This is a genomic window from Mycobacterium sp. NGS63 (genome assembly GCF_059812295.1).
Genome location: NZ_JCALCJ010000002.1, coordinates 114351 through 170364 on the forward strand (window position 1 = coordinate 114351; position 56014 = coordinate 170364).

Below are 56014 nucleotides of genomic sequence, written 5' to 3' on the forward strand. Positions count from 1 at the left end.
TTCAAAAGGCTGGTTAGTGTCGGGTGTATGCGGATTCTCGTCACCGGCGCCACCGGGTATGTCGGATCGCGGCTGGTCACCGCGCTCTTGGCCAACGGCCACCAGGTCGTCACCGCCACCCGAAACACGAAGCGGCTCAAGGGTTTCGGCTGGTTCTACGACGTCGCACCCGTCACCCTGGACGTGTCGGATCCGGCGTCGGCGCGGGCGGGGATGGACGCCGCCGGCCCGGTCGACGTGGTGTATTACCTGGTGCACGCGATCGGCCAGCCCGGCTTCCGTGACGCCGACCGGGTCGCGGCGGCAAACCTCGCGGAGGCGGCGCGGGGCGCGGGCGTGCGGCGCATCGTCTATCTGGGCGGCTTCGTGCCGGCCGACGAGGCCCTGTCCGAGCACCTGACCAGCCGGGCCGAGGTGGCCGAGGCCCTGACGGTCGAGGACGGCCCGGAACTGGTGTGGCTGGGCGCGGCGATGATCATCGGGGCCGGCTCGACGTCGTTCGAGATGATGCGCTACGTGGCGGACCGGTTCCCGCTGCTCCCTGTCCCGAACTGGATGGACAACCCGATCGACCCGATCTCCATCCGCGACGTGCTGCACTACCTCGTCGCCGCGGCCGACCCGGACGGGGTGCCCGCCGGCGCCTACGACATTTCCGGGCCCACCACCACGTCCTACCGGGGCCTGCTCAAGACGTACGCGCGGCTGTCGGGCAGGTGGCACGCCGGCCTGCCGGTCGGCAGGGTCGACACGGGTCTGGCCTCGCTGGTCACCGGGGTCGCGCTGCCGGTGCCGCCGGGCCTGGCGGCCGATCTGGTCGAGTCGCTGGACCATCCGATGGTGGCGTCCGTCAGCGGCCTGCGCGATCGGGTGCCCGACCCGCCCGGGGGACTGCTCGGCGTCGAGGACGCGATCACCTTGGCGCTGGCCGGAACCGGCGGCCGCCCGCGTCCGGTGAACGAGCTGACCGACCCCCATCAGCTGGCCGACAGCGATCCCGGGTGGGCCGGCGGAGACGCCCTGCGCATCCGCCGGCTCGCTCGCGCGATCACCCCCCGCATCGCGCGTCCCACCCTGCGGCTGGTCGACAGCGTGCCCGGCCCGCTGGCGGGCGCGCTGCGCACCGGCCTGGACATCGTGGCGGCGCTGAACGCGAAGGTCCGCCCGGCATGAGCCGGCCGGTGGCCCCGTACCGCGCCGGCGTGGCCGCCGAATTGTGGCGCGCGATCACCAATGTCGCTGTGCCCCATAACGAACCGCCCGGCGTGGTGCGGCGCCGGCGCGTCGTCGTCGCCGTCACGCTGGTGATCGGCGCGGTGGTGCTGGGGTTCTCGATGCGCCGCCACCCGGGCGAGTCGAGCTTCTACTGGCTGACCCTGGCGCTGGCCGGGGTGTGGATCGTCGGCGGATTCGCCTCGGGCCCTTTGCATCTGGGCGGCATCTGCTGGCGCGGGCGCAACCAGCGGCCCGTCATTACCGGGACGACCGTCGGGCTGCTGCTGGGCGGCGCCTTCGTGGTGGGCGGCCTGGTCGCCCGCGAGATCCCGCCCGTCGCGGCGCTGATCGCCCGGGTGCTGGCGTTCGCCCATCAGGGCTCGTTCCTGCTGATCGTGGTGATCACCGTGGTCAACGGCATCGCCGAGGAGATCTTCTTCCGCGGCGCGCTCTACACCGCGCTGGGCCGCCACCGCCCGGTGGTCATCTCCACGCTGCTGTACATCTGCGCGACCCTGGCCAGCGGCAACCCGATGCTGGGCTTCGCCGCGATCATCCTGGGGACGGTGTGCGCGCTGGAACGCCGCGCCAGCGGCGGGGTGCTGGCGCCGGTGCTGACGCACTTCGTCTGGGGCCTGGTGATGGTGCTCGCCCTGCCCCCGCTGTTCGGCGTGTGACGCCTACGAGTCGGTGAAGTTGGGGGCGCGGCGCTGCTGGAAAGCCGTTGCGCCCTCGAGGAAGTCGTGCGACACCAGCAGGCGCGACTGGCCTTCGAACTCGCGCTGAAGCGCGGCGTCCAGTTCGGTGAGCGTCGCCGCGTTGATCGCCTGCTTGGTCTTGGCGAAGGCCACCGCCGGGCCCGCCAGCAACCGCTCGATCACCTTGTCCACCTCGGCGTCGAAGTCGGCGGCCGGGTAGACGGCGGTCACCAGGCCGGCGGCCAGCGCGTCGGCGGCCGGCAGCCGCTCGGCCAGCAGCGCCATGCGCATCGCGCGGATGCGGCCGATCGCCGCGGCGATCAAGGCCGAGGCGCCGCCGTCGGGCATCAACCCGATCTTGGTGAACGCGAGCAGGAAAAACGCTGCGTCGGAAGCCAATACGACGTCGCAGGCCAGCGCGATGGACACGCCGACGCCGGCCGCCGGCCCCTGCACCACCGCGACCACCGGGTGCGGCGACGCGGCGATCGCGCGCACCAGCCGGTTGATCTCCAGGATGATCTGGTCCGGCGGGACCCCGCCGCCGCCGGACATGTCGTCGGCGCCGATGCCCGCGCCCGAGCAGAAGCCGCGACCGGCGCCGCCGAGGCGCACCACCTTGACCGCGGGGTCGGTGGCCGCGCGTTCCATCGCGTCGGCGAGCCCGGTGATCACGGGAATGGTCAACGAGTTCAGGCTGTCGGGTCGGTCGATGGTCACCGACAGCACACCGTCGCTCAGGGTGACGTCGAGACCGGCGACGGGGGACAACGTGTCGATCGCGGGTTGCGGCATGGGCTCACCATAGGTGACCGGGGTGCGGGGCCGCCGGGGGCGGCTGCGAAGATGCGAAGCGAACGGGCTGTCGAAACAGACGAGTGCGGACGAAAGGTCGGGAGATCGTGGCGGGACCGCTGAAGGGACTTCGGGTTGTCGAGCTGGCCGGCATCGGGCCGGGACCGCATGCCGCGATGATCCTGGGGGATCTGGGCGCCGACGTGGTGCGCATCGACCGGCCCTCTGCCGGTCCGGGCGGTGTCGCGAAGGACGCCATGATGCGCAACCGGCGCGTCGTGACGGCCGACCTCAAATCCGACGAGGGACGCGCGCTCGTGCTCAAGCTCATCGCCAAGGCCGACGTGTTGATCGAGGGCTACCGGCCCGGCGTCACCGAGCGGCTCGGCCTCGGCCCCGAGGACTGCGCGAAGGTCAACGACCGGCTGGTCTACGCCCGGATGACCGGCTGGGGGCAGGCCGGCCCGCGCAGCCAGCAGGCGGGCCACGACATCAACTACATCTCGCTGAACGGCATCCTGCACTCGATCGGCCGGGTCAACGAGCGCCCGGTGCCGCCGCTGAACCTGGTCGGCGACTTCGGCGGCGGCTCGATGTTCCTGCTGGTCGGCATCCTGTCGGCGCTGTGGGAGCGGCAGAGCTCCGGCAAGGGTCAGGTGATCGACGCCGCGATGGTCGACGGGTCGAGCGTGCTGATCCAGATGATGTGGCAGATGCGGGCCTCGGGCATGTGGACCGACACCCGCGGCACCAACCTGCTCGACGGCGGCGCCCCCTACTACGACACCTACGAGTGCGCCGACGGCCGCTACGTCGCCGTCGGCGCCATCGAGCCCCAGTTCTACGCCGCCATGCTGGCCGGGCTGGGCCTAGAGGGCGCCGACCTGCCGGGGCAGAACGACGTCACCCGCTGGCCCGAACTGCGAGCGGTGCTCACGGAGAAGTTCGCCAGCCGCGACCGCGACCACTGGGCCAAGGTGTTCGCCGACTCCGACGCCTGCGTCACGCCGGTGCTGGCCTTCGGCGAGGTGCACACCGAGCCGCACATCACCGAGCGCAACACCTTCTACGAGGTGAACGGGGGCCTGCAGCCGCTGCCGGCGCCGCGGTTCTCGCGCACCGCGCCGGACACGCCCCGCCCGGCGGCGCCGGCGACCGACGTCGAGGCGGTCCTGCAGGACTGGGTATAGTCCCCAACCAACTGGTTGGCTGGACAAGAGGGAAGGACTCGCATGGAGATCAAGGACGCCGTAGCCGTCGTCACCGGGGGAGCGTCGGGGCTGGGCCTGGCCACCACCAAGCGGCTGCTCGACCGAGGCGCGCAGGTCGTCGTGCTCGACCTCCGCGGGGAGGAAGCGGTCCGCGAGCTGGGCGAGCGCGCGCGCTTCGTCGAGGCCGACGTCACCGACGAGGCCGCCGTCGGCAAGGCGCTGGACGCCGCGGAGGCGATGGGCACGCTGCGCATCAACGTCAACTGCGCCGGGATCGGCAACGCCATCAAGACCCTGTCCAAGGACGGCCCGTTCCCGCTGGACGGGTTCAAGAAGGTGATCGGGGTCAACCTGATCGGCACGTTCAACGTGCTGCGGCTGGCCGCCGAGCGCATCGCCAAGACCGAGCCGATCGGCGAGGAGCGTGGCGTCATCATCAACACCGCCTCGGTCGCCGCGTTCGAGGGCCAGATCGGCCAGGCCGCCTACTCGGCATCCAAGGGCGGCGTGGTGGGCATGACGCTGCCGATCGCGCGCGACCTGTCGCGCGAGCTCATCCGCGTGGTGACCATCGCGCCGGGGCTGTTCAAGACCCCGCTGCTGGGTTCGCTGCCCGAGGAGGCCCAGAAATCGCTGGGCAAGCAGGTGCCGCACCCGGCCCGCCTGGGCGATCCCGACGAGTACGGCGCGCTGGCCGTGCACATCGTCGAAAATCCGATGCTCAACGGCGAGGTCATCCGCCTCGACGGCGCCATCCGCATGGCGCCGCGCTGACACACGGCTGAGACACGAAAGCCCCCCGCTTTGCGGGGGGCTTTCGGATCGAGAAGAACCTATCGATGGAACCATCGGGTGATCGCGGGTTCGGCCATCAGCAGCCGTGCAATGACGCTCATGGCGGTCAGCTTGCCGTAGGCAGCGGGTGCGGGTCTTCGAACTGCTCGGAGGTCTCGCCTTCCACCAGCATGTCGCCGTGGTAAAGGGCCTCGAAGTCAGCCTTGATGACGTCGGCACTCGAGTCGTCGATCCACATGACACTGAGCGTATGGGTCTGTCCTAAGGAATCTTTGAGTCACGATTCGGAAAATGGTGGCAATTTACTCGCCGGTAGGTTTGCCGGTCGCCGGGCCCGGGATTTGACCCCTGAGCGGCCGGGACGCCGCGACGCTCTTTCGGGGCGGACCAGTTTCGCCGCGACTTGAACCATCCGGCCACGCGGGGACGTTACTTGAGGGTAATGTTGTTTGACACCTGTCAGTTACCACTGATAAGTTACCGCGAATTGGGGGCCGGGGCGGATCAGGGGGACGGGGAGGACCGGGGAACGTGCTTCAAGCGATCGCTCGATTGGCCATTAGGGCGCCACGGCGCATCATCGCGGTCGCGGTACTGATCTTCATCGGCGCGGCGGTCTTCGGCGTCCCCGTCGCCAAGAGCCTCTCGCCCGGCGGATTCATGGATCCCGGCTCGGAGTCGGCGCATGCCATCGGTGTCCTGGCCGACAAGTTCGGCCAGAGCGGCCAGCAGATGGTGATCATGGTGACCTCGCCCGCGGGCGCCCACAGCGAACAGGCGCGCAAAGTGGGCACCGATCTGGTCTCCGAACTGCAGGCGTCGCCGCTGGTGTACAACGTGACCTCGGCCTGGACCGCGCCGCCACAGGCCGCCGCCGACCTGGTCAGCACCGACGGCAAGTCCGGATTGCTCGTCGTCAACCTCAAGGGCGGCGAGAACTTCGTGCAGAAGAACGCCCAGGCCCTCGCCGACGAATTCGTCCACGACACCGACGGCGTCACCGTCCGCGCCGGCGGCCCGGCGATGCAGTACGCGCAGATCAACAAGCAGAACCAGGACGACCTGGTGGTCATGGAGATGATCGCGCTGCCGCTGAGCTTTTTGGTGCTGATCTGGGTGTTCGGCGGGCTGCTGGCGGCCGCGCTGCCGATGACGCTGGGCGCGCTGGCCGTCGTCGGCTCGATGACGGTGTTGCGGCTCGTCACGTTCAGCACCGAGGTGTCGATCTTCGCGCTCAACCTGAGCACGGCGATGAGCCTGGCGCTGGCCATCGACTACACCCTGCTGATCGTCAGTCGCTATCGCGACGAGCTGGCCGAGGGAGGTGACCGCGACCAGGCGCTGATCCGGACCATGGCCACCTCCGGTCGCACGGTCTTGTTCTCGGCGGTCACCGTGGCGCTGTCGATGTCGGCGACGGCGCTGTTCCCGATGTATTTCCTGAAGTCGTTCGCCTACGCGGGCGTGGCCTCGGTGGCGTTCGTGGCGATCGCGTCGATCGTGATCACCCCGGCCGCGATCGTGTTGCTGGGCCCGCGGCTGGACGCGCTGAACGTGCGCCTGCTGCTGCGGCGGACCTGGCTGCGCAGGTGGACGCGCCCCGACCCGGTGCACAAGCCGGTCGAGGAGTTGTTCTGGTACCGGTCCAGCAAGTACGTGATGCGCCGCTGGGCGCCCATCGGGCTGTCCGTGCTGGCGCTGCTGTTGCTGCTCGGGCTGCCGTTCTTCTCGGTGAAGTGGGGCTTCCCGGACGACCGGGTGCTGCCGCGTTCGGTGTCGTCGCACGAGGTCGGCGACCGGCTGCGCAGCGGCTTCGCCAACGACTCCGCCACCGCGGTGCCCATCCTCATCCCCGACGCCCGGAACCTGAGCCCCGCGGACATCGGCCGCTACGCCGCCGACCTGTCCCGCGTGCCCGACGTGACGGCGGTGTCCTCGCCCGGCGGGACGTACGTGCACGGGGCACCGGCCGGATCGCCCGTCGCCGCAACGGGATTGGCCGACGGCAGCGCGTTTCTGACCGTGAGCAGCGCGGCGCCCCTGTTCACCAAGGCGTCCGACGAGCAGCTGACGCGGCTGCACCAGGTGGCCGGGCCGGCCGGCCGAGCCGTGGAGATGGCCGGGGTGGCCCAGGTCAACCGCGACAGCGTCGACGCGGTGACCGACCGGCTCCCGCTGGTGCTGGGTCTGATGGCCGCGGTGACGTTCGCGCTGCTGTTCTTGCTCACCGGCAGCGTGCTGCTGCCCGCCAAGGCGTTGGTATGCAACGTGTTGTCGCTGACCGCGGCGTTCGGGGCGCTGGTGTGGATCTTCCAGGACGGCCACCTCGGCGCGCTGGGTACCACGCCCAGCGGGACGCTGGTGGCCAACATGCCGGTGTTGTTGTTCTGCATCGCTTTTGGGCTGTCGATGGACTACGAGGTGTTCCTGATCTCCCGGATCCGGGAGTACTGGCTGGCGTCGGGGGCCGCCCGGCCCGCGACGCCGACCGCGAAGGAGGCGCACGCCGCCAACGACGAGGCCGTCGCGCACGGCGTCGCCCGCACCGGCCGGGTGATCACCGCCGCCGCGCTGGTGATGTCGATGTCGTTCGCCGCGCTGATCGCCGCGCACGTGTCGTTCATGCGCATGTTCGGCCTGGGGCTCACCCTCGCCGTGTTCGCCGACGCGACCCTGGTGCGCATGGTCCTGGTACCGGCGTTCATGCACGTGATGGGTCGCTGGAACTGGTGGGCGCCAAAGCCTTTGGTGTGGCTGCACGAGCGGTTCGGCATCAGCGAGGGGGGCGTCGAGGAGGTCGGGGAGCCGGCCCTGGCGACGGCCTCCACGCCGGTGCGGCACAACGGGCGCCCGGTCAGGGAATCGGTGACCCACATTGGTTGACGTGTCTCTGGAAGGCCTGCACGAGGTCCGCCGCGTCAGGGCGCGTCGCGGCACCGGCGAGCGGCTGCGCGACGAGATCCTCGACGCGACCACCGAACTGCTGTTGGAGACCGGGCACGCCAGGTCGGTGTCGATCCGCTCCGTGGCGCAGCGCGTCGGCGTGACGCCGCCGTCGATCTATTTGCACTTCGCCGACAAGGACGCCCTGCTGGACGCGGTGTGTGCGCGGTACTTCGAAAAGCTCGACCCGGAAATGCGGCGGCTGGCCGCCGAGCACGCCTCCCCGGTCGAGGTGCTGCGCGCCCAGGCCCGGGCCTATGTCCGGTTCGCCGTGCAGACCCCGGAGCTGTACCGGATCGCCACGATGGGCGAGTGGCGGTCGGGCAGCAGCATCGACACGACGCTGAACAGCTCGGCGTTCAAGCACATTCGGGCCACCGTGCGGCGGCTGATGGATGACGGCACCTACCGCCCGGACAACCCCACCACCGTCGCCCTGGAGCTCTGGAGCGCGGCGCACGGGGTGGCGGCGATGCTGATCGCCAAGCCGCACTTGCCGTTTGGCGACACCGAGGCATTCGTCGACCGGGTGCTGTCGTCGGTGTTCTGCGGGCAGCTGGTGCTGGGGTATTGCGGCCGCGACGCCACCCCGCAGAATCTGGCGGCGTGGGTGGTGGCGCATCGGCCGCCGGAGGGGTCGCGGTCGTGACGCTCGCGGCCGAGTCCCCGGTCAACCACCCGTTCTTCGCGCGCGTGTGGCCCGTCGTCGCCGCCCACGAGGCCGAGCCGGTGCGGGCGCTGCGCCGGGAGAACGTGGCCGGCCTGACGGGCCGGGTGCTGGAAATCGGGGCGGGTGTCGGGACGAACTTCGCCAACTATCCGCCGACCGTCTCCCAGGTGGTCGCCGTCGAGCCGGAGCCGCGGCTGGCGGCGCGCGCCCGCGCGGCGGCGGCCGCGGCACCCGTGCCGGTCGTCGTCGTCGGGGCGACCGCGGAGGCCTACAGCGACGGGGAGCCGTTCGACGCGGCGGTGTGCTCGCTGGTGTTGTGCTCGGTGCGCGACGTCGGCGAGGTGCTGCGCCGGGTGCACGCGATGCTGCGGCCCGGCGGGCAGCTGCGCTACCTCGAGCACGTGGCCAGCGCCGGCGCGCGGGGCCGGCTGCAACGGCTGGCCGACGCGACGCTGTGGCCGAGGCTGTTCGGCAACTGCCACACCCACCGCGACACCGAGCGCGCGATCGCCGACGCCGGTTTCGAGGTGGACACGTCGCGGCGGGAATGGACGCTGCCGGCGTGGGCGCCGTTGCCGGTGTCGGAGCTGGCGCTGGGCCGGGCCCGTCGCTAGTTTTGCGCCGAGACTGCGCTCAGATCGCGTTTCGGTGCACCAAACGCGATCTGTGCGCAGTTTCGGTCGCCCTGAATTCCCACGCGTCGCGAACGCGCGCGACGACGCCCGCGGGACGATCCGATGCGATCACCCGGATGACGATCCAGCCGAGGCGGTCCAGCGCTTCCCTGCGACGGATGTCCCATGCGTACTGCACGGGGTCGAGGCGATGTTGTTCGCCGTCATACTCGGCGGCGACCATGAGGCCCTCCCACCCCATGTCCAGGTAGTACCGCTGCGACCCGGCCAGCACCGGGATCTGGGTCGTCGGCCGCGGCAGGCCCGCGCGGATCAGCAGCAGGCGCAGCCACGTCTCCCTCGGCGACTGGGCGCCCGGGTCGACGAGGTCCAGCGCGGCTTCCAATTGCCGGAGTCCCCGCGCGCCGCGCTGCCGGTCCGCGATCGCGAGGACCTCGTCGACCTTGGTGCCCGTCGCAGCCATCAGGGCGTCCAAGCGTGCGACCGCTGTGCCGATCGGCCGGCGCCGCCCGAGGTCGAAGGCGGTGCGCTCCGGCGTCGTAACCGGAATGCCCGATACTGACCGGAGGTCCCGCGAATCAAGGCTGTAGTCATACGTTTTCATGCCCCGCGGCGGGCGGGCGTTCGACCACACCAGCTCGGCGGGCAGGTCATCGTCCACCCACTTGGAGCCGTGCCACGCGGCCGCGGTCAGCCCCGCGAGCACTCCCCGCCGGTGCGACCACAGCCACGCCGCGACCGCGCGCTCACGCGGGGTCAACTTGTGCTCGCGCCGCACATAGACGTCGGGAAACACCGCCCGGAACCGCGACCGCAGCTGATACTTGCGCAGCGTCCCGGCTTTCACCGCCTCGCTGCCGATGAAGGGTTCGTCGATTGCCATGGCCGCACGCTCGCCGAACGGACGGACACGAGGCGCGTCGAAACTGCGCTCAGCGCGTGCTCTTGTGCACCAAACGCGATCTGTGCGCAGTCTCGGCGCGAAGTTACTTCAGCAGGGCCGGCAGCCGCTGCAGCAGCTCGGGCAACGCTTGGCTGGCGCTCTCGCGGATGCTGATCGTGGCGCTGGCGGTCAGCGGCGTCGGCTCGGGATTGACCTCGACGACGACGGCGCCGCGGGACAACGCCAGGTCCGGCAGCCCGGCCGCCGGATAGACGATCGCCGAGGTGCCCACCACGACCATCACGTCGGCGGCCTGGGTCGCCTCGACCGCGCGCTGCCACGGCTCGTCGGGCAGCGCCTCGCCGAACCAGACGATGTCGGGGCGGATCAGCCCGCCGCAGCGGCACACCGGCGGCTCGACCTCCAGCGCCGGCTCGGCCATCGCGGGCAGCGTCTCGGTGTAGGGCAGATCGCAACGCTCACAACGGAATTCGAACAGGCTGCCGTGCAGGTGGTGCACCGGTGCGCTGCCGGCCCGCTCGTGCAGGTCGTCGACGTTCTGGGTGACGACGGTGACGTCGGCGTGGTCCTGCCAGGCGGCGATGGCGCGGTGCCCGGCGTTCGGCGCGACGTCGGCGACCAGGTAGTGGCGCCACAGATACCAGCCCCAGACACGCTCGGGATTGTCGCGCCAACCCTGGGTGCTGGACAGCTCGTAGGGATCGAAGCGGGCCCACAATCCGTTCTTGTCGTCCCGGAACGTCGGCACGCCGCTCTCGGCGGAGATCCCCGCGCCGCTGAGCACCGTTACTCGCATCCCACAAAGATAGCCTCGCGTGCGGGATACTGGTCGGGTGGAGCTGCGGGATTGGTTACGGGTCGACGTGAAGGCGGGCAAACCGCTGTTCGACCAGCTCAGGACCCAGGTCATCGACGGGGTCCGCAGCGGCGCGCTGCCGCCCGGCAGCCGCCTGCCCACGGTGCGCGACCTGGCCGGCCAGCTGGGCGTCGCGGCCAACACCGTGGCCCGGGCCTACCGCGAGCTGGAGTCCGCGGCGATCGTCGAAACGCGCGGGCGCTTCGGCACTTTCATCTCCCGCTTCGACCCGACCGACGCGGCGATGGCCGCCGCCGCCAAGGAGTACGTCGAGGTGGCCAAGGCGCTGGGGCTGACCAAGTCCGATGCGATGCGGTATTTGACCAACGTGCCCGACGACTGAGAAGCCCGTCAGCGCAACACTTTGTCCAACGTGCGCAGGTTGCGGGTCGTCGTCGACGACTTGTAGCGGGGCTTGCCCATCGTCTTGCCGATCGTGCTGTCCAGCGTGGCGCCTTTGGCGACCTGCCAATAGACCACGCCGTCCCCGCGGCCGAGCTTCTCGTCCGCGCCGGCGCCCGTCAGCCCGGCCAGCTCGTCCAGCACGGCGGGGTCGGCGACGAACGTGACGTACGACTGATACCCCTCGACTTCGCGCTCGAAGGGGTAGGCGTCGACGACGGCGCGCACGGTGTCGATGTCGTACACCAGCACCCACGCGTCATAGCCGAACCGCTCGCGCAGCGCGGCCTCGGCCTTCTTGCGCACCCCGGCCGCGGTGGCCGGCGACTCCAGCAGCACGTTGCCGCTGGCCAACATCGTGCGCACTCCGGTGAACCCGGCGCCGGTCAATGCGGCGGCCACGTCGGCCATTTTCAGGTTGACGCCGCCGACGTTGACGCCGCGCAGGAAGGCCGCGTAGCTGGTCACCCTCAGATTTCACCACGACGTAGGCTCTTTCACATGGGACGCCAGGTCTTCGACGACAAGCTGTTGGCCGTGATCAGCGGGAACTCGCTGGGGGTGCTGGCCACCATCAAGCGCGACGGGCGACCCCAGCTGTCGAACGTGAGCTACCACTTCGACCCGCGCGAGCTGGTCGTGCGGGTGTCGATCACCGAGCCGCGGGCCAAGACCCGCAACCTGCGCCGTGACCCGCGGGCCTCGATCCTGGTGGACGCCGACGACGGGTGGTCGTATGCCGTCGCCGAGGGCGCCGCGGAGCTGACGCCCCCGGCGGCCGCGCCCGACGACGACACCGTCGAGGGGCTGATTGCCTTGTATCGCAACATCGCCGGTGAGCATCCCGACTGGGACGAGTACCGCCAGGCGATGGTCACCGACCGGCGGGTGCTGATGACGCTGCGCATCTCGCACGTCTACGGCATGCCGCCCGGCAAGCGCTAGGCTTCCGGTATGGCCGAATCGAAGTCCGCGGAAGAAGACGAAAACAAGCGCAAATTCCGCGAGGCGCTGGACCGCAAGATGGCCAAATCGTCGGGCGGATCCGACCACAAGGACGGTGGCGGCAAGCAGTCGCGTGCGCATGGCGCCGCCGGCGGCGGCCGTCGGGAGTTCCGCCGCAAGAGCGGCTAACGCCGAGAGCTATCGAAAGCCGTTGCGGCGTAACTCGATCGAAGCTCTCGACCTGAACCGGTCTGCTGTGTTGAAACCTTTGAACACCATGCTGGACCCCTCATCGAGACTGTGAGTGCCTGAAATTCAGCTCGTTCAGGGTCCGGCCGCCGACGCGCTGCTGGGGCCCGTTCGCGTTCCTAGTTGGCATGCCCCTTGACCGGCAGGTGCTGTAAACCTGTCGGCGGCGACTGGCCGCTTATGGTCATTCTTGGGAGAAGGCCCGGAGGTCACCAGAGCATTTTGCCGGTAGCTGCTCGAACAACGGAATTGACCGACCCGCCAGTCTTGCCGACTAGCTTTTTGGCATGCTGGTAGTAGTCAGTTACATGGGACTTGTGAACGCTTGCAGATGCGGTGCCTCTATGGGCGATCGAACCACGAAGGGCCACATATCGGTCGAGTTTGCGTGAAGCAGACGTCGCGGACATCCCACTCCAAAACCATTTGCTGGAAATCTTCTTGACTCCCAATGCTTTCACGAATAGCTCGTCGATTTGGGCAGGCTTAGGCGTCTTCAACTTTCTGTTACGTTCTTCGCGGAGACGCTCAAGTCTGGAATCCAGCACTTGTTTCCACCCGTTGTCAGCCAGCTTCCAGACGGCAAGCTGATTGGCATCCTCCGCCAACTCCTTTACGATCTGCTTCTTGAGTTCCGGTGGAAGCTTTGTGGCGTCCGGCGAGTACTGGACCAAGTGCGCCAGCCCCTCAGCAGCAATGTCCTCGCAGTAGGCTTCCCAAAAAGCTGTGATCAGCACGATCGCCGCCTTGTTCAGTACCTCGACTTGTCTACGCCGGCCCGGTCCAGTGCCGGTCAGGCTGGTGTGGACCTCCAACAACCTGTCGATGTCCTCGCAGTTCTTGTCAAAAGCGGCCCTTGCCTGCGATGCCACAGCGTTCTCCTTGTTGTCCGCTCGTCGGCACTCGATGTTGATTCGTAGAAGTGTGTCGCATGCATGATATGCATAGGATGCATAGCATGTATAGTGTTGTTCATGAATACCGACGCATCCAGTGCGGCCCCTGAGGGAAACAAGCGTGCACGGGGCACGAAGATCAGCCAGGCCGACGTGCCGTCCCACAGTCTGCAGAAGGCAGCCCGCGTGCCGTTTGCCATCGCCGAGAACTATGGCTCACACCCGACTCGGCCGATAGATGTTGCAGCCGCGCTGAAAATGACGCCGGGATCGGGGACGTTCCGAACGATTTGTGGGGCCGCGGTGGGCTATGGGCTTACCGACGGCGGTCCGAATGCTCCCCAGATTGCGCTCACGTCTCTAGGCGCTCGGGTGGTGACCCCCACCGAGGTCGACGACGATCGGCTTGCACTACGCCAGGCGGCGCTAAATCCTTCGGTAGCACAAAAGTTCTATACGCGGTACGACGGCTCGCCGCTTCCGCCAAAGAACATCGCACAGAACGTGCTCGCCACCATGGGCGTGCCGACCGATCGCACATCGGCCGTCTTCGACCTGCTGATTGAGAACGCTCAATATGTCGGTTTCATCAAGAAGATCAAAGACAAGGAATACATCGACATCGGCGCACCCGTGATGTCGGAGAACGTCGATGGTGCTTCGGTGCAGGAATCAGAGTCGAATCCGGAAACTGGTGTCGAGGCGATCGTCGATGCCCCATCCGAAACCGTTGCGGGACAATTTGATCCGCCTACAGCGTCGGACGGGGCCCGCAAGAATGCGATCTTCCTGGGTCATGGCTCCAATCGGAAGCCGATGGAACAGCTCGTCAAGATCCTGAGCGAGTACGGCATCCCGCACAAGCAGGCGGTCGGAGAGGCCAATCGCGCTCGGCCCATTCCGCAGAAGGTCGCGGATGTGATGCGTGAGTGCGGCGCCGCAATCCTGATCTTCACAGCCGATAAGGAATACTTCGACAAAGACAGCAACAGTGTCTGGCGCCCCAGCGAGAACGTGTCGCATGAGCTCGGTGCCGCTTCAGTCCTGTACGGCGACCGGATCGTCGTGTTCAAGGAGAAGGGCATTGAACTCCCCTCGAACTTCAGCAGTGTCGGCTACATCGAGTTCGAAAAAGACCGATTGGACGAGAAGGGTATCGAACTCTTTCGTGAGCTTGTAAGCATGAAGATTCTGTCGATCTCGGTCGGTTAGTGGACGAGTGGCGCACCTCCCGGTTCCGGGCCGAAACCCTGGAACGCCATGCCCAAATGCGATTGCTGTCGCTGCGTATCCATGCTGATGCCTTTTGCCCGCACTACCGCTCAGGTTTGTGCGGCGGGAACAGACCGACGGACGGGTCGGCCCGGCCCGGTTGGCCGCGCAGGCTGCCCCGGGTGCTGGGATGCCCGAAGTCCACCTGGGACGGGTCGTTTCGGTAGGCCCAGTCCGCCACGATGGTGCGTTGCCAAAACTTCCAGCGGCCCCCGTGTTTGGTGTAGGTGTCCAGGTACCGGCCGCCGATGATGACGTCGGAGTCGTGTTCGGGACCGGCGAAGGTGTGGAAGACCAGGCAGTAGATCTCGCCGCGGGCTGCGTCCCCCTCGACCTCGAAGTTCGTTGTGGTGATGTGGTGTTGGGAGACGCGCACATACGGTTCCGCGGCCTGTAGCTGGGCGATGAACTGCTCGACGCCGCCCGTCGAGAACGAGCCGTGCGCGTCGGTGGCGTCGGGGTGGTACAGGTTTCGAAGCGCGCCATAGTCGGCGCGGTCGACGGCCCGGCAATAGGCGGTGACGAGCTGATGGAGTTCGTCCCGGGCCAGCATCAGTGCCAGCTTGGCGTCATCCACCACCACGCCACATTAGCCCGGTGGCTATGCTGTGCGCGTGCCCAGACTGCAGCTGGCCCAGGATCCGGCCGCCGACGCGCTGCTGGACGACGACCCGTTCGCCTTGCTGATCGGGATGCTGCTCGACCAGCAGGTGCCGTTCGAGACCGCCTTCGCGGGGCCGAAGAAGATCGCCGACCGCATGGGCGGCCTGGACGCCGGCGAGATCGCCGGCTACGACCCGGACAAGTTCGCCGCGCTGTGCTCGGAAAGGCCGGCGGTGCACCGCTTCCCGGGATCGATGGCCAAGCGCATCCAGGGCCTGGCGCAGATCATCGTCGACCGCTACGACGGCGACGCGGCGGGGCTGTGGAAGGCGGGCGAGCCCGACGGGGCGGAGCTGCTGCGGCGGCTCAAGGGGCTGCCCGGTTTCGGCGAGCAGAAGGCGAAGATCTTCCTGGCGTTGCTCGGCAAGCAGTACGGCGTGACACCGCAGGGCTGGCGGGGGGCCGCCGGGGAGTTCGGCAAGGCCGGCACGCACCTGTCCGTCGCGGACATCGTCGACGACCGTTCGCTGTCACAGGTGCGGTCGTACAAGAAGCAGATGAAGGCAGCAGCGAAGGGAAAGGCGGCAACGTGAAGACGCACCTGACGTGTCCGTGCGGTGAAGCCATCGTCGGCAAGGACGAGGACGAGCTGGTCGAGCTGACCCAGGCTCACCTGGCCAAGGACCACCCGGGCCTCGAGTACGACCGCGACGCCATCCTCTTCATGGCGTACTGACCGCCTTAGGGCACCACCGTCGAGCCGATGGTGGGCATGAACTGGCACTGCTTTTCCTTGGTGGTGACCTGCCCGAAGATCGTCGACATGATGCTGCCCGAGCCGGTGTCGACGATCGCCGTCAGCGTCGTCGGCCCGTCCCCGTTGATGTCGGTGCGCGGCTTGAGCGTGACGGTGCCCGACTTGCCCGTGGTCAGGTTGACCCACGTGACGTTCAACGGCAGCTTCTGGACCTCGGCGGGTCCCGGCGTGCCGACCGCGGTGAACACGTAGGCGGTCTGGCCGGGCCCGGGGCCGGGCGTCGGGATCTTGGCCGGCCCCGCGACCGACAGCGCGGTCGCGATCGAACTACTGCCGTCCGCAAGGCAATTGGTGCCGATCGACGGGTACATGAAGTCCTGCGTGGGCGGGGCGTCGGGGCCCAGACCCGGGGCCGCCGCGGGAGCGGCATCGGGCGCGGGACCCGGCGCGGGCGCCGGTGCCGGGGCTGCCGACGGTGCGGGGGCCGGAGCCGCCGGTGCGGCCGCCGCGACGGGCTCGGCCGGCGGCGGCGCGGCGGCGGGAGCGGGTGCCGCCGGTGCGGCGGGGGGCGCCGCGACGGGCGCGGGACCCACCGCGTGAGAAGGGTCGATGCCCGGCGGCAGGTGCGACTGCAGGCCGGGCTCGATGCCCGCCGGCGGCACGTGCTGCACCGGGGCGGTGTCGGCCGCGGGGGCCGGCGCGCCGGGAACCGGCGAGCCCGGCTCCTGCACGAATTGATTCACCGACGCCGCGACGTTTTTGGATTCGCCGGGCGCCGTCGGGTTGTGGGCGAATGCCTGGGCGGCGGCCATCAGCAGCTGCGTCGCCTGCCCGGGATTGCTGGCCGCCTGCTGGATGATCGGGCTCAGCTGCGACAGCGCGGGCAGGCCCGGGAGCTGCTGGGCGGCGCTGGATGGTGGCGTCGGCTGCGGTGCCGCCGGATCGGCCGCCGCGCTCGGGCAGAGCCCGAACGCGGCAGCCGACGCCGTGACGACAGCGGCCACACCTTTGGACAGGTTCCAAGTGTTTCCCACGGTGTCCTCCGGTCCTGGTAGTGGGTCAGCTGTCTAAGTGGCCGCTCAGGGGATGGCCGCGAGCAGCGGGGACATCGGGTTGGGCAGCGCCGCGGCCGGAGCCGGGGCGGCCGGTGCGGCCGGGGCCTGGCCCGTGGCCAGCGCCGACAGATCCCCCGGAAGGTTCAGCTGCGCGGGCACATTGACCGGCATGCCGGACGGCAGCGCCGGCATGTTGACCCGCGCCTGCGGGATCTGCGGCGCCGGCGGGGTCGCGGGAGCCGCCGGCGTCGACAACCCCGGGATGGCCGGGAGCCCCGGAATCGTCGGCGCGGCCGGGGCGGCGGGCGCCGCGGGAGCCTGCTGCGCCAGGCCCGGGATCGAGCTCAGCCCCGGTATCGCCGGCGACGCCGGCGCGGCGGGAGCGGCGGGCGAGGTGAGCCCCGGAATCGCCGAGATCGGCGACGGAGACGACACCGGCGAGGTCGCGGCGGGCAGCCCCGGGAAGCTGACGCCGGGGCTGGCCGGCGCCGCCGGCGGGGTGGCGCCGAGCGCGGTGGCGAGGTTCTGCAGGATTTGCGGCGCGTTGGCGGCCGAGCTGATCAGCTGCTGCGGAATGTTGGGCACGGCCGGCGCCGGCGCCGGGTCGGCGTGGGCGATGCCGCCCGTGAGTAGCGCTGCGGACGAACCGACGAGGACGGCGGTTGCACGCAAGTAAGTCCAGATGGTTGGCATGACTCTCCCTGGTTGTCGATGACGGGTCCCGCCGCCGAAGCTACTTTGATGCTGGTGTGACTCAAGTGACACGTGTGGCATTTATTCGATCGTTACCGATACGTGCGACGGCGGTGACCGGGCGGCCCGTGGCGCGCGCGCCGCTCGCTAGAGTCGGTCCGATAGACACCACCACCCACACCACGGCCGCCCCGGCGGGCCGGCTGCAGTCGGCCGCGCCGGTTTTGCTGCTGGTGAGCGTCGCCGCGCGGCTCGCCTGGACGTACCTGGCGCCCAACGGCGCGAACTTCGTTGACCTGCACGTCTACCTCGGCGGCGCCGCCGCCCTCGACCACCCCGGCACCCTGTACAGCTACGCCTACGCCGACCAGACGCCGGACTTCCCGCTGCCCTTCACCTATCCGCCGTTCGCGGCGGTCGTCTTCTACCCGCTGCACCTGCTGCCGTTCGGGCTGGTCGCCTTCGGCTGGCAGCTGGCGACGATCGCCGCGCTCTACGGCGCGATCCGGATCACTCAGCGGCTGATGGGCGTGCCCGCCGGCGCCGGCCGCCCCGTGGCGATGGCGTGGACGGCGGTCACCATCTGGATCGAGCCGCTGCGCAGCACCTTCGATTACGGGCAGGTCAACGTCCTGCTCATGCTGGCGGTGCTGTGGGCGGTCTCCACCACCCGGTGGTGGCTATCGGGGCTGCTGATCGGCGCGGCGGCCGGGATCAAGCTGACGCCGGCGATCTCCGGGGTCTACCTGGCCGGCGTGCGGCGGTGGGGCGCCGCGGTGTTTTCGGCGGTCGTCTTCGTCGCCACCGTCGGCGTGTCGGCTTTGATCGTGGGCGACCAGGCGCGCTACTACTTCACCGACCTGCTGGGCGACGCGCACCGCGTCGGGCCGATCGGCACGTCGTTCAACCAATCCTGGCGCGGCGGCATCTCCCGGATCCTGGGCCACGACGCCGGATTCGGCCCGTTGGTGCTCGCGGCCATCGCCTTGACGGCGGTGCTGGCCGTCCTGGCCTGGCGGGCGCTGGAGCCCGCCGACCGGCTGGGCAAGCTGGTGGTGGTCGAGCTGTTCGGGCTGCTGCTGTCACCGATCTCGTGGACCCACCACTGGGTGTGGCTGGTGCCGCTGATGATTTGGGCCATTCACGGCGCGCCGCGCCGGCGCCCGGGCGCGCGGGCCGTGGGCTGGGGCTGGCTGGCGCTGACCATCGTCGGCGTGCCCTGGTTGCTCAGCTTCGCCCAGCCGACCATCTGGCAGATCAGCCGGCCGTGGTACCTGGCGTGGGCCGGGCTGGTCTACATCGTGGCCGCGGTGGCGACGCTGATCTGGATCGCGGCCACGCGAGACACGGCCGAGTCGGAGGGCTAGCTCCCGACGATCCCGTCGATGTCGCGCGCCATGTCGAGGTCGTTTTGCGTGATGCCGCCCGCCGAATGCGTGACGAGCGCGAAAGTGACCGTCCGCCAACGGATATCGATGTCGGGGTGATGGTCCTTGCTCTCCGCGTGCTCGGCCACCCGGCGCACGGCCTCGATGCCGTCGAGGAAGCCTGGAAACTTGATCGAGCGGCGAATGGCGCCGCCGGAACGTTCCCATCCGTTGAGTTCGGGCAGTGCGGCGTCCACTTGCTCATCCGTTAACACAGCCATATCCCGACGGTATACCGTCACTGGCCATGCCGACCCAGATCGTCGTCGCGGCCGCGGTCATCTCGGGCTCCCGGCTGCTGGTGGCGCAGCGGACCCGGCCGCCCGAGCTGGCCGGGCGCTGGGAACTGCCCGGCGGCAAGGTCGCTCCAGGCGAGACCGAGCGCGACGCGCTGGCCCGGGAGCTGACCGAGGAGCTGGGGCTGAACATCGCCGACATCGCGGTGGGCGACCGGCTCGGCGCCGACATCGAGCTGAACGACACCACGACGCTGCGGGCCTATCGGGTGCGGTTGCTGCGCGGCGAGCCGCACCCGCACGACCACCAGTCGTTGCGCTGGGTGACCGCGGCGGAGCTGCACGCCGTTGACTGGGTGCCGGCCGATCGTGGCTGGCTGGGCGACCTCACCCAGGCGTTGTGAGCAGGTTCATAAGGCCTCCACAGCTTTCGTCCAGTCAACCTTCAGCGCTGTTGCAGCTGACACGCGTGAAATCGAGAGGTAATAACCCAAAAAGTCCCCCTAACCTCGATTTGCATGCCGGTAGCGATCCCGATGGTTGTTTGCGACGGTGTGGTCACGGCCGACACACCGGGCCGCGGCGTGCCCGCCCGAAGGAACCCTCACGTGACGGCACGAAACATCGCTAACAGGGCACAACCGGTGCGGCTGGTCGGCCGCCCCCCGGCTACCTATGCTCGGGCGCTGTCGCGCGCCGCGAAGGCGGGATCGACGAAGGGACTCCCCGACACGACGAGCCGGAGTAGGAGGGTTACCCCTTGACCGTCACACCCCATATCGGTGGACCGCTCGAGGAGTTACTGGAGCGCAGCGGGCGGTTCTTCACCCCCGGCGAGTTCTCGGCCGACCTGCGCACCGTCACCCGCCAGGGCGGCCGGGAAGGCGACGTCTTCTACCGGGACCGGTGGAGCCATGACAAGGTGGTCCGCTCGACGCACGGAGTGAACTGCACCGGCTCGTGCTCGTGGAAGATCTACGTCAAAGACGGGATCATCACCTGGGAAACCCAGCAGACCGACTACCCGTCGGTGGGCCCGGACCGGCCCGAATACGAACCGCGCGGCTGCCCCCGCGGCGCGTCGTTCTCCTGGTACAGCTACTCGCCGACGCGGGTGCGCTACCCCTACGCGCGCGGCGTGCTGATGGAAATGTTCCGGGAGGCCAAGGCGCGGCTGGGCGACCCCGTGCTGGCGTGGGCCGACATCCAGGCCGACCCCGAGCGCCGGCGCCGCTATCAGAAGGCGCGCGGCAAGGGCGGGCTGGTGCGGATCACGTGGGCCGAGGCCACCGAACTGATCGCGGCGGCCCACGTGCACACGATCAAGACCTACGGCCCCGACCGCGTCGCCGGTTTCTCCCCGATCCCGGCGATGTCGATGGTGTCCTACGCCGCCGGCTCGCGGTTCTACGAGCTGATCGGCGCGCCGATGACGTCGTTCTACGACTGGTACGCCGACCTGCCGGTGGCCTCGCCGCAGGTGTTCGGCGACCAGACCGACGTGCCGGAGTCGGGGGACTGGTGGGACGCCGCGTACCTGATGATGTGGGGCTCCAACGTGCCGATCACCCGGACGCCCGACGCCCACTGGATGGCCGAGGCCCGCTACCGCGGCACCAAGGTGGTCACGGTCAGCCCCGACTACGCCGACAACACCAAGTTCGCCGACGAATGGATGCCCTGCGCGGCCGGCACCGACGGGGCCCTGGCCATGGCGATGGGCCACGTGATCCTCTCGGAATGCTATGTGCAGAAACGGGTTCCGTTCTTCGCCGACTTCGCGCGCCGCTACACCGACCTGCCGTTCCTGATCAAGCTCGAACAACGCGGCGACATGCTGGTGCCGGGCAAGAACCTGACCGCGGCCGACATCGGAGGCGCGGCCGAGAACGCCGCGCTGAAGCCGGCGGTGCTCGACGAGGCGACGAACTCCGTTGTGGTGCCCCATGGTTCACTCGGGTTCCGGTACGGCGAGGACGGGGTCGGCAAGTGGAACCTGGACCTCGGTGACGTGCTGCCGGCGCTCAGCGTCTCCGACGCGCCCGCCGTCGGCGACGACGGCGATGCCGGCACCGCACTGGTGCACCTGCCCAGCTTCGACACCGTGAACGGCGAAGGCAGCACGGTGGCGCGCGGCGTGCCGGTGCGCCGGGTCGGTAAACACCTGGTGTGCACCGTATTCGACCTCATGCTCGCCCAGTACGCGGTGGCGCGCCCCGGCCTGCCCGGCGCGTGGCCCACCGGCTACGACGACTCGACGCACCAGAACACCCCGGCGTGGCAGGAGCCGATCACCGGCGTGTCGGCCGCGCAGGCCATCCGCGTCGCCAAGGAATTCGCCCGCAGCGCCGAGGAATCCGGCGGCCGCTCGATGATCATCATGGGCGGCGGCATCTGCCACTGGTTCCACAGCGACGCCATCTACCGCTCGGTGCTCGCACTGCTGATGCTGACCGGGTCGATGGGCCGCAACGGCGGGGGCTGGGCGCACTACGTCGGCCAGGAAAAGGTGCGGCCGCTCACCGGATTTCAGACGATGGCGATGGCCACCGACTGGTCGCGCCCGCCGCGGCAGGTGCCCGGCGCGTCCTACTGGTACGCCCACACCGACCAATGGCGCTACGACGGATACGGCGCCGACAAGCTGGCCAGTCCCATTGGGCGGGGCCGGTTTTCGGGCAAGCACACCATGGACGTGCTGGCCTCGTCGGTGGCGATGGGGTGGAGCCCGTTCTATCCGCAGTTCGACCGGTCCAGCCTGGACGTCGCCGACGAGGCGCGCGGGGCCGGCCGCGACGTCGCCGAGTACGTCGCCGAGCAGCTGGGCCGGCGCAAGCTCAAACTGGCGGTAACCGACCCCGACAACCCGGTCAACTGGCCGCGGGTGCTCACCGTCTGGCGGGCCAACCTGATCGGCTCGTCGGGCAAGGGCGGCGAGTACTTCCTGCGCCACCTGCTGGGGACCGACTCCAACGCGACCGCGCAGCCCCCGGAGGACGGGGTGCGGCCCGTCGACGTGGTGTGCGGCGCCGAGATCCCCGAGGGCAAGCTCGATTTGATGATGTCGATCGACTTCCGGATGACGTCGACGACGCTGGTGTCCGACGTGGTGCTGCCGGCGGCCACCTGGTACGAGAAGGCCGACCTGTCCAGCACCGACATGCACCCGTACGTGCACGCGTTCAGCGCCGCCACCGACCCGCCGTGGGAAACCCGTTCGGACTTCGACGCTTTCGGCGCCATCGCCCGCGCCTTCAGCGGGATGGCCAGGCGCCACCTGGGCACCCGCAGCGACGTGGTGATGACCGCGCTGCAGCACGACACCCCGGACGCGATGGCCTACCCCGACGGCACCGAGAAGGACTGGCTGCGCAGCGGCGCCACCCCGGTGCCGGGACACACGATGGCCAAACTCACCGTGGTGGAACGCGATTACGCCGCCATCTACGACAAGTGGCTGACCCTGGGCCCGCTCGTCGATCAGTTCGGGGTGACCACCAAGGGCATCACGGTGCATCCGTTCCGCGAGGTCGAACAGCTGGCCGCCCGGTTCGGCGTGATGAATTCCGGTGTGGCGGCGGGCCGCCCGGCCATCACCACCGCCCAGCGGATGGCCGACGTGCTGCTGCTGCTGTCGGGCACCACCAACGGCCGGCTGGCCGTCGAAGCGTTCCGGGAGCTGGAGAAGCGCACCGGCCAGCGGTTGGCGCACCTGGCCGAGGGCAGCGAGGAGCGCCGCATCACCTACGCCGACACCCAGGCGCGCCCGGTCCCGGTGATCACCAGCCCGGAATGGTCGGGCAGCGAAACCGGCGGCCGCCGGTATGCGCCGTTCACCATCAACATCGAGCACCTCAAGCCGTTCCACACGCTCACCGGGCGGATGCACTTCTATCTGGCCCACGACTGGATCGAGGAGCTCGGCGAGCACCTGCCGGTCTTCCGCCCGCCGCTGGACATGGCGCGGCTGTTCGGCCAGCCCGAGCTGGGGGCCACCCCGGACGAGGGTATCGGGCTCACGGTGCGCTACCTGACGCCGCACTCGAAGTGGTCGTTCCACTCCACCTACCAGGACAACCTGTACATGCTGTCGCTGTCCCGCGGCGGCCCGACGATGTGGATGAGCCCCGGTGACGCCGCGAAAATCGGGGTGCGCGACAACGATTGGGTCGAGGCGGTCAACGTCAACGGGATCTACGTGTGCCGGGCGATCGTGTCGCACCGGATGCCCGACGGCGTGGTGTACGTCTACCACGTCCAGGAACGCACCGTGGACACCCCGCGCACCGAGACCAACAACAAGCGCGGCGGCAACCACAACGCGCTGACCCGGGTGCGCATCAAGCCCAGCCATCTGGCCGGCGGCTACGGCCAGCACTCGTTCGCGTTCAACTACCTGGGCCCCACCGGAAACCAGCGTGACGAGGTGACAGTGGTGCGTCGCCGCACTCAGGAGGTGACGTACTGATGAAGGTCATGGCACAGCTGGCGATGGTGATGAACCTCGACAAGTGCATCGGCTGCCACACCTGCTCGGTCACCTGCAAGCAGGCGTGGACCAACCGCAGCGGCACCGAGTACGTGTGGTTCAACAACGTCGAAACCCGCCCGGGACAAGGCTATCCGCGCACCTACGAGGACCAGGAGCGCTGGCGCGGCGGGTGGATCCGCGACAAGAAGGGCCGGCTGCGGTTGCGCGACGGGGGCCGCCTGAGCAAGCTGCTGCGGATCTTCGCCAACCCCAAGCTGCCCACCCTCGACGAGTACTACGAGCCGTGGACCTACGACTACGAGAACCTCACCACCGCGCCCGCGGGCGACACGTTCCCGACGGCCGCGCCGCGCAGCCTGATCACCGGCAAGCCGATGAAGGTCTCCTGGGGGCCCAACTGGGACGACAACCTGGCCGGCTCGCCCGAAATCCTGTCCGGCGACCCGATTTTGCAGAAGGTCTCCGATGAGGTGAAGCTGAAGCTCGAAGAGACCTTCATGTTCTACCTGCCGCGGATCTGCGAGCACTGCCTCAACCCGTCCTGCGTGGCTTCGTGCCCGTCGGGCGCGATGTACAAGCGCAGCGAGGACGGCATCGTGCTGGTCGACCAGGACCGCTGCCGCGGCTGGCGGATGTGCGTGTCCGGATGCCCTTACAAGAAGGTGTATTTCAACCACAAGACCGGCAAGGCCGAGAAGTGCACGCTGTGCTACCCGCGCATCGAGGTGGGCCTGCCGACGATCTGCTCGGAGACGTGCGTGGGCCGGCTGCGCTACCTCGGGCTGGTGCTCTACGACGCCGACCGGGTGCTCGAGGCGGCGTCGGTGGAAAACGACGCCGACCTCTACGAGGCGCAGCGCCGGATCCTGCTGGACCCCAACGCCCCCGAGGTGATCGCCGCGGCGCGCGCCGAGGGGATCACCGACGAGTGGATCGAGGCCGCGCAGCGCTCGCCGGTGTACGCGCTGATCAACAAGTACAAGGTGGCGCTGCCGTTGCACCCGGAATACCGGACCATGCCGATGGTCTGGTACATCCCGCCGCTGTCGCCGGTGGTCGACGCGGTCAGCCGGGACGGGCACGACGGCGAGGAGCTGGGCAACCTGTTCGGCGCGCTGGACGCGCTGCGCATCCCGATGCAATACCTGGCCGAATTGTTCACCGCCGGTGACACCGCCGTCGTCGAGGGCGTGTTGTCCCGGCTGGCGGCGATGCGTTCGTACATGCGCGACATCAACCTCGGGCGCGAGACCCAGCCCCACATCCCACACGCCGTCGGGATGACCGAGGAAGAGATCTACGAGATGTACCGGCTGCTGGCGATCGCGAAATACGAAGAGCGGTACGTGATTCCGACCGCCTTCAGCCCCCAGGCCAAGGATCTCGAGGAGATGGGGTGCTCGCTGTCGGGCGAGGGCGGCCCGGGGATGTACGAGACCGGCCCGTTCGGCGAGGGCAGCGGCGCCCCGGTGCCGGTCGCCGTGGAGACCTTCCACGCCATCAAGCAACAACGCCAGCGCGGTGAGGCCGGCGACGATGGGGGCCTGGAGCGCGCCCGCGGCGGCGGCCGCTCCCGGGTCAACCTGCTCAACTGGGACGGCCACGGCACGCCCGCGGGCCTGTTCCCGGAGGCCGGCGGATGAGGCTGCTGGGGCAGGTCCGCGACCGCTCGGCCAACCGGACCATGCAGGACCGGCTGGTGTGGCAGGCGGCGTCGCTGCTGCTCGCCTACCCGGACGAGGGGTTCGGCGACCGGCTGGACACCGTCGAGGAGCTGCTGGGGCACCTGGGCGGCCCCGCGGCGGCGCTGCTGGGCCAAACCGTCGCGGCCCTGCGCGGCCTCGACCCGATGGCCGCCGCGATCGGCTACGTCGAGACCTTCGACATGCGCCGGCGCAACACCATGTACCTGACGTACTGGACCGCCGGGGACACCCGCAACCGCGGCCGCGAGATGCTGGCGTTCGCGACCGCCTACCGCGAGGCCGGCGTCGAACCGCCCCGCGTCGAGGCGCCGGATCACCTGCCCGTCGTGCTCGAATTCGCCGCGACCGTCGACCCCGAGTCCGGGCGCCGGCTGCTGACCGAGCACCGGGTCCCGATCGACGTGTTGCGCGGCGCGCTGGCCGACGCCGGTTCGCCCTACGAGCACACCATCGCGGCGGTCTGCCAGACGCTGCCGGCGGCCACCGATCAGGAGGCGCGCCGCGCCGAACGGCTCGCCAAGGCCGGTCCGCCCACGGAAGCCGTTGGGCTGCAACCGTTCACATTGACCGTCCCGCCGAAGCGCACCAAGGGAGCCTGACGTTGGTCCACATGAAATTGCTCGAGATCTTCTGGGACGACATCCCCTACGCCGTCCTGGCGGCCGCGGCCGTCGGCACCTGGTGGCGCTACCGCTACGACAAGTTCGGCTGGACCACCCGCTCGTCACAGATCTACGAGTCCAAGCTGCTGTCGATCGGCAGCCCGCTGTTTCACTTCGGCAGCCTGGCCGTCATCATGGGCCACGTCATGGGCCTGTTCGTCCCGGAATGGCTGACCGAGGACCTCGGGATGAGCGACCACATCTACCACCTGCAGGCCCTGCTCCTCGGCGTGCCCGCCGGGTTCGCCACCCTGATCGGCATCGGGTTGCTGGTCTACCGGCGGCGCGCCTACGGGCCGGTCTATCTGGCCACCACCCGCAACGACAAGCTGATGTACGTCGTGCTGGTCTGCGCCCTGGTGGCCGGCATGTGCTGCACGCTGGCCGGGGCCACCCACTTCGGCGAGCTGCACGACTACCGGCAGAAGGTGTCGGTCTGGTTCCGCTCGATCTGGATCCTCGACCCGCGCGGGGACCTGATGGCCCACGCCGCGTTCTACTACCAGATCCACGTGTTCATCGCGCTCGCGCTGTTCGCGCTGTGGCCGTTCACCCGGCTGGTGCACGCGTTCAGCGCCCCGATCGCCTACCTGTTCCGGCCCTACATCGTCTACCGCAGCCGGGAAGTATCGGACAAACCGGACCTGGTCGGCTCGGCGCCGCGCCGGCCCGGCTGGTGAGCGGCCGGTTCGCTATCTAGCGCCCCCACTGCCACAATCTCCGACGTGCCATTTCGCAACGTCGCCATCGTCGCCCACGTCGACCACGGGAAAACCACCCTGGTCGACGCGATGCTGCGGCAGTCCGGCGCGTTGCATCACCGGGGTGACGACACCCAGGAACGCATCATGGACAGCGGTGACCTGGAGAAGGAAAAGGGCATCACCATCCTGGCCAAGAACACCGCCGTGCACCGCCACCACAGCGACGGAACCGTCACCGTCATCAACGTGATCGACACGCCGGGGCACGCCGACTTCGGCGGCGAGGTGGAACGCGGACTGTCCATGGTCGACGGGGTGTTGCTGCTGGTCGACGCCTCGGAGGGGCCGTTGCCGCAGACGCGGTTCGTGCTGCGCAAGGCGCTGGCCGCCCACCTGCCGGTCATCCTGGTGGTCAACAAGACCGATCGGCCCGACGCGCGCATCGCCGAGGTGGTGGAGGACAGCCACGACCTGTTGCTCGACGTGGCATCCGATCTCGACGACGAAGCCGCCAAGGCGGCCGAGCACGCGCTGGGCCTGCCCACGCTCTACGCGTCGGGGCGCGCCGGGGTGGCCAGCACCACCCAGCCGGCCGACGGCCAGGTTCCCGACGGCACCAACCTGGACCCGCTGTTCGAGGTCCTCGAGGAGCACGTACCGCCGCCCAAGGGCGATCCTGAGGCGCCGCTGCAGGCGCTGGTCACCAACCTGGACGCGTCGGCGTTTTTGGGCCGGCTGGCGCTGATCCGCATCTACAACGGGCGCATCCGCAAGGGCCAGCAGGTGGCGTGGATGCGCGAGGTGGACGGCGTGCCCGTCATCACCAGCGCCAAGATCACCGAGTTGCTGGTGACCGAAGGTGTCGAGCGCAGCGCCACCGACGAGGCGATCGCGGGAGACATCGTTGCGCTCGCGGGCATCCCCGAGATCATGATCGGCGACACGCTGGCCGACCCCGACCATGCCCATGCGCTCCCGCGGATCACCGTGGACGAGCCGGCCATCTCGGTGACGGTGGGCACCAACACTTCGCCGTTGGCGGGCAAGGTATCCGGGCACAAGCTGACCGCGCGCATGGTGCGCGGCCGGCTGGACACCGAGTTGGTGGGCAACGTCTCCATCCGGGTCGTCGACATCGGCCGGCCCGACGCGTGGGAGGTGCAGGGCCGCGGCGAGCTGGCGCTGGCCGTACTGGTCGAGCAGATGCGCCGCGAGGGTTTCGAGCTCACCGTCGGCAAGCCGCAGGTGGTCACCAAGACCATCGACGGCCGGCTGCACGAGCCGTTCGAGGCGATGACGATCGACTGTCCCGACGAATTCGTCGGAGCCATAACGCAATTGATGGCCGGGCGGAAGGGCCGCATGGAGGAGATGACCAACCATGCCGCCGGCTGGGTCCGGATGGATTTCGTGGTGCCCAGCCGCGGCCTGATCGGCTTCCGCACCGACTTCCTGACGATCACGCGCGGCACCGGCATCGCCAACGCCGTTTTCGACGGCTACCGGCCGTGGGCGGGGGAGATCCGGGCGCGGCACACGGGCTCGCTGGTGTCCGACCGCTCGGGCACCATCACCCCGTTCGCGCTGCTGCAGCTCGCCGACCGCGGCCAGTTCTTCGTCGAGCCGGGCCAGGACACCTACGAGGGCATGGTCGTCGGAATCAACCCGCGCCCAGAGGATCTCGACGTCAACGTCACCCGCGAGAAGAAGCTGACCAACATGCGGTCCTCGACCGCCGACGTGATGGAGACGCTGGCCAAGCCGCTGGAGTTCGACCTGGAGCAGGCCATGGAGTTCTGCGCGCCCGACGAATGCGTCGAGGTGACCCCCGAGATCGTGCGGGTGCGCAAGGTCGAGCTGGACGCCACCGCGCGGGCCCGCGGTCGGGCGCGGGCCAAGGCCCGGGGCTAGCGCGCGTGGTTCGCCGGGTCGCCGGGTGGGCGCTCGATACCCTGATGTCCGTGCCGCGCCGAGCCCGCCGACTGTTCGTGACGGTCGGCGTCGTCGTCTCGCTGGCCGGGCTGGCGCTGGCGGCCTGCACGGTCAAGCCGCCGCCGGCGCCGCAGAGCACCGACACCCCGCACAACTCGGCGCCGCCCCCGCAGCGGCCCACCCAGATCATCATGGGCATCGACTCGATCGGCGCCGGGTTCAACCCCCACCTGCTGTCCGACCTCTCGCCGGTGAACGCGGCGATCAGCGCGCTGGTGCTGCCCAGCGCGTTCCGCCCGGTGCCCGACCCCACCACGGCCACCGGCTCGCGCTGGGAGATGGACCCGACCCTGCTGGTGTCCGCGGAGGTGACCGGCCAAAACCCGTTCACCGTGACCTACAAGATCCGGCCCGAGGCGCAGTGGACCGACAACGCCCCGATCGCCGCCGACGACTTCTGGTACCTGTGGCGGCAGATGGTCAGCCAGCCCGGGGTGGTCGACCCGGCCGGCTACGACCTCATCACCGGCGTGCAGTCGCTCGAGGGCGGCAAGCAGGCCGTCGTCACCTTCGCCCAGCCGTATCCGGCCTGGAAGGAGCTGTTCAGCAATATCCTGCCGGCGCACATCGTCAAGGACGTTCCCGGCGGTTTCGCCGCCGGGCTGGCCCGCGCGCTGCCGGTCACCGGCGGGCAGTTCCGGGTGGAAAGCATCGACCCGCAGCGCGACGAGATCCTGATCGCCCGCAACGACCGCTACTGGGGGCCGCCCGCCAAGCCCGCGCTGATCCTGTTCCGGCGGGCCGGGGCGCCGGCCGCGCTGGCCGATTCGGTGCGCAACGGCGACACCCAGGTGGCCCAGGTGCACGGCGGCTCGGCGGCGTTCGCGCAGCTGTCGGCCATCCCGGACGTGCGGACGGCCCGGATCGTGACGCCGCGGGTCATGCAGCTGACCCTGCGCGCCAACGAGCCGAAGCTGGCCGACGCCCAGGTGCGCAAGGCGATCCTGGGGCTGCTCGACGTCGACCTGTTGGCCGCCGTCGGGGCCGGCAGCGACAACACCGTGACGCTGGACCAGGCGCAGATCCGTTCGCCGAGCGATCCCGGCTACGAGCCGACGGCGCCCCCGGCGATGACCACGCCCGCGGCGCTGGCGTTGCTCTCCTCGTCGGGCTATCAGATCGAGGCGACCGCCTCGACCTCGCCGGCGCCCACCCCGCCCACCACCGGCCCGCCGGAGGTGATCCGCGGCCGGATCAGCAAGGACGGCCAGCAGCTGTCGCTGGTGATCGGGGTGGCCGCGAATGACCCGACCTCGGTCGCGGTGGCCAACACCGCCGCCGACCAGCTGCGCAACGTCGGCATCTACGCCACGGTGCTGGCGCTGGACCCGGTGACGCTGTACCGCGACGCGCTCAACGACAACCAGGTGGACGCGATCGTCGGCTGGCATCAGGCCGGTGGAAACCTGGCCACGCTGCTGGCCTCGCGCTACGGCTGCCCCGCGCTGCAGTCCACGCAGGTGCCGACCCCCAGCGCGCCGGCGCCGGGCCCTGCGGGGCGCACGCCGACCAGCACCACATCCGCGGTGACGTCGTCCGAGACGCCCACCCCGACGCCTCCGAGTCGCCCGCCCGAGCCCGGCGCGCTGGTGCAGGCGCCGTCGAACCTCACCGGCATCTGTGATCGCAGCATCCAATCCAATATCGACGCCGCCCTCAACGGCACCAAGGCGATCAACGACGTGATCACCGCGGTCGAACCGCGGCTGTGGAACATGTCGACGGTGCTGCCGATCCTGCAGGACACCACCATCGTCGCGGCCGGGCCCAGCGTGCAGAACGTCAGCCTGTCGGGCGCGGTGCCGGTCGGCATCGTGGGTGACGCCGGCCAATGGATCAAGACCGGCCCGTAGGCCGCGCGGCCAACGGCGCGGCGCGTCAAATGTAACGAATTAATCACGTTTTATTCGGGACCGAATATCCGTCCCGGCAATTATTGCAAATAGCCATTTTCAGCACGCCATTTCGATACGCTGCGGCCATCGCGAAACCCGCCCGATGGGCAAACGGGGGGATTGCGTTTGACTTGGCGCTGAACCGGGGAGGTCAGAGTGTCGTTTCTTGTCGCAGGGCCGGAGCTAATCGCCGATGCCGCATCGAATTTGGCGAATATCGGATCCCTCATCGGCACGGCAAACACCGCGGCCGCCGCCGCGACCACGGGAGTGCTGCCCGCCGCAGCCGACGAGGTTTCGGCGGAAATTGCGGCGCTGTTTTCGTCGCACGCGGCCGGCTACCAACAACTGAGCGCGCAGGCCGCCGCGTTCCACCAGCTGTTCGTGCAGAATTTGACCGCGGGCGCCGGCAGCTATGCGGCCGCCGAGGTAAATGTCGTGCAGACCCTGGTGAATGCGGTGCCCGCGGCCGCCATCGACATCAGCGGCGGGCTGGGGGCCTTCGGGGCGAGCCTGAGCGCCGGGCTCGCCGGGCTGGGCGCCTCGCTCAACGCCTCGGTGTCGGCCACGTTCGGCGCCAACGTGCTGGGGCTGGCGCCGCTGGGTGCGGCCATCGCGACACAGGTCAACGGCGGATTGTCGGCCCTGGCGCAGACCGGTGGGGCGCTGGCGACCAACATCGGCACCGGGCTTTCCGGCCTGGCGGGCGGATTCAACGCGGCCTTGCCGGGGCTGCAGGCCAGCCTGAGCGGCGGGCTGTCCGGGCTGGGCGGCTCGCTCAACGCCGCCCTGTCGGGCAGTTTCGGCGGCAGCCTCGCCGGGCTGGCCCCCCTCGGGGCTGCGTTGGCGGGGAACTTCAACGGCGGCCTGGCGGCGTTGGCGCAGACGGGTGCGGCGCTGGCGAACAGCTTCAACGCCGGAATCAACGGCCTGGCCGTCGGTTTGAGCGCCGCGCTGCCCGCCGCCCTGTCGGGTGGCTTCGCCGCCATGCTGCCGGGGCTGCAGGCCAGCCTGAGCGGCGGGCTGTCGGGGCTCAGCGGCGCGATCAACGCCGCCCTCGGCGGAAGTTTCAACCTCGGCGGCAGCCTCGCGGGGCTCGGGCCGCTCGGGGCGACGCTGGCGTCGAACATCAACAGCGGGCTGTCGGCATTGGCGCAGACCGGCGGGGCGCTGGCCACCAGCCTGGGCGCCGGGCTGCCGGGGCTGAGCGGCGCGATCAACGCCGCCCTGAGCGGCGGCTTCGGCGGCAGCCTCTCGGGCCTGGGCGCCGGCCTGAACGGTTTGTTGCAGACGGGCGCGTCGCTGTTCGGCAACCTGCCCGGCCTGGCGGGCGGCTTCGGCTTCACCCTGCCGGCCAACCTCAACGCCGCGCTGGCCGCCCTCGGCGGCGTCTTCGGCTTCAGCCCGAGCCTGGGCGTCAGCATCAGCGCGGGGCTGTCGGGACTCAGCGCCCAGCTCAGCGCCGCGCTGAACGGCGGCCTGGCCCTTGGGATTTCGGGGCTGCCCACCCTGCTGGCCAACCTGGTCGCGCCGTTCCAGGCGTTGTTCACCGCCGCCACGCCCGCCGCGTTCTTCGCGCAGCTGCAGGCGATGGAGCTCGGCTTCAACACCGCCCTGATCACCAACGAGCTCGGCTTCAACGCGGCGTTGGTGGCGCAGGAAACCGCGCTGGAGACCGCGCTGTTCGGCGGCACCGGCGCCGTCGGCGGCGTGCTGGACAGCTTCTTCAATTTCTGGAACATGGTGCTGGGCACCGGCGAGGTGGGCTTCGACAGCCTGCTGGGTGCGCAGCTCCCCGCCGGCGGCGGCGCCATCCTGGCCAGCCTCCTGGTGGGCAACCCGGCCAACATCATCGGCGGCGGCGCGCTCGGCGGGATCCTGGGCGCCGTCGACAACAAGTTCCTGTGGGACCTCAACGTCGTCGAGGCCGTCGTCGGCGGGTTGACCGGCAACGGCTCGCTGCAGGCGTCGCTGGGCGCGGCCCTGGGCGGGCTGGGATTGCAGGCGTCGCTGACCGCGGCCCTGGGCGGGTCGTTGTTCGCCGGGCTACCCACGACGGGGGCGGCGCTGGTGGCCGCGCCGATCGCCGGGCTGCAGGGGCTGGCGTCGGGCCAGATCGCCTTCGTCAACAACCTGGTCACCGCCGAGACCGGCTTCAACAACAACCTGCTTGCCAGTGAGATCGCTTGGGAGACAAGCACGTTCGGGACCAACGCCGCGCTCAACGGTGCGCTCAACCGGCTGTTCAACGTGGGCAACCTGTTCATCTCCACCGGCGAGCAGACGGTCAACGGCCTGCTGACCGGCACTCAGGTCCCGGCGCTGTTCCTGACCGGCGGCGCGGGGCAGGTGTTCAACGCCGGCAACATCGGCGGCCTGGAGGGCATCTTCGACCAGAGCCTGGCCTTCGGCGCCGACCTGGCCGGGCTGTTGTAACCAGGCCCGGGTCAGCCGGTCGCCCGCCGGCGCGGCGGGATCACGGTGTCGACGACCAGCGCCAGCTCGCGGCGGTTCGGCGGTTCCCCGGTGAGCAGGAAGTGGTGGTTGATCAACGCCGGCCCGACCCGCGCGGTCAGCGGGGTGACCGTGGCCGCGTCGATGTCCCCGTCGTCGACCGCCGCCCGAAGGATCGACTCGACGATCTCGAGGCGCGGCCCGACCACGGCTTCGGCGAAGATGGCGCGCATCTCCGGCTCGTGCAGCAGCTGGTGGATGATCTCCAGGCCCGGGAAGGCGGTCTTGCCCGCCAGGATGTCGCGGTGGGCGGTGAAGACCGCCAGCAGGTTCTCCCGCGCCGACCGCCCGGACCGCAGTTCGGGCACCGGCGGCAGGGTGTAGACGAGGGCGGCGTGCACGAGATCGTGCTTGCTGCACCAGCGCCGGTAGAGCGCCGCCTTGCCGGTGTGGGCGCGCGCCGCGATGCCCTCCATCGTCAGGCCGCCGTAACCCACTTCGGCCAACTCCGCCAGCGTGGCCTCGTACAGCGCCCGCTCGAGCACCTCGCCGCGGCGGCGGCTGCGGGTGCCCCGGGCGGCCTCGGTCAGCTGCGGCATTTCTCGATAGTAGCCGCCCGCGTTCCTATTCGCCGCGCGGTAGGGTGCGTCCATGCCCGAGACCCCGCGGTTGTTGTTCGTGCACGCCCACCCCGATGACGAAAGCCTCAGCAACGGCGCCACCATCGCGCACTACGCCGCCCGCGGGGCGCAGGTCCGCGTGGTGACCTGCACGCTCGGCGAGGAGGGCGAGGTGATCGGCGACCGGTGGGCCGGGCTCGCCGTCGACCGCGCCGACCAGCTCGGGGGTTACCGGATCGGCGAGCTCACCGCGGCCCTGCGGGCGCTGGGCGTCGGGGGCCCCCACTATCTCGGTGGGGCGGGCCGGTGGCGCGACTCGGGCATGCTGGACACGCCAAAACGGCGGCGCCAGAGGTTCATCGACGCCGACGAACGCGAGTCCGTCGGCGCGTTGGTCGCCGTCATCCGCGAGCAGCGTCCCCACGTCGTCGTCACCTACGACCCCAACGGCGGCTACGGCCACCCCGACCACGTCCACGCCCACACCGTCACGACGGCCGCGGTGGCGGCCGCCGCCTCGGGCGACCACCCGGGGGAGCCCTGGGCGGTGCCGAAGTTCTACTGGACGGTGCTGGCCGCGAGCGCGTTCGCGGCGGGCTGGGCGGCGCTGGATCGCCAAGACCTGCTGCCCGAGTGGGTGATTCCGCCGTACGACCAGTTCGACTTCGGATTCGCGGACTCCGACATCGACGCGGTGGTGGAGACCGGTGCGGAGGCGCTGGCGGCCAAGGCGGCCGCGCTCGGCGCGCACGCCACCCAGGTCGTCGTCGGCCCGACGGGGCGGGCCTGCGCCCTGTCGAACAACATGGCGCTGCCGATCCTCGGCGCGGAGCACTACGTGCTGGTCGGTGGCGACGCGGGGGAGCGCGACGGGCGCGGGTGGGAAACCGATCTGCTCGCGGGACTTGACTGCGCCACCCCCGCAACGCGGTAAGCTGCCAAACAGGCAGCCACGGAAGGAATTCGCATGGACCCCGACCTGGACCCTAACCTGCAGCACTGGCAGGACCGGCTCGACAGCTTCCAGTGGGTCATCGGCTCGATCCTCTCCAACATCGACAGCGTCCCGACCTGACCGAAACCAAGCCACGCGCCGGGTCCGTGCAGGACGGCGGCGCGGCAGACCCCGCGATTCGTTTCGTAGTTCTGGCGCTGCTGGCCGTCGACGGCATCCTGTCGGCCTTGGCCGGGGCGCTGCTGCTGCCCACCTATATCGGCTCGATGCCGTTTCCGATCAGCGGGTTGATCAGCGGGCTGGTCAACGCGGCGCTGGTGTGGGCCGCGGGCCCGTGGACGCGCTCCGCGCGGGTGGCCGCGCTGCCGCTGTGGACGTGGCTGCTCACCGTGGCCGTGATGAGCATGGGTGGCCCCGCCGACGACGTGATCCTGGGCGGCCGGGGGCTGATGGCCTACGGCGCGCTGGTGCTGATCGTGCTCGGGGTGGTGCCGCCGGTGTGGGTGCTGTGGCGGCAAAACCGCTCGTCGGGCGAGTCGGGCTAAGGCGCGTTGACGCCGAAGGGCGGCAGCGGCGGCAGGAAGCCCAGGAACCAGTTGATCTCGGTCTGGATGAAGTAGTTGATCGACGCCGTGGTGGCCGCGGCGAAGTTGCTCAGCCCCTGGGCAAAGGTGATCGAACCGCCCAGCCAGTCGAGGAAGTTGAACAGACCGCTCTGCACCATCGGCTCGAAGAGGTTGTAGAAGAACATGATCTGCGGTCCGACGATCCAGCCGATCCACGGCACCCAGCCCGCCGCGTAGGAGGCCAGCTGGAAGCCGTACTGCACCCACGGCTCGATGGCGAGGTAGGCGGACTCGATCGCGGCGCCGATCGGGGCGAAAACGTTCGCCGCGGTCACCGCCGCGGCGTTGGTCATCGCGGCCGGGGCCAGTAGCGCGCCCGCGGCGGTCATCGCGCGGATTGCGCCGGTCGGAGCGAGCAGCGCGGCGGCCTGACCGGCCATCGCCTGGGCGCCGCCAGGGAGGCCGGAGCCGATCAGCCCCAGCAGATTGGAGCCCGCCACGGCGGTCTCGATGCGGCTCACGGCGCTCGACACCGCCCCGGCGGCGGCCCCCGGCGCCGAGGCGCCCCCCAGCAGCGCGGCGGCGGGCGCGTTGACCGCGTTGGCGAGGGTCTGCGCGGCGCCGGCCTCGGCGGCGGAGTAGGCGTTCGCGCCGGCGCTCAGGGTCTGGACGAACTGCTCGTGAGCCTTGGCGATTTGGGCGCTGACCTGCTGATACCCCAGCCCGTGCTCGGAGAGGAACGCCGCGACCTGGGCCGAGACGCTGTCGGCGGCCGATGCCACCACGGCGGATGTCGGCACCGACGCGGCCGCGTTGGCCGTGCTCAGCGTCGAGCCGATCCCGGCCAGATCCGAAGCCGCCGTGGCCAGCGCCTCCGGGGCCGCGAATAGGAACGACATCCGCCACCTCCTTGGATAGGTCGGATGGTATCGCGATCGCCGCTGGCTAGCGGGCAAGTCCGCCAAACACATAGATAAGGTGCCCGGCGCCCGGCCGGCGGCGCCGGGATGTCGATCGCGGGCCGGGGTGGGCCTGGCGCTACTGTTGCGCATATGGCACCGCGGCCCCAGAATTTCCCAGGTTGGACGGGTGACAAAAAGCGGATGAAATTCGATCGCGGGGAAGTTACACCAACGTGCCGCTAATACCGGAGCCGTCGGCGTCCGTCGCTCTGCCCAGCCCCGTGGTTCCTTCGAAGGCGTCGTCGACGGCTGGTGCCTCGGCGTTGCGGCGGGTCCTGCGGCGTGCGCGCGACGGGGTCGCGCTGAACCCCGACGAGGCGGCCGTCGCGATGACCGCGCGCGGCGCGGACCTCGCCGACCTGTGCGCGAGCGCGGCGCGGGTGCGCGACGCGGGCCTGGAGTCGGCCGGGCGGCGCGGGCCGACCCGCCGGCTGCTGATCAGCTATTCGCGCAAGGTGTTCATCCCGGTCACCCACCTGTGCCGCGACGCCTGCCACTACTGCACCTTCGTCACCGTGCCGGGCAAGCTGCGCGCCCGCGGCGCCGGCATGTACCTGGAGCCCGACGAGATCGTCGACCTCGCCGGCCGCGGGGCCGAACTCGGTTGCAAGGAGGCGCTGTTCACCCTCGGCGACCGGCCCGAGGATCGCTGGCCGGAAGCGCGCGAGTGGCTCGGTGAGCGCGGCTACGACTCGACCCTGTCCTACGTGCGGGCGATGGCGATCCGGGTGCTGGAGGAGACCGGCCTGCTGCCGCATCTCAACCCCGGCGTGATGACCTGGTCGGAGATGTCGCGGCTCAAGCCGGTGGCGCCGTCGATGGGCATGATGCTGGAGACGACGTCGCGGCGGTTGTTCGAAACCAAAGGCCTGGCGCACTACGGCAGCCCGGACAAGGACCCTGCGGTTCGGCTGCGCGCCCTGACCGACGCCGGGCGGTTGTCCATCCCGTTCACCACCGGCCTGCTTGTCGGCATCGGCGAGACGCTGGCCGAACGCGCCGATACCCTGCACGCGATCCGCAAGTCGCACAAGGAGTTCGGGCACGTGCAGGAAGTGATCGTGCAGAACTTCCGCGCCAAGGAACACACCGCGATGGCCGCGGTCCCCGACGCCGGGATCGAGGACTACCTGGCCACAGTGGCGGTCGCGCGGCTGGTGCTGGGCCCGGGCATGCGCATCCAGGCGCCGCCCAACCTGGTCTCGCGCGACGAGTGCGTGGCGCTGGTCGCGGCCGGCGTCGACGACTGGGGCGGCGTCTCGCCGCTGACGCCCGACCACGTCAACCCCGAGCGGCCGTGGCCCGCCTTGGACGAGCTGGCCGCCGTCACCGCCGAAGCCGGATACGACCTGGTGCAGCGGCTGACCGCGCAGCCCAAGTACGTGCAGGCCGGGGCGGCGTGGATCGACCCGCGGGTGTCCGGACACGTTGCGGCGCTGGCGGATCCGGCCACCGGGCTGGCCCGCGACGTCTACCCCGTCGGGATGCCCTGGCAGGAGCCCGACGACGTGGAGTCCGCCGGCCGCGTCGACCTGCACGCGGCGATCGACACCGACGGCCGCAACACCGAGGCCCGCAGCGACCTGGACAGTGCCTTCGGCGATTGGGAGTCCATCCGGGCGCGCGTGGGTGAGCTGGCCGCGCAGGGCGCCAAAGCGCCGGAACGCCTAGACACCGACGTGCTCGCCGCGCTGGCCTCGGCCGAACGCGATCCCGGCGGCTGCACCGACGCCGAGTACCTCGCGCTGGCCACCGCCGAGGGCCCCGCGCTGGAAGCCGTTGCCGCGCTGGCCGATTCGCTACGCCGCGACGCCGTCGGCGACGACGTGACCTTCGTGGTGAACCGCAACATCAACTTCACCAACATCTGTTACACCGGCTGCCGGTTCTGCGCGTTCGCGCAGCGCAAGGGTGACGCCGACGCGTATTCGCTGTCCACCGAGGAGGTGGCCGACCGCGCGTGGGAGGCCCACGTCGAGGGCGCGACCGAGGTGTGCATGCAGGGCGGCATCGATCCCGAGCTGCCGGTCACCGGGTACGCCGAGCTGGTCCGCGCCGTCAAGGCCCGGGTGCCGTCGATGCACGTGCACGCGTTTTCCCCGATGGAGATCGCCAACGGGGTCACCAAGAGCGGGTTGAGCATTCGCGAGTGGCTGACCAGCCTGCGCGAGGCCGGCCTGGACACCATCCCCGGCACCGCCGCCGAGATCCTCGACGACGAGGTGCGCTGGGTGCTCACCAAGGGCAAGCTGCCGACGTCGATGTGGATCGACATCGTGACGACCGCGCACGAGGTGGGCCTGCGGTCGTCGTCGACGATGATGTACGGCCACGTCGACAGCCCGCGGCACTGGGTCGGCCACCTCAACGTGCTGCGCGACATCCAGGACCGCACCGGCGGATTCACCGAGTTCGTGCCGCTGCCGTTCGTGCACCAGAACTCGCCGCTGTACCTGGCCGGGGCGGCGCGCCCCGGGCCCACCCATCGCGACAACCGGGCGGTGCACGCGCTGGCGCGAATCATGTTGCACGGCCGCATCTCCCACATCCAGACCAGCTGGGTCAAGCTCGGCACCGAGCGCACCCGGGTGATGCTCAACGGCGGCGCCAACGACCTGGGCGGCACCCTGATGGAGGAGACCATCTCGCGGATGGCCGGTTCGGAGCACGGGTCGTCGAAAACCGTGGCGGAGCTGGCCGCGATCGCCGAGGGCATCGGGCGCCCGGCGCGCCAGCGCACCACCACCTACGCCCCGCTCGCGGCTTAGCTTTCTGCCCGCGAGCGCGCGCGTTTGTACGCCGACACGCCGTAGTTCCTGGCATTTTGCGGACGCTCGCGGGGTAGCTGTCGGCGCGCCCGGGTATACCTGAGGCCGTGCAGCGACGCATCGACGACGAGCGATTCCCGGAGTGGCGGCCGTTCACCGAGGCGGTAACCCAGCGCAGGCCCGATGCCGGCACCTGGTGTGAGGCGTGGACGGTCCGCGACATCGTCATCCATCAGGCCGGCAACGCCGAAGAACTGGCGCGCGTGCTGAGAGCGCACCTGCAGGGCGAACCCGTCGCCACTCGCGGCTTCGCCGAACGTGAGGGGCCGCTGCGCGCCCTGGGTGACGCGGACCTCTGGGACGCACTGCACGACCGGATGGCAGCCCTCGACGAGGTCGCCGCCGCGGCCGAGGACAGTGCGGGGGACCCCGCCGAAATTGACGTGGCCTGGACCGGCCGCACCATGAAGGTGCCGTGGTTCGCCGAGCACATGCGCGAGGAGCTCGTCCTGCACGGCTGGGACATCACCGGGGACGACGCCGAGGCCCGGGCGCGCCTGGCCGAGCCCTGGATGACGTCGCACAGCGTCGTGGCCGTCGGGCGTCCGCTGCTTGCCAAGGGCGCCAGGCAATTACGCCCGGGAGAGCGGATCGAGGCCCGGCTGCGGGTTCCCGGCACCGACGACGTGTTGATCAGCGCTGACGCCGATCAGGCCACCATTGCGATGGCCGGCCCCGAAGGGCCGGCCACGCTGGAAACCGATGCCGCCGCGCGAGTGTTGCTGCTATGGGGCCGACGCCCCGGCGACCCGTCGCGGATCTGCAGCCGCGTCGGACCCGAGGCCTTGGGCCGGGTGCGCCAATTGCTTAGCGGCTACTGACTTTTCGGAACTCGCTCAGTAGTTGTTGCAGCTGCCCGCCACGGCCAGCACGTCGTTGAAGTACGGCGCGGCCTGCGGCATGGCCTGGATCTGGTGGGCCATCTGCAAACGCTTCGGCGGCGGCGAAGCCAGGAACTGGTTCAGGTAGCTCACCGCGATCGGCGACGCGGACAGCTGCGCGGCCGCGGCCGGGTCCGTCGCGTTCAGCGCGGCCATCACCTGCCCGTAGTTGCACGTCGTGTTGATAACCGGATCCAGCGGATCGGCGGATGCGATCCCGGAGCCGGCCGTCAACGCGAACGCCACACCGCCAGCGGCAGCGGCCAATTTGGTCAACGACAGCCTCAACATCTATGGACACCTTCCCCATTCAATGCACCGTCGAAAAACGGCGACGACATCTGCCCAACGGTTGCCGTCTGCGGTCGAGGTTACCAGGCCCCGCGAGCTTTCTTCCTCGCAACGGTTATCGCACAGCAAGCTCTAATCGTAACTATCCGCAGGTCAGAGCCGGTCTGCGGCGATGTTCGCCGACAGTGAAACCCGGCCCGCCCCGGCGACCGGCCCCGACGCGCGTCCCCGATAGTTGACCTGTATGTGCAACGTCTAGTATCAGTAACCGAAAGCTTTCGCCGAAGCGGCCGAAGCGCCGCGGCGAGCCGAACAGCAGCCCACACGCGGTACATGGAGGAGACGTCTGTGACGTACACGATCGCCGAACCCTGCGTCGACATCAAGGACAAGGCGTGCATTGAGGAGTGCCCGGTCGACTGCATCTACGAGGGCGCCCGGATGCTGTACATCCACCCCGACGAATGCGTCGACTGCGGCGCCTGCGAGCCCGTCTGCCCCGTCGAGGCGATCTACTACGAAGACGACGTGCCCGAGCAGTGGAGCCAGTACACGCAGATCAACGCCGACTTCTTCGTCGAGCTCGGGTCCCCGGGCGGGGCGGCGAAGGTCGGCATGACCGAGAACGACCCGCAGGTGGTCAAGGATCTGCCGCCGCAGGGCGAGGGCGACTGAGCGGGCCGGTGCGCCAAAAGCCCAGGGGCGTCTCGGCGTCGCTGCCCGAGTTTCCCTGGGACACCCTGGCCGACGCGAAAGCGCTGGCCGAGGCCCATCCCGACGGCATCGTCGACCTGTCGGTCGGCACCCCCGTCGACCCGGTCGCGCCGCTGATCCGCGACGCGCTGGCCGCCGCCAGTGCCGCCTCGGGATACCCGGCCACCGCCGGCACCGCGCGCCTGCGGGAGGCGGCCGCCGCCGCGCTCGCCCGCCGGTTCGGCGTCACCGGGGTGGCCGAGGCCGCCGTTTTGCCGGCGATCGGCAGCAAGGAGCTCATCGCCTGGCTGCCGACGCTGCTGGGCCTGGGCCCCGCCGACACGGTCGTGGTGCCGGAGCTGGCCTACCCGACGTACGACGTCGGGGCGCGGCTGGCCGGCGCGCGGGTGCTGCGCGCGGATTCGCTGACCCAGCCTGGTCCCCGGACCCCGGCGCTGTTCTACCTGAACTCGCCGAGCAACCCGACCGGGCGGGTGCTGGGCGTCGAGCACCTGCGCAAGGTCGTCGGATGGGCCCGCGAGCGCGGCGTGCTGGTCGCCTCCGACGAGTGCTACCTGGGCCTGGGCTGGGAGGCGCAGCCGCTGTCGGTCCTGCATCCCTCGGTCTGCGACGGCGACCATTCCGGGCTGCTCGCGATCCACTCTTTGTCGAAGAGCTCGTCGCTGGCCGGGTATCGGGCCGGCTTCGTCGCGGGAGACCCGGCGGTGGTCGCCGAGCTGCTGGCGGTGCGCAAACACGCCGGGATGATGGTGCCGACGCCGGTGCAGGCCGCCATGGTGGCCGCCCTCGACGACGACGCCCACGAAAAGGAGCAGCGCGCGCGGTACGAGCGCCGGCGCGACGCCCTGCTGCCGGCGCTGCGCGCGGCCGGCTTCACCGTCGACCACTCCGAGGCTGGCCTGTATCTGTGGGCCACCCGCGGTGAGCCGTGCGGGGACAGCGTGGCGTGGCTGGCCGCCCGCGGGGTGTTGGTGGCGCCCGGCCATTTCTACGGCCCGGGCGGCGCCCGCCACGTGCGGGTCGCGCTGACCGCCACCGACGAACGCATCGCCGCCGCCGCGAACCGGCTCAGTTAGCCGACCGGCTGCCGCGCGCGCCGGGCGACCGGCACAATGCAGTGGTGACCACTACGGCAGGCACTTCGGCGGGCAAGCTGCGCATCCCCGCGTCGCTCGGGGACATCGCCAAGCGGGTTTTCCTGGGCAAGCCGCTGATCACGGAGGAGCTGACCTCCGAGAAGCTGTCGAATCCCGTTGCGCTGGGCGCCCTTTCGCCCGACGCGATCTCGTCGACGGCGTACGGCCCCGAGCAGATATTGATCGAGCTGCTGCCGCACGCGGGGCTGGCGGCGTTCGTGTTGCTGCTGCCGGTCACCGGGGTCATCCTGCTGATCCTGGTCCTGGTGGCCGCGTCGTATCGCCAGGTCGTCATGGCCTACACCCGGGCCGGCGGCTCGTACATCGTGGCGCGGGAGAACTTCGGTCCCCGGGTGGCCCAGGTCGCCGCCGCGGCGCTGTTGATCGACTACGTGGTCACCGTGGCGGTGCAGTCGGCGGCCGGGACGGTGGCGGTGGTGTCGGCGCTCCCGGCGCTGGGCCCGCACAGCCTGCAGATCACGATCGGCGTGGTGCTGGTCATCTGCTACGCGAACCTGCGCGGGCTGAAGGAAGCGGGATGGCAGTTCGCCTTCGCGACCTACTTCTTCGTCCTGATGGTCGGCCTCACCATCGTGGTGGGTGTGGTGCGGGTGCTGCTCGGCGACCTGCCCGTCTACGACCCGGCGCACATGCCGGGGACCGTGCCGGTACATCAGGGCAACGCGCTGGTGATGGGCGCGACCGTGCTGACCGTGCTGCGGGCTTTCGCCAACGGGGGCTCGTCGCTGACGGGCGTCGAGGCCATCTCCAACACCGTCGATGTATTCCGGAAACCGCAGGGCCGCAACGCGCGTCGCGTGCTGACCGCGATGGCGACCATCCTGGGGGTGTTGCTCGCCGGCGTCGCGTTCCTCGCGTACATGACGCACGCGACGCCGTACGAGAGCGAGTTTCCGTCGGTCTTGTCGCAGATCGGGCGCGCGGTCTTCGGTCACGGCGTCGTCGGCGACGTGTTCTTCACGCTGGTCCAGGCGGCCACGGCGGCGATCCTGTTCACCGGCGCGAACACCAGCTTCAACGGGTTTCCCGCCCTGGCCAGCTTCGTCGCCGAGGACCGCTTCCTGCCGCGGCAGCTGACCAAACGCGGTCACCGCCTGGTGTTTTCGAACGGCATCATCGCGCTCACCGCGCTGTCGGTGGCGTTGCTGCTGACCACCGGCGGCTCGGTCAGCGCGCTGGTCCCGTTCTATGCGATCGGCGTGTTCACCGGGTTCTCGATGGCCGGCTACGGCATGACCAAACACCACCTGACGCACCGGGAACGGGGCTGGCGGCGCCGGCTGGCGATCAACCTGTCCGCGGGCATCCTGTCGACGATCGTGGTGGGCATCTTCGCGGTGGCCAAGTTCACCGAGGGCGCGTGGCTGGTCGTCGTCGTCTTCCCGCTGCTGGTGTTCGTGCTGATGCGGCTCAACCGGGAATACCGCGCCGAGGCAGCCATTTTGGAGATGTTCCGCACCGACCGCCCCGAGCTGGTCAAGTACGCCCGGCACAAGGTGTTCGTGTTCGTGAACTCGGTCGACCTCGCGGTGATCGAGGCGCTGCGCTACGGCCGGGGATTGCGCGCCGACGAGTTGGTCGCGGTCCACTTCATGGTCGACGAGGCCCATGCCAAGGTGTTGCGAAAGCGTTGGGACCACTTCGAACTCGACACGCCGCTGCGTGTCGTCGACTGCCCCGACCGGCGGGTCACCCGCGCGGCACAGGTGTTGGTGGCCAAGGAGCGCGGTGAGCACCGCAACACCAACGTGACGGTGTTGTTGCCGCGCCGGACGTACGCGCCGCTGCTGGGACGGCTGCTGCACGACCGCACCGCGGACAAGGTGTCCCGCGCCGTCAGCCTCATCCCCGACGCCGCGGCGACGATCGTGCCCTACGACGTGCAGTCCCGGATCAAGGAGGCGTTCCCCGAGGGCTTCGAGCAGCGAATCGGGCGCGAGCTGGACAAGATCGAGGCGTGGGTCGCCAGCACCGAGGAGCAGAACGTCGAGGCCTACGAACATCCCGAGCGGCCGTCGGTGATCACCGTGGCCGGCCTGATCCCGGGGCAGCGCGCCACGTTCGAGGGCCGGGTCAACGAGGTCAAGGACGTCAACAACCGGAGGCGGACGGTGCGCGAGGTCGTCGTCGGCGACAACAGCGGCGAGATCACCGTGACGTTCCGGTCGGGCCGCGGCGGCGCCGACGTCCAGCCCGGACAGCTGCTGCGGATCACCGGCAAGCCCAAGCAGAGCGGCAACCGGCCCATGGTGCTGGTCGACCCGGCCTACCACGTGATCGAGGACCCGGTGGACGGCGAGTCGTGAGGCGACTGGCCGCGGCGCTGGTGTCGGTGGTGGGTCTGGCGTTCACCGCCAACGGTTATCGGCCGTTGACCCGGGACCGCTTCGGGTCGGCGTTCGCGTTCGCCTACGGGCTGATCGCGTCCGAGCTCCCGCTGCAGACGCTCGCCGTCCAGGTGGCGTCGTTGGCGGCGGTCTCGCGCCGGGTACCGGCGCGGATCCTCCGGCTCAGCTGGCTGGTGTCGGCGCTGTCCGGACTGGGGTTGCTGGGGCTGCACCGCGTCGGGCGCACGGCGAACGAGCCGCTGACCGCCGCCCTGGACGCCGGGCTCGGCGCCGGCCGCCGCACGCAGTCGGGCGATCTGTGGAAGCGGCCCGCGGCCGGGGGCGCGACCGCCAAGCGGCCCGGCGCGGCGCGGATGCTGCGGATCTACCGCGACTACGCCCACGACGGCGACATCAGCTACGGGGAGTGCGGATCCCGCAACCATCTGGACATCTGGCGGCGCCCCGACCTGGATCGCGGCGGGCGAGCCCCGGTGCTGCTGCAGGTGCCCGGCGGCGCGTGGATGGTGGGAAACAAACGGGGACAGGCACATCCGCTGATGAGCCACCTCGCCGAGCTGGGTTGGGTGTGCGTCGCGATCAACTACCGCCTGAGCCCGCGGTCCACCTGGCCGGACCAGATCGTCGACGTCAAGCGGGCGATCGCGTGGACCAAAGAGCACATCGCCTCCTACGGCGGTGACCCGGACTGGATCGCGATCACCGGCGGCTCGGCCGGCGGGCACCTGTCGTCGCTGGCCGCGCTGACCCCCAACGACCCGCGGTTCCAGCCCGGGTTCTCCGGCGCCGACACGCGGGTGCGGGCGGCCGTCCCGTTCTACGGGGTCTACGACTTCACCCGCAACGACGGATCGATGCACCCGTTGATGGTGCCGATCGTGGCCAAGCGCGTGTTCAAGCTGGGCCTTGCCGACATCGCCGAGCCGTTCCGCGTCGCCTCGCCGATCACCCACGTATCGGCCGATGCGCCACCGTTTTTCGTGCTGCACGGCACCAACGATTCGTTGATCCCGGTCGAGCAGGCCCGCGCCTTCGTCGCGCGCCTGCGCGAGGTCAGCCACCAGCCCGTGGCGTACGCCGAATTGCCGTGCGCCCAGCACGCTTTCGACATCTTCGGGTCGGCGCGCGCCGCGCACGCCGCGGTGGCCGTCGAGCAGTTCCTCGCCGAGATCTACGAGCGGTCAGGCGCCGGCCAGTCCGACGATCAGCAGGACGCAGCCCACGGTGCCCAGTAGGGCGGCGACCTCGATGCGGCGACGCGACCGGATCCAGTCGTGCAGCGCCCCCATCCACGCGCGGGTCGCCCGGGGCGCCAGCAGGTAGGCCAGCAGCGGTATCTCCACCAGCGCGAACGCCACCACGTTGAACAGCAGCAGCGCGCCGAGCTGCGTCGTCGCCGCCGTACCCGAGGCCAGGATGACGGCCAGCGCGGCCAGGTAGTCCACCGACGGCAGCGCGATCCCCAACCCGGCCACGCCGGCCACCCACAGCGACGGCCCGACCGCCAGCCGTTGGGCCCGCGCCGCCAGCGCGCCCGGCCCGGTCCGGGCGCTGCGTTTGAGGACCAGCGCGCGCACCAAGATATACAAGGCGCCCAGCAGCGCCAGCAACCCGATCACGATCTGCACCCGGGGCAGGGTGAAATACGTCGACACCGGCACCCGGCGCCGCAGGACGAACAGCACGACCCCGCCGACGGTCATGCCCATCAGGAAGCCGCCGCTGAGGAACGCGAGCAGTTGCAGCATCGGTCGGGGCCGGTTCAGCATCAGCACCGTCATGCCGACCCGGAACGGTTCGAGGCTCACGGCGAGTGCCATCACCAGGACGGTGATCAACATCGCCGCTCAGGCTACCGCTACGCGCCCAGCCCCCAATGCAGCACGCGAGAGGTGAGCAGGACGAGGCCCAGCGAGACCGTCGCGACGACGGTCAGCCCGATGACCGCGACGACGAGCGGGCGCCACCCGGTGCGCGCGATCTGGCGGATGTCGGTGGTGAGCCCCACGCCGGCGAAGGTCAGCAGAAACGCCCATTTCGACACGTTGGCCAGGTTCGCGGCCTGGCCCTTGCTCAGCCAGTGCGCGGTCGCGATCGCCGAGACGGCCAGAAAGCCGAGCACGAACTTCGGGAACTTCGCCCAGATGAAGGCGGCCTTGGCCCTGGCGCCGGGCGCGATCTCGTCGGCCTGCCCGCGCGCGGACCAGTACAGCGCGAAGCCGAGCACGACGAAGCCGATCAGCGCGTTGCGGGTGGACTTGACCAGCACGGCGATCTTGCCGGCCTGCTCGGAGAACAGGTAGCCGGTGGCGGTGGTCTCGGCGGTGTTGTCCACCGAAAGGCCGGCCCACAGGCCGAACTCGTAGTCGCTCAGGCCGATCAGGTGGCCCAGGGGCGGCAGCGCGAACAGGCCGACGGCGCCCAGCGCCAGGATCGCCGCGATCGCGTAGCTGACGTCGGCGTTGCGGGCCCGGATCGCGCCCTTGGCGGCCACGATGGCCGACACCCCGCAGATCGAGGTGCCGATCGCCAGCAGCGAGCCCAGCTTGCCCGACAGCCCGAACGCGCGCGCGGCCACAAGGATGATGGTGCCCGCGACGGCCATGTCGACTCCGATCTGCACCAGGCTGGTGGAGCCGAGCTTGGCGATGTCGCCGAGCACGAAGCGCGAACCCAGCGCCACGATGCCGACCTTGAGCCAGAACTGGTAGGTCTGCACACCCGGTCGGAAGATCCGGTGCAGGCCAACGGTATTCGTGATGAGCAGCCCAATCAGGATGGCCCACAACACATATTCGATGTCGGGCACCGTCCAGTGGTGGTGTTTGGCCGCGGCGTTCCACCAGATCTGGGCGTACTTGCCCAGCACGCCGACCGCAATCAGCAGCAGGATCCCGGGCGCGTAGTCCAGCGGTCGGCCGCTGGTGAAGGCGGCTTCGGCTTCGGTTTCGGTTTCGGGGGGTTTGACGGCGACCGTGCTCATCGGGTCACCACGGGATCTTCGGGAGCGCGCCGGCCACCGCCAGCGCCACGATCACACTGGCCAGCAGTGTCGCCCACCAGTCCTCGGATAGCTTGCTCACGGCGCAATGGTGGCGTGGCGGGCGGCGGCGGCCAACCGATTGGCTCGCGCTGAATTTAGGTCCGGGCCGAAAGGCGCGGCGGCGCAACGGCTGTGCCCGTCAGGTGGGCAACCCGTCCTTTTCGGCGTCGGCGCGGTAGCGCTCCACCCACTCGTCGGAGCGTTGGTCGGCCTGGCGTTCCAGCGCCGGCTCGGGCGCCAGCCGAGGGTCGAGGCCCAGCGCCTCCAGGATGGTGGCCACCACCTGAGTCAGGTTGCGCCACAACACCGGATAGGGCACCTCCATCGGCTTGACGTCTTCCTCGGCGAACCAGGTTTGCCAGCCCTCCTCCTGGGCGCGCAGCATGGTGACGACGTGTGCGATCGCCCCGGGGTGGTAGATCGCGCGGGCGTCGCGCGCCGGGTCGGGGCGGCCGCGCCACACCCGCGTCTGCACCGCGCGCCAGAAGGACACCGCCTGGGAGACGACGTCGGGGCGGTGCACGTGGATCAGCAGCGGTTCCTCGCCGACGACGTCGCGGATCGCGGCGAGCAGGCCGTCGCCGGAGCGGTTCGGCAGGTCCTTGGCGCGGTTGAGCAGCAGCGGCGTCTGGTTCCACATCAGCTTGCCGCCCCACACCCCGTTGGGTGTCCTGCCCACCGTGCGGATGTAGTCACGCCAGATCTCGGGCGGCGCGAGGTCGGGCGTCCCCGCGTCCAGGGGGTCGAGCAGGCGCAGGATCGATTCGTCGTCGACGCCGGCGAACCACTCCCGCGGCTGGGGGGCCTGGCTGGTGCGCGGCATGTACTGGAAGAACTCCTGGGGCTCGCCGGCGACGCCGGTGGCGCGCAGCGACTCCACGAGCAGCGTGCTGCCGCTGCGCTGGGAAGCCAGCACCAGATACGACGACGGCGTTTCGCTCATCAACGCAGCCTAACCGCAGGAAAACACGCTGCAAGACATTCATTTTTCGTCTGTGTGAACATAACTGTTGCGCGGTGGAGGGCGCTGTTTCGGTGTCCACGCGCGGTGGCGCTTGCCGGATGCGATGATTACCGTCCGACCGCACTTCATTACCGACGGGAAGACCGCATCGTGCAGAATTCCGCCAAAGAGTCGGCCCGCCGGATCATCTGGCGGACCGACCGGGCCACCACCGCCGATCTTCGGCGGCGGTTCGTGGCGCTCGACCCCGGCGTGGTGGACAAGTTTCGCGAGCACCTGCTCGAAAACTGGGCGACTCCGGGGTACTGGGATTCCGAGGTGGGCCGCCACGACCTCGAGGAGCACACCGTCGAACGGCTGACCTACAGCCGGCACGAATACGTGCCCTGGCTCAACGCGCTGCGGCGCCTGGACGGAGCCCGCATCTTCGAGATCGGCTGCGGGACAGGCTCTTCCGTCATGGCGCTGGTCGAGCAGGGCAGCGAGGTCACCGGCATCGACGCGGTGCCGGAATCCGTCGAGGTGTCGCGGGCCAGGATGCGTCTGTTCGGCCTCGACGAACCGTCGCTGCATCACATGAACGCGACGGAGATCGGCACCCAATTCGGGCACGCCAGCTTCGATTTCGTCATTTTCTTCGCGTCGCTGGAGCACATGACGCACGGCGAGCGGTTGAGCAGCCTGCGGGCCGCGTGGCAGCTGCTGGCCGACGACGGAATCCTGTGCATCGTCGAGGCGCCCAACCGGCTGTGGTTTTTCGACGACCACACCGCGGACTTGCCGTTCTTCCATTGGCTGCCCGACGAGATCGCCCTGGAGTACCTGAAGCGGACGCCGCGGTTCCAGGCGTCGGCGTTCGACACCACCTCGGAGGGCGCCATCCTGGAGCTCAGCCGCCGCGGGCGGGGCGTGAGCTATCACGACGTCGAGCTGGCCCTGGGGCCCATCGGTGAGCTCGACTTCCTGGTCGACCGGCAAAGCTTCCAAACCGGCCAGAACCCGCTGCGCTGGCTGTATTACCGGCAGTCCACCAACCGGCGCTTCGCCAACCTGTTGCACCGGCAGTGCCCGGAGCTGCCCGTCGGGCTGTTCATGCCGTATCTCAACGTCGCGATCCGCAAGCGGGCCTAGCAGGCATGCAGGTAGGCGGGGTTGACCGCGTGCGGGCTCGTCTCGGTGACGAACAGGCCCAGGCACACCAGCACCCCGATCGCGCCCATCATCGTCGCGGCGACCGCGAACGGGCCGCCGCGCGCGCGTGATCTGACCAGCCTGCTCGCGCCGGAGACGCCGGCGGCGGCGCTCAGCAGCCCGCCGAGCAGCAGGCACAGCGTCCCGGCGTCGTTCAGGGGCCGGTCGACGCGGCATCCGCTCGTCCACGCGTGGCTTGCGGCGACGAGCCAGATAGCCAGCGCCGCGACCAGCCAGGCCAGCACCGCCAGCAGCAGGGCCACCGCGGGCACGCGGTCGCGGGGTGGGGCCGTCATGCCGGAATACTATGCCGCGGGTGGCGCGCCGGAACGCAAGAATTTCGCAACTGGGCGGCGATACGCTGTGGCCCCCGACAGCAGCGACAGGACCGCCATGGACGACCCCGAGAAGCGCATCGCCGAGCTGGAACGCCAACTGGCCGAGCAAAAGCGCACGACCGGCGCCTCCCGCGCGGACGGTCGACGCAAACGGAACGCCACGAGATTCGCGTTGCCGGCGCCCGGTTGCCTCACCGCGGAGCAGGTGCGCCACGTGACCTTCGCCAAGCCGGCCATCGGAAAATCCGGCTACCACGTTGACGAGGTGGACGCGTTTCTGGATCGCGTCGAGGCGGCGCTGCGAGATCCCGCGGGGCAGACGCTGACCGCCGAGCAGGTCCGCGGCGTGGTTTTCGCCCGGCCCCCGCTCGGCCGGCGCGGCTACAACGAGGACCAGGTCGACGCGTTCCTCGGACTCGTCGAGCAACACCTGAGGGCGCAGCGGGGCGCCGGCGCGCCGCCGTCGGTGGCGGGGACGCCCGCAACACACGCCGCGGCGCCGCAGAGCTCGGGCCGCAAGATTGTCGACGTCGCCGCGTCGGTTTTCGGCAGCTTTTGGACCTGGTATCTGCTCGGTTTCGTTCTGCTGGCCGGCGGCGGGGCGGGGATGCGATTTCTCGGTCGTTTCATCCCCATGGACGGGCCCGCGCCGAACTGGATGGGTCCGGTGTTCCTGGCCCTGCCCCTGATGCTGGGTGTCATCTATGTGGTGTCGCTGATGCGGACCCGCAACCGGCGCCGCCATCGCTATTGGGCCGCAGGCGGGGAAGACGGCGGCGGCGCTTCCGGGTGCGGCGGCGGTCACGGCGGCTGCGGCGGCGGCCACGGGGGCTGCGGGGGCGGATCCGGGTGCGGCGGAGGCGGCTGCGGCGGGGGGCACTGAGATACGAAACATCGTGCGGCGCCGCGGGTTCGACCGGGTCAACGCCGCCGTGGCGGAGCTGGAGCTTCCCGCGGCGGTGTTCAAGACGTGTCCGTGGCAGCCGAGGACCCTGGTCGAAACCGGGCTGCGCCAATGGCTGCGCTGCTGTGCGCCCGCGCTGCGCGACCATCAGGTAATCGGAATGCCGTCGCGCGCGGTGGACGAGGCGTGGCACGGCCTGATCCTGTGCACCGCGTGGTACGCGGCGTTCTGCCGGCGGGCGTACGGGGAGTTCCTGCACCATCACCCGGAGGGCGGCGCCCCGGACGGGATGCGCGGCGCGGACGATCCGGCCGGCGAGCAGCTGCGCCGCACGGTGTTGGCGTGGTCGCTCGTCGCGGCGCCGGCCGAGTCGTGTGTGCTGTGGGATCTCGACCAACGCGTCGGCGTCGAGGAGCCCTGGGGCATCGATCCCGCTCGGGTCGCCGCGGTCGAGGGCGCCGCCGCGAACGTCAAAGCGGGCGAGGGGAATTGGTGACGTCGGTGGCCCGCAACCCGACCGCGAACAGCAGCCGCACGTCGGGATCGGCCAGCGAGGTCGCCAGCAGTTTTTCGATCCGTCGCACCCGGTACCGGACGGTGTTGGGGTGCACCCGCAGCGCCCGCGCGGCGGCGCCGACGTCGCCGAAGCTGTCCAGGTAGGCCCGCAGCGTCTCGGCCAACGCCGGGTCCCCGGCGCGCAGGTCCCGGATCCGCGGATCGACCAGCCGCTCGTCGGCGCCGATCAGCGTGACGATCTCGTCGAGCAGCACCGTGGTGCGCGCTTCGGCGAGCGTGGTCACCTGACCGATCGAAAACGGGTGCCGCTCGGCGCTGTCGAGCACCCGGTCCACCTCGGCGCGCGCCGCGGCGAGCTCCGCCGGGCCGGCGACCGGCGCTGCGATGGCGGCCCGCAGCTCGACGCCGAGCTCGCTGCGCAGGGCGGCGATCGTGCCCCGCACCCACGAGGCGACCGGTCGGGTCTGGGCCTGGGGCAGCAGCACGTAGATGCGCGAGTTGTGCGCGGCGACCTGAGCGTCGCGGCGAAAAGCGCTGGCGCTCAACGCCACGACGTCGGCCAGCCGCGGATGACGCGGTCCGGTGCTGTCCCAGCCGACGAGGGCGGCGGCCCCGTCTTGTGGGAGGCCGAGTTCGCGGGCCAGGGCGACCGGGTCGGCGGCGTCGGCGGCTTCGTCGGCCAGGCCCAGCAGTTGCTGCACCCGCCGCGCGTGCGTGGACGGCCGGGCGGCGAGCCGAAACATGATGCGGGCGGCCAGAACCGACGCCCCGCGCAGCATCTGCTCGGCGTCGTCGGCCAGGGGTTGTGAGCCCTGCTGCACCCAGATGGTGCCGGCGAACGTCGGCGGTCGGCGCGGGCCGGACGGCGGCTGGTGGATCCCGATCGCCAGCCGCGGGCGCAGGCCCAACTCCGGGCGCTCGTCCACCCGCACCACGCCGTCGCCGCTCCGCAGCGCGTCGAAGATGCCCCACTGGCCGATCCACTCCAGGTGTTCGGGCGGGCCGGCGCGGCCCAGGATGGACAGGCGGCGCAGCTCGTCGGCCTCGTCGCTGGAGGCGGAGTAGGCCAGCACGTGCGACTGGGCGTCTTCGATGCTGACCATGCCGTGGATGCGGTCGGCCAGCGACTGCGCCAGGCCGAACAGGTCGGTGCCGGAGTCGTCCACCGCGTCGCCGCGGTCCCGGTGATGTTCCAGGACGTGGTCGACCAACCGGTAGAGGCGCTCCCAACGCGCCCGCGGTTCCACGGCCACCACCGCCGACCCGGCCGCGACCGCCGTGGCCACCAGGGCCGGCGACGGCTCCTTGGCGAAGATCGCCACCGGCACGCGCTCGCGCGCCTGCTTGTCCACCCACGCCAGCGCCTCCGCGTCACCGACACCGAGCAGGAAGAAGACGTCGGCCGACCCCGCGGCCGCCGCCAGCCCCATCCGCACGTCGTCGGAATCGATCAGCGCCGCCGACGCCACCGGCAGGTCTAGGCCGCGGGGGGCGTCGACCAGGCTGACCAGCGTCGCGTCCAGCGCCAGCAGGAGCCGTCCCAGCCCGACACCGGCGACCCGCATGTTGTCCGATTTTACTACTTCATGCGTTGAGACTTGTTCGATCGGCTAACCCGGGTGGGCGCGGTGTGGAGGACCCTGGGCAGCATGGACGCGATCACCCAGGTACCGACGCCGGCCAACGAGCCGGTCCACGACTATGCGCCGAACTCACCGGAACGCGACCGCCTGCTCGCCGAGCTGAGGGCGCTGGCCGCCGACCCGATCGACCTGCCGCATGTCATCGGCGGCGAGCACCGGATGGGCGACGGCGAGCGCATCGACGTCGTCCAGCCGCACCGGCACGCCGCGCGGCTGGGCACCCTGACCAACGCCGTGCACGCCGACGCGAGCGCGGCCATCGAGGCCGCGATGGCCGCGAAACCCGAGTGGGCGGCGATGCCGTTCGACGAGCGCGCCGCGGTGTTCCTGCGGGCGGCCGACCTGCTGGCCGGGCCGTGGCGGGAGAAGATCGCGGCCGCGACCATGCTCGGCCAGTCCAAGTCCGTCTATCAGGCCGAGATCGACTCGCCGTGCGAGCAGGTCGACTTCTGGCGGTTCAACGTGGCGTTCGCCCGTCAGCTGCTGGCGCAGCAGCCGGTCAGCGGGCCCGGCGAGTGGAACCGCAGCGACTACCGCCCGCTGGACGGCTTCGTCTACGCGATCACGCCGTTCAACTTCACCTCGATCGCCGGCAACCTGCCCACCGCGCCGGCGCTGATGGGCAACACCGTGGTGTGGAAGCCGTCGATCACCCAGACGCTGTCGGCCTACCTGACCATGCAATTGCTCGAGGCCGCGGGGCTGCCGCCCGGGGTGATCAACCTGGTCACCGGCGACGGCTTCGCGGTTTCCGATGTGGCACTGGCGGATCGACGCCTGGCCGGCATCCACTTCACCGGATCGACGGCGACCTTCCAGCGGCTGTGGTATCAGGTGGGCACCAATATCGGTCACTACCACAGCTATCCGCGCCTGGTCGGCGAGACCGGCGGCAAGGACTTCGTGGTCGCCCACGCCTCGGCGCGCCCGGATGTGTTGTGCACGGCGTTGATTCGCGGCGCCTTCGACTACCAGGGCCAGAAATGCTCGGCGGCGTCGCGGGCTTTCATCCCGCATTCGGTGTGGCAGCGCATGGGCGACGAGTTCCTGGGCGCGGCGGCCGCGCTGCGCTACGGCGACGTCACCGACCTGACCAACTACGGCGGCGCGCTCATCGACCGCCGCGCCTTCATCAAGAACGTCGACGCCATCGAACGGGCGAAGGGCGCACCCGGCGTCACGATCGCGGTCGGCGGCGAATACGACGACAGCGTCGGCTATTTCGTACGCCCGACCGTGCTGCTGTCCGACGACCCGACCGACGAGTCCTTCGCGACCGAGTACTTCGGCCCGCTGCTGTCGGTGCACGTCTACCCCGACGACCAGTACGAACGGATCCTCGACGTCGTCGACACCGGGTCGCGCTACGCGCTGACCGGCGCCGTCATCGCCGACGACCGGGCGGCCGTGCTGACCGCGGCCGAGCGGCTGCGGTTCGCCGCCGGGAACTTCTACGTCAACGACAAGCCGACCGGCGCGGTGGTCGGGCGCCAGCCGTTCGGCGGCTCGCGCGGTTCGGGCACCAACGACAAGGCCGGATCGGTGCTGAACCTGATGCGCTGGACGTCCGCGCGCACCATCAAGGAGACGTTCGTCCCGGCCACCGACCACACCTACCCGCACATGGCGGCCGACTGATGGGTGGGGTGTTCGCGCGCACGCTGCGGCCGGTGATCGTGGCGGCCGGGCGCCGAGAGGGGTTGCGCCGGGCCGCCGAGCGCTTGCCGGTCACCCGTAGGGTGGTGCGCCGGTTCGTGCCGGGGGAGTCGATCGAGTCCGCGCTCGGCAGCGTTGCGGCGCTGCGTGATTCGGGCCGCTACGTCAGCGTCGACTATCTGGGTGAGGACGTCACCGACGCCGACGGCGCCGACGCCGCGGTTGGTGCGTACCTGGATCTGATCGACGCGCTGGGCCGGCTCGGTGGTGACGGGCTGGAGGTGTCGGTGAAGCTGTCGGCGCTGGGGCAAGCGCTGGAGCGCGACGGCGACAAGGTCGCGCGGGAGAACCTGTGGTCGATCTGCGCTGGCGCGCAGCGGGTCGGCGTTTGGGTGACGGTCGACGCCGAGAACCACTCCACGACAGACTCGACGCTGTCGATCGTGCGCGACCTGCGCGCCGACTTCCCCTGGCTGGGCGCCGTTTTGCAGGCCTACCTGCGGCGCACGCTCGCCGATTGCCGCGACTTCGCGGTGGACGGCGCGCGGATCCGGCTGTGCAAGGGCGCCTACGACGAACCGGCGTCGGTGGCCTACCGCGACGACGCCGAGGTTACCGACTCGTACCTGGCCTGCCTTCGGGTGCTGATGGCCGGCCGCGGGTATCCGATGGTCGCGTCGCACGATCCGGCGATCGTCTCCGCGGCCGCTGGTATCGCCCGTGAATGCGGCCGCGGCGGCGGCGATTTCGAGTACCAGATGCTGTATGGCATCCGCGACGGCGAACAGCGGCGGCTCGCCGGCGCCGGCAACCGGGTGCGGGTGTACGTGCCGTTCGGATGTGAGTGGTACGGCTACTTCATGCGGCGGCTGGCCGAGCGGCCGGCCAATGTGGCGTTCTTCCTGCGGGCGCTGGGTCGTTGAGTGTGAATCGTCGCACTCGAGTGTGAAGCTATGGCGCAGATTTCACCCGGATCCCGCCCAGGTTTCACTTTCGACGCCGAGGATTCACACGCGAGAGGCGAGGGGCGAAGCGCGAAGGGCGAAGGGCGAAGGGCGAAGGGTGTCAGCCGCGGCGCGGGCGCGGGCGTTCGCTGGCGAACCCGCGCACCACGTGCGCGCGCACGAATTCGGCGGCCACTTCGGGGTCGTCCATGTCCAGCGTCGACGAGGGCGTGCTGAAGAGCGAGAACAGGATTCGCGCGAACCATTCCCCCGCGGCCTCGACGTCGAGGTCCTTGCGGACCTCGCCGGTGAGCCGGGCCGCGGCGAGGTA

The 56014-nt window shown here is 70.1% G+C and carries 54 protein-coding genes and 1 pseudogene (1 of these 55 running past the window's edge); 36 read left to right on the top strand and 19 right to left on the bottom strand.

Annotated features, from left to right (window positions below; translation table 11 throughout):
- The first annotated feature begins 27 nt into the window (after window positions 1–27).
- Together AC5Y4Z_RS03905 and AC5Y4Z_RS03910 are read left to right on the top strand one after the other, a co-directional pair.
- Window positions 28–1173 carry an NAD(P)H-binding protein gene (locus AC5Y4Z_RS03905; protein WP_499961023.1) on the top strand — a complete coding sequence of 382 codons (1146 nt, stop codon included), beginning with the start codon at window positions 28–30 and terminating at the stop codon, window positions 1171–1173.
- Complete coding sequence (locus AC5Y4Z_RS03910) at window positions 1170–1892, top strand: CPBP family intramembrane glutamic endopeptidase (protein WP_499961024.1); 723 nt, start codon at window positions 1170–1172, stop codon at window positions 1890–1892. The genes AC5Y4Z_RS03905 and AC5Y4Z_RS03910 overlap by 4 nt, the downstream gene beginning before the upstream one ends.
- Before the next feature lie 3 nt (window positions 1893–1895).
- Here the strand turns inward: AC5Y4Z_RS03910 and AC5Y4Z_RS03915 are convergent, their stop codons facing one another.
- A complete protein-coding gene (locus AC5Y4Z_RS03915) occupies window positions 1896–2708 on the bottom strand; it encodes an enoyl-CoA hydratase (protein ID WP_499961025.1) in 813 nt (270 codons plus the stop codon).
- 107 nt (window positions 2709–2815) lie between these two features.
- Between AC5Y4Z_RS03915 and AC5Y4Z_RS03920 the strand changes: the two genes are divergently transcribed.
- Window positions 2816–3898 carry a CaiB/BaiF CoA transferase family protein gene (locus tag AC5Y4Z_RS03920; protein ID WP_499961026.1) on the top strand — a complete coding sequence of 361 codons (1083 nt, stop codon included), beginning with the start codon at window positions 2816–2818 and terminating at the stop codon, window positions 3896–3898.
- A 42-nt stretch (window positions 3899–3940) separates the two neighbouring features.
- Window positions 3941–4693 carry a 3-hydroxyacyl-CoA dehydrogenase gene (locus tag AC5Y4Z_RS03925; RefSeq protein WP_499961027.1) on the top strand — a complete coding sequence of 251 codons (753 nt, stop codon included), beginning with the start codon at window positions 3941–3943 and terminating at the stop codon, window positions 4691–4693.
- A gap of 127 nt (window positions 4694–4820) precedes the next feature.
- Here the strand turns inward: AC5Y4Z_RS03925 and AC5Y4Z_RS03930 are convergent, their stop codons facing one another.
- Entirely contained in the window at window positions 4821–4952 is a 132-nt protein-coding gene (locus AC5Y4Z_RS03930; protein ID WP_499961028.1) for a hypothetical protein, read from the bottom strand.
- 293 nt (window positions 4953–5245) lie between these two features.
- Here AC5Y4Z_RS03930 and AC5Y4Z_RS03935 point away from each other — a divergent pair, with 293 nt between their 5' ends.
- From AC5Y4Z_RS03935 to AC5Y4Z_RS03945, 3 genes are read left to right on the top strand one after another with little or no spacing between them, the layout of a single operon-like run.
- Window positions 5246–7597, top strand: a complete 2352-nt coding sequence (locus AC5Y4Z_RS03935; protein ID WP_499961029.1) for an MMPL family transporter — start codon at window positions 5246–5248, stop codon at window positions 7595–7597.
- A gap of 16 nt (window positions 7598–7613) precedes the next feature.
- Entirely contained in the window at window positions 7614–8306 is a 693-nt protein-coding gene (locus AC5Y4Z_RS03940; protein WP_499961793.1) for a TetR/AcrR family transcriptional regulator, read from the top strand.
- Complete coding sequence (locus tag AC5Y4Z_RS03945; protein WP_499961030.1) at window positions 8303–8941, top strand: class I SAM-dependent methyltransferase; 639 nt, start codon at window positions 8303–8305, stop codon at window positions 8939–8941. The genes AC5Y4Z_RS03940 and AC5Y4Z_RS03945 overlap by 4 nt, the downstream gene beginning before the upstream one ends.
- 19 nt (window positions 8942–8960) lie before the next feature.
- Here the strand turns inward: AC5Y4Z_RS03945 and AC5Y4Z_RS03950 are convergent, their stop codons facing one another.
- Both AC5Y4Z_RS03950 and AC5Y4Z_RS03955 read right to left on the bottom strand, forming a co-directional pair.
- Entirely contained in the window at window positions 8961–9839 is an 879-nt protein-coding gene (locus tag AC5Y4Z_RS03950; protein WP_499961795.1) for an endonuclease domain-containing protein, read from the bottom strand.
- 109 nt (window positions 9840–9948) lie between these two features.
- Entirely contained in the window at window positions 9949–10662 is a 714-nt protein-coding gene (locus AC5Y4Z_RS03955) for an NAD-dependent deacylase (RefSeq protein ID WP_499961031.1), read from the bottom strand.
- 37 nt (window positions 10663–10699) lie between these two features.
- Here AC5Y4Z_RS03955 and AC5Y4Z_RS03960 point away from each other — a divergent pair, with 37 nt between their 5' ends.
- A complete protein-coding gene (locus AC5Y4Z_RS03960; protein WP_067325224.1) occupies window positions 10700–11065 on the top strand; it encodes an Rv1152 family transcriptional regulator in 366 nt (121 codons plus the stop codon).
- A gap of 8 nt (window positions 11066–11073) precedes the next feature.
- Here AC5Y4Z_RS03960 and AC5Y4Z_RS03965 read toward each other — a convergent pair whose 3' ends face one another.
- Window positions 11074–11592 carry a DUF1697 domain-containing protein gene (locus AC5Y4Z_RS03965; protein WP_499961032.1) on the bottom strand — a complete coding sequence of 173 codons (519 nt, stop codon included), beginning with the start codon at window positions 11590–11592 and terminating at the stop codon, window positions 11074–11076.
- A 33-nt stretch (window positions 11593–11625) separates the two neighbouring features.
- On the opposite strand from AC5Y4Z_RS03965, the gene AC5Y4Z_RS03970 reads away from it, so the two are divergent.
- From AC5Y4Z_RS03970 to AC5Y4Z_RS03980, 3 genes and pseudogenes are all read left to right on the top strand, one after another.
- Window positions 11626–12069, top strand: coding sequence for a PPOX class F420-dependent oxidoreductase (locus tag AC5Y4Z_RS03970; protein WP_499961033.1), 444 nt, complete (start codon window positions 11626–11628; stop codon window positions 12067–12069).
- A 9-nt stretch (window positions 12070–12078) separates the two neighbouring features.
- Entirely contained in the window at window positions 12079–12258 is a 180-nt protein-coding gene (locus tag AC5Y4Z_RS03975; RefSeq protein ID WP_499961034.1) for a DUF5302 domain-containing protein, read from the top strand.
- A gap of 115 nt (window positions 12259–12373) precedes the next feature.
- Window positions 12374–12467: pseudogene (locus AC5Y4Z_RS03980) on the top strand (hypothetical protein); the annotation flags it as partial.
- 60 nt (window positions 12468–12527) lie between these two features.
- Here AC5Y4Z_RS03980 and AC5Y4Z_RS03985 read toward each other — a convergent pair.
- Window positions 12528–13190 carry a HEPN domain-containing protein gene (locus tag AC5Y4Z_RS03985; RefSeq protein WP_499961035.1) on the bottom strand — a complete coding sequence of 221 codons (663 nt, stop codon included), beginning with the start codon at window positions 13188–13190 and terminating at the stop codon, window positions 12528–12530.
- Window positions 13191–13292: 102 nt separating this feature from the next.
- Here AC5Y4Z_RS03985 and AC5Y4Z_RS03990 point away from each other — a divergent pair, with 102 nt between their 5' ends.
- On the top strand, window positions 13293–14426 hold the full coding sequence (locus AC5Y4Z_RS03990) for a TIR domain-containing protein (protein ID WP_499961036.1): 1134 nt from the start codon (window positions 13293–13295) through the stop codon (window positions 14424–14426).
- A 103-nt stretch (window positions 14427–14529) separates the two neighbouring features.
- On the opposite strand, the gene AC5Y4Z_RS03995 is transcribed toward AC5Y4Z_RS03990, so the two are convergent.
- Entirely contained in the window at window positions 14530–15069 is a 540-nt protein-coding gene (locus AC5Y4Z_RS03995) for a nuclear transport factor 2 family protein (protein ID WP_499961037.1), read from the bottom strand.
- 31 nt (window positions 15070–15100) lie between these two features.
- Between AC5Y4Z_RS03995 and AC5Y4Z_RS04000 the strand changes: the two genes are divergently transcribed.
- Window positions 15101–15682 (top strand): HhH-GPD-type base excision DNA repair protein, encoded by a 582-nt coding sequence (locus AC5Y4Z_RS04000; RefSeq protein WP_499961038.1) that lies wholly within the window; start codon window positions 15101–15103, stop codon window positions 15680–15682.
- The gene (locus AC5Y4Z_RS04005) at window positions 15679–15825 is read left to right on the top strand and encodes a DUF1059 domain-containing protein (protein ID WP_067325215.1); all 147 of its coding nucleotides are present in this window, start codon (window positions 15679–15681) and stop codon (window positions 15823–15825) included. Before AC5Y4Z_RS04000 ends, AC5Y4Z_RS04005 begins: the two co-directional genes overlap by 4 nt.
- Window positions 15826–15830: 5 nt before the next feature.
- Here the strand turns inward: AC5Y4Z_RS04005 and AC5Y4Z_RS04010 are convergent, their stop codons facing one another.
- Entirely contained in the window at window positions 15831–16880 is a 1050-nt protein-coding gene (locus tag AC5Y4Z_RS04010; protein ID WP_499961039.1) for an Rv1157c family protein, read from the bottom strand.
- Between the two features lie 45 nt (window positions 16881–16925).
- On the bottom strand, window positions 16926–17594 hold the full coding sequence (locus AC5Y4Z_RS04015) for a hypothetical protein (RefSeq protein WP_499961040.1): 669 nt from the start codon (window positions 17592–17594) through the stop codon (window positions 16926–16928).
- 113 nt (window positions 17595–17707) lie between these two features.
- On the opposite strand from AC5Y4Z_RS04015, the gene AC5Y4Z_RS04020 reads away from it, so the two are divergent.
- A complete protein-coding gene (locus AC5Y4Z_RS04020; RefSeq protein ID WP_499961041.1) occupies window positions 17708–18961 on the top strand; it encodes a mannosyltransferase in 1254 nt (417 codons plus the stop codon).
- Here AC5Y4Z_RS04020 and AC5Y4Z_RS04025 read toward each other — a convergent pair.
- Window positions 18958–19242, bottom strand: coding sequence for a 4a-hydroxytetrahydrobiopterin dehydratase (locus AC5Y4Z_RS04025; RefSeq protein ID WP_499961042.1), 285 nt, complete (start codon window positions 19240–19242; stop codon window positions 18958–18960). The two genes, AC5Y4Z_RS04020 and AC5Y4Z_RS04025, sit on opposite strands and share 4 nt — an antisense overlap.
- Window positions 19243–19268: 26 nt before the next feature.
- Here AC5Y4Z_RS04025 and AC5Y4Z_RS04030 point away from each other — a divergent pair, with 26 nt between their 5' ends.
- The 8 genes from AC5Y4Z_RS04030 (at window position 19269) to AC5Y4Z_RS04065 (ending at window position 33144) form a co-directional block, all read left to right on the top strand.
- Entirely contained in the window at window positions 19269–19661 is a 393-nt protein-coding gene (locus tag AC5Y4Z_RS04030; protein WP_499961043.1) for a (deoxy)nucleoside triphosphate pyrophosphohydrolase, read from the top strand.
- A gap of 356 nt (window positions 19662–20017) precedes the next feature.
- Window positions 20018–23725, top strand: coding sequence for a nitrate reductase subunit alpha (locus tag AC5Y4Z_RS04035; protein ID WP_499961044.1), 3708 nt, complete (start codon window positions 20018–20020; stop codon window positions 23723–23725).
- Entirely contained in the window at window positions 23725–25392 is a 1668-nt protein-coding gene (gene narH / locus AC5Y4Z_RS04040; RefSeq protein ID WP_499961045.1) for a nitrate reductase subunit beta, read from the top strand. Before AC5Y4Z_RS04035 ends, narH begins: the two co-directional genes overlap by 1 nt.
- A complete protein-coding gene (gene narJ / locus AC5Y4Z_RS04045; protein WP_499961046.1) occupies window positions 25389–26054 on the top strand; it encodes a nitrate reductase molybdenum cofactor assembly chaperone in 666 nt (221 codons plus the stop codon). The genes narH and narJ overlap by 4 nt, the downstream gene beginning before the upstream one ends.
- Before the next feature lie 11 nt (window positions 26055–26065).
- Window positions 26066–26797 (top strand): respiratory nitrate reductase subunit gamma, encoded by a 732-nt coding sequence (narI, locus tag AC5Y4Z_RS04050; RefSeq protein WP_499961047.1) that lies wholly within the window; start codon window positions 26066–26068, stop codon window positions 26795–26797.
- Window positions 26798–26842: 45 nt separating this feature from the next.
- Window positions 26843–28732, top strand: a complete 1890-nt coding sequence (typA, locus tag AC5Y4Z_RS04055) for a translational GTPase TypA (protein ID WP_499961048.1) — start codon at window positions 26843–26845, stop codon at window positions 28730–28732.
- A gap of 44 nt (window positions 28733–28776) precedes the next feature.
- On the top strand, window positions 28777–30666 hold the full coding sequence (locus tag AC5Y4Z_RS04060) for an ABC transporter family substrate-binding protein (protein ID WP_499961800.1): 1890 nt from the start codon (window positions 28777–28779) through the stop codon (window positions 30664–30666).
- A 198-nt stretch (window positions 30667–30864) separates the two neighbouring features.
- Window positions 30865–33144: a PE domain-containing protein gene (locus AC5Y4Z_RS04065; protein ID WP_499961049.1), complete on the top strand. Its 2280-nt coding sequence runs from the start codon at window positions 30865–30867 to the stop codon at window positions 33142–33144.
- A gap of 11 nt (window positions 33145–33155) precedes the next feature.
- On the opposite strand, the gene AC5Y4Z_RS04070 is transcribed toward AC5Y4Z_RS04065, so the two are convergent.
- Window positions 33156–33761, bottom strand: coding sequence for a TetR/AcrR family transcriptional regulator (locus AC5Y4Z_RS04070; RefSeq protein WP_499961050.1), 606 nt, complete (start codon window positions 33759–33761; stop codon window positions 33156–33158).
- 52 nt (window positions 33762–33813) lie between these two features.
- On the opposite strand from AC5Y4Z_RS04070, the gene mshB reads away from it, so the two are divergent.
- Both mshB and AC5Y4Z_RS04080 read left to right on the top strand, forming a co-directional pair.
- Window positions 33814–34716, top strand: coding sequence for an N-acetyl-1-D-myo-inositol-2-amino-2-deoxy-alpha-D-glucopyranoside deacetylase (gene mshB, locus AC5Y4Z_RS04075; protein WP_499961051.1), 903 nt, complete (start codon window positions 33814–33816; stop codon window positions 34714–34716).
- A gap of 92 nt (window positions 34717–34808) precedes the next feature.
- Window positions 34809–35282, top strand: a complete 474-nt coding sequence (locus AC5Y4Z_RS04080; RefSeq protein WP_499961052.1) for a hypothetical protein — start codon at window positions 34809–34811, stop codon at window positions 35280–35282.
- On the opposite strand, the gene AC5Y4Z_RS04085 is transcribed toward AC5Y4Z_RS04080, so the two are convergent.
- Window positions 35279–36202 (bottom strand): PE family protein, encoded by a 924-nt coding sequence (locus AC5Y4Z_RS04085; RefSeq protein WP_499961053.1) that lies wholly within the window; start codon window positions 36200–36202, stop codon window positions 35279–35281. The two genes, AC5Y4Z_RS04080 and AC5Y4Z_RS04085, sit on opposite strands and share 4 nt — an antisense overlap.
- Before the next feature lie 245 nt (window positions 36203–36447).
- Here AC5Y4Z_RS04085 and AC5Y4Z_RS04090 point away from each other — a divergent pair, with 245 nt between their 5' ends.
- Together AC5Y4Z_RS04090 and AC5Y4Z_RS04095 are read left to right on the top strand one after the other, a co-directional pair.
- Entirely contained in the window at window positions 36448–39033 is a 2586-nt protein-coding gene (locus AC5Y4Z_RS04090; protein WP_499961802.1) for a bifunctional FO biosynthesis protein CofGH, read from the top strand.
- A 107-nt stretch (window positions 39034–39140) separates the two neighbouring features.
- A complete protein-coding gene (locus AC5Y4Z_RS04095; RefSeq protein ID WP_499961054.1) occupies window positions 39141–39914 on the top strand; it encodes a maleylpyruvate isomerase N-terminal domain-containing protein in 774 nt (257 codons plus the stop codon).
- A 15-nt stretch (window positions 39915–39929) separates the two neighbouring features.
- Here AC5Y4Z_RS04095 and AC5Y4Z_RS04100 read toward each other — a convergent pair whose 3' ends face one another.
- Entirely contained in the window at window positions 39930–40262 is a 333-nt protein-coding gene (locus tag AC5Y4Z_RS04100; protein WP_499961804.1) for a hemophore-related protein, read from the bottom strand.
- A 351-nt stretch (window positions 40263–40613) separates the two neighbouring features.
- Between AC5Y4Z_RS04100 and fdxA the strand changes: the two genes are divergently transcribed.
- The 4 genes from fdxA to AC5Y4Z_RS04120 are packed head-to-tail and all read left to right on the top strand — an operon-like array spanning window position 40614 to window position 45719.
- On the top strand, window positions 40614–40940 hold the full coding sequence (fdxA, locus tag AC5Y4Z_RS04105; protein ID WP_007168467.1) for a ferredoxin: 327 nt from the start codon (window positions 40614–40616) through the stop codon (window positions 40938–40940).
- Between the two features lie 8 nt (window positions 40941–40948).
- The gene (gene dapC / locus AC5Y4Z_RS04110; RefSeq protein WP_499961055.1) at window positions 40949–42055 is read left to right on the top strand and encodes a succinyldiaminopimelate transaminase; all 1107 of its coding nucleotides are present in this window, start codon (window positions 40949–40951) and stop codon (window positions 42053–42055) included.
- 44 nt (window positions 42056–42099) lie between these two features.
- Window positions 42100–44442 carry an APC family permease gene (locus tag AC5Y4Z_RS04115; RefSeq protein WP_499961056.1) on the top strand — a complete coding sequence of 781 codons (2343 nt, stop codon included), beginning with the start codon at window positions 42100–42102 and terminating at the stop codon, window positions 44440–44442.
- Window positions 44439–45719 carry an alpha/beta hydrolase fold domain-containing protein gene (locus AC5Y4Z_RS04120; protein WP_499961057.1) on the top strand — a complete coding sequence of 427 codons (1281 nt, stop codon included), beginning with the start codon at window positions 44439–44441 and terminating at the stop codon, window positions 45717–45719. Before AC5Y4Z_RS04115 ends, AC5Y4Z_RS04120 begins: the two co-directional genes overlap by 4 nt.
- Here the strand turns inward: AC5Y4Z_RS04120 and AC5Y4Z_RS04125 are convergent.
- The 3 genes from AC5Y4Z_RS04125 to stf0 form a co-directional block, all read right to left on the bottom strand.
- Complete coding sequence (locus AC5Y4Z_RS04125; RefSeq protein WP_499961058.1) at window positions 45666–46325, bottom strand: GAP family protein; 660 nt, start codon at window positions 46323–46325, stop codon at window positions 45666–45668. The genes AC5Y4Z_RS04120 and AC5Y4Z_RS04125 overlap by 54 nt on opposite strands.
- Window positions 46326–46342: 17 nt before the next feature.
- Window positions 46343–47467 (bottom strand): YeiH family protein, encoded by a 1125-nt coding sequence (locus tag AC5Y4Z_RS04130; protein ID WP_499961059.1) that lies wholly within the window; start codon window positions 47465–47467, stop codon window positions 46343–46345.
- Window positions 47468–47666: 199 nt separating this feature from the next.
- Window positions 47667–48470, bottom strand: a complete 804-nt coding sequence (stf0, locus tag AC5Y4Z_RS04135) for a trehalose 2-sulfotransferase (RefSeq protein WP_499961060.1) — start codon at window positions 48468–48470, stop codon at window positions 47667–47669.
- 171 nt (window positions 48471–48641) lie between these two features.
- Here stf0 and AC5Y4Z_RS04140 point away from each other — a divergent pair, with 171 nt between their 5' ends.
- Window positions 48642–49622, top strand: coding sequence for a class I SAM-dependent methyltransferase (locus AC5Y4Z_RS04140; RefSeq protein WP_499961061.1), 981 nt, complete (start codon window positions 48642–48644; stop codon window positions 49620–49622).
- Here AC5Y4Z_RS04140 and AC5Y4Z_RS04145 read toward each other — a convergent pair.
- Entirely contained in the window at window positions 49619–49978 is a 360-nt protein-coding gene (locus AC5Y4Z_RS04145; RefSeq protein WP_499961062.1) for a hypothetical protein, read from the bottom strand. The genes AC5Y4Z_RS04140 and AC5Y4Z_RS04145 overlap by 4 nt on opposite strands.
- A gap of 97 nt (window positions 49979–50075) precedes the next feature.
- On the opposite strand from AC5Y4Z_RS04145, the gene AC5Y4Z_RS04150 reads away from it, so the two are divergent.
- Window positions 50076–50903, top strand: a complete 828-nt coding sequence (locus AC5Y4Z_RS04150; protein ID WP_499961063.1) for a DivIVA domain-containing protein — start codon at window positions 50076–50078, stop codon at window positions 50901–50903.
- Between the two features lie 10 nt (window positions 50904–50913).
- A complete protein-coding gene (locus tag AC5Y4Z_RS04155; protein WP_499961807.1) occupies window positions 50914–51420 on the top strand; it encodes a UCP032817 domain-containing protein in 507 nt (168 codons plus the stop codon).
- Here AC5Y4Z_RS04155 and AC5Y4Z_RS04160 read toward each other — a convergent pair.
- The gene (locus AC5Y4Z_RS04160) at window positions 51395–53005 is read right to left on the bottom strand and encodes a PucR family transcriptional regulator (RefSeq protein WP_499961064.1); all 1611 of its coding nucleotides are present in this window, start codon (window positions 53003–53005) and stop codon (window positions 51395–51397) included. The genes AC5Y4Z_RS04155 and AC5Y4Z_RS04160 overlap by 26 nt on opposite strands.
- Window positions 53006–53089: 84 nt before the next feature.
- Here AC5Y4Z_RS04160 and pruA point away from each other — a divergent pair, with 84 nt between their 5' ends.
- Both pruA and AC5Y4Z_RS04170 read left to right on the top strand, forming a co-directional pair.
- Window positions 53090–54721 (top strand): L-glutamate gamma-semialdehyde dehydrogenase, encoded by a 1632-nt coding sequence (pruA, locus tag AC5Y4Z_RS04165; protein ID WP_499961065.1) that lies wholly within the window; start codon window positions 53090–53092, stop codon window positions 54719–54721.
- Window positions 54721–55662 (top strand): proline dehydrogenase family protein, encoded by a 942-nt coding sequence (locus AC5Y4Z_RS04170; protein ID WP_499961066.1) that lies wholly within the window; start codon window positions 54721–54723, stop codon window positions 55660–55662. Before pruA ends, AC5Y4Z_RS04170 begins: the two co-directional genes overlap by 1 nt.
- Before the next feature lie 142 nt (window positions 55663–55804).
- Here AC5Y4Z_RS04170 and AC5Y4Z_RS04175 read toward each other — a convergent pair whose 3' ends face one another.
- Window positions 55805–56014, bottom strand: the 3' end of a protein-coding gene (locus AC5Y4Z_RS04175; RefSeq protein ID WP_499961809.1) for a TetR/AcrR family transcriptional regulator. 405 nt of this gene lie beyond the right edge of the window; only the last 210 of its 615 coding nucleotides appear in the window; the start codon falls outside the window, past its right edge; its stop codon occupies window positions 55805–55807.

Excerpts from the sequence above, each read along its gene's own strand:
- AC5Y4Z_RS03905 (WP_499961023.1), top strand. The coding sequence starts at position 28 with ATGCGGATTCTCGTCACCGGCGCCACCGGGTATGTCGGATCGCGGCTG.
- AC5Y4Z_RS03910 (WP_499961024.1), top strand. The coding sequence starts at position 1,170 with ATGAGCCGGCCGGTGGCCCCGTACCGCGCCGGCGTGGCCGCCGAATTG.
- AC5Y4Z_RS03915 (WP_499961025.1), bottom strand. The coding sequence starts at position 2,708 with ATGCCGCAACCCGCGATCGACACGTTGTCCCCCGTCGCCGGTCTCGAC.
- AC5Y4Z_RS03925 (WP_499961027.1), top strand. The coding sequence starts at position 3,941 with ATGGAGATCAAGGACGCCGTAGCCGTCGTCACCGGGGGAGCGTCGGGG.
- AC5Y4Z_RS03930 (WP_499961028.1), bottom strand. The coding sequence starts at position 4,952 with ATGTGGATCGACGACTCGAGTGCCGACGTCATCAAGGCTGACTTCGAG.
- AC5Y4Z_RS03955 (WP_499961031.1), bottom strand. The coding sequence starts at position 10,662 with ATGCGAGTAACGGTGCTCAGCGGCGCGGGGATCTCCGCCGAGAGCGGC.
- AC5Y4Z_RS03970 (WP_499961033.1), top strand. The coding sequence starts at position 11,626 with ATGGGACGCCAGGTCTTCGACGACAAGCTGTTGGCCGTGATCAGCGGG.
- AC5Y4Z_RS03975 (WP_499961034.1), top strand. The coding sequence starts at position 12,079 with ATGGCCGAATCGAAGTCCGCGGAAGAAGACGAAAACAAGCGCAAATTC.
- AC5Y4Z_RS03990 (WP_499961036.1), top strand. The coding sequence starts at position 13,293 with ATGAATACCGACGCATCCAGTGCGGCCCCTGAGGGAAACAAGCGTGCA.
- AC5Y4Z_RS04015 (WP_499961040.1), bottom strand. The coding sequence starts at position 17,594 with ATGCCAACCATCTGGACTTACTTGCGTGCAACCGCCGTCCTCGTCGGT.
- AC5Y4Z_RS04025 (WP_499961042.1), bottom strand. The coding sequence starts at position 19,242 with ATGGCTGTGTTAACGGATGAGCAAGTGGACGCCGCACTGCCCGAACTC.
- AC5Y4Z_RS04030 (WP_499961043.1), top strand. The coding sequence starts at position 19,269 with ATGCCGACCCAGATCGTCGTCGCGGCCGCGGTCATCTCGGGCTCCCGG.
- narH (WP_499961045.1), top strand. The coding sequence starts at position 23,725 with ATGAAGGTCATGGCACAGCTGGCGATGGTGATGAACCTCGACAAGTGC.
- narJ (WP_499961046.1), top strand. The coding sequence starts at position 25,389 with ATGAGGCTGCTGGGGCAGGTCCGCGACCGCTCGGCCAACCGGACCATG.
- narI (WP_499961047.1), top strand. The coding sequence starts at position 26,066 with ATGAAATTGCTCGAGATCTTCTGGGACGACATCCCCTACGCCGTCCTG.
- AC5Y4Z_RS04060 (WP_499961800.1), top strand. The coding sequence starts at position 28,777 with ATGTCCGTGCCGCGCCGAGCCCGCCGACTGTTCGTGACGGTCGGCGTC.
- AC5Y4Z_RS04070 (WP_499961050.1), bottom strand. The coding sequence starts at position 33,761 with ATGCCGCAGCTGACCGAGGCCGCCCGGGGCACCCGCAGCCGCCGCCGC.
- mshB (WP_499961051.1), top strand. The coding sequence starts at position 33,814 with ATGCCCGAGACCCCGCGGTTGTTGTTCGTGCACGCCCACCCCGATGAC.
- AC5Y4Z_RS04085 (WP_499961053.1), bottom strand. The coding sequence starts at position 36,202 with ATGTCGTTCCTATTCGCGGCCCCGGAGGCGCTGGCCACGGCGGCTTCG.
- AC5Y4Z_RS04125 (WP_499961058.1), bottom strand. The coding sequence starts at position 46,325 with ATGTTGATCACCGTCCTGGTGATGGCACTCGCCGTGAGCCTCGAACCG.
- AC5Y4Z_RS04130 (WP_499961059.1), bottom strand. The coding sequence starts at position 47,467 with ATGAGCACGGTCGCCGTCAAACCCCCCGAAACCGAAACCGAAGCCGAA.
- stf0 (WP_499961060.1), bottom strand. The coding sequence starts at position 48,470 with ATGAGCGAAACGCCGTCGTCGTATCTGGTGCTGGCTTCCCAGCGCAGC.
- AC5Y4Z_RS04145 (WP_499961062.1), bottom strand. The coding sequence starts at position 49,978 with ATGACGGCCCCACCCCGCGACCGCGTGCCCGCGGTGGCCCTGCTGCTG.
- AC5Y4Z_RS04150 (WP_499961063.1), top strand. The coding sequence starts at position 50,076 with ATGGACGACCCCGAGAAGCGCATCGCCGAGCTGGAACGCCAACTGGCC.
- AC5Y4Z_RS04160 (WP_499961064.1), bottom strand. The coding sequence starts at position 53,005 with ATGCGGGTCGCCGGTGTCGGGCTGGGACGGCTCCTGCTGGCGCTGGAC.
- pruA (WP_499961065.1), top strand. The coding sequence starts at position 53,090 with ATGGACGCGATCACCCAGGTACCGACGCCGGCCAACGAGCCGGTCCAC.
- AC5Y4Z_RS04170 (WP_499961066.1), top strand. The coding sequence starts at position 54,721 with ATGGGTGGGGTGTTCGCGCGCACGCTGCGGCCGGTGATCGTGGCGGCC.